Origin of the sequence: Pseudoalteromonas denitrificans DSM 6059 (assembly GCF_900112265.1) — a bacterium.
Classification (GTDB): Bacteria; Pseudomonadota; Gammaproteobacteria; order Enterobacterales; family Alteromonadaceae; genus Pseudoalteromonas; species Pseudoalteromonas denitrificans.
This window is the reverse complement of the sequence record NZ_FOLO01000006.1, coordinates 62,872-120,542: the sequence shown is the minus strand read 5'-3', so window position 1 is coordinate 120,542 and position 57,671 is coordinate 62,872. Positions and strand designations below refer to the sequence as shown.

Here is a 57,671-nt window from a genome sequence, read left to right as displayed (position 1 = left end):
GTTGCACAGTCCCTAAAACAAGCTTCATTTTAGAATTGTTCCTAAAGTTTCAATAATATATTTTTGTTCATCAACAGTTAAGTCAGGAAAAAGCGGCAAGGATATAGCGCCTTGATAATATTTTTCAGCCATAGGTATTTCTGAAAATGTATAACCTAAAGATTGATAATAAGGCTGACTCGGAATAGGAATGTAGTGTAAGTTCACACCAATTCCTGACTTTCTTAGGGCCTCAAATACTTTTTTATGTTTTTGAGTATCTTGTAATTGAATAATAAATAAATGGTATGCACAGAGAGAGTTATTACTGACTTCTAACATATTAAGTGGTAATTTTTTTAGTTTTTCAAGATATACAGCAGCTTTTTCATTTCGAAGAGCAACAAAGTTATCTAAATTTTTTAATTGACTTAAACCCAGAGCAGCTTGAAGTTCGGTCATACGATAATTGTAGCCTAGCTCTACTTGTTGATAATACCAAGGTCCATCAGTTAGTCCTTTCATTTGGTTTATATCTCGAGTGATCCCATGACTCCGTAAGCGATCTAGTTTTTCAGCCAAACAGGTATTATTTGTTAGTGCCATACCACCTTCGGCACTCGTTATGATTTTAACTGGGTGAAAACTAAATATACTGATATCTGAATATTGGCAAGCACCAATTTTATTCCCATTGTATTCACCACCAATTGCATGACTGGCATCTTCAATAATATGAATGTTATAAGGCTCACATAGCTGTGCTATTGCTTTCATATCACAGCTTTGGCCAGCTAAATGCACAGGGATAATTACTTTGGGTAAAGTGTTATTTTGCTCAGCCAATATTAACATTTCAGCTAAATGTTCAATACTGATATTTCCAGTATTAAGATCGATATCAATAAAGTCTATTGATGCTCCACAATATAGTGCACAATTTGCTGACGCCACAAAAGAGATTGGACTTGTCCAAACAATATCACCATCACTGACACCTAAAGCCATGCATGCGATATGCAACGCTGAAGTCGCACTATTTGTAGCAAATGCATAATTCGCATTGGTATAGTGGCAAAGTGCCTGCTCAAAAGCAGGCACTTTAGGTCCTTGTGTCAGGTAGTTTGACTTGAGCGTTTCGACAACAGCTGCGATATCATCATCATTAATATTTTGACGACCGTATGGGATCATTGAACTGCCTTAGCATTAAATTCTGCTATTTCATTTAAAGCTAAATATTTAGGGTTATCTAGAGAGTTATATTCAAAACCTTCTTGTACTAAGGTTGCTTTTTCGCCAATAGCATTTACGGTAAAATCGTTGCTGCGAGAACTAAAACTTATACTAGGGGCTATGACAAAGTGATCATCGTATTCGTATGTTTGATAGGATAATTCAGAAGGACACATAACCTCATGAAGCTTTTCTCCTGGGCGAATTCCTACTTCTTTATGTGGTAAGTGGGGCGCCATAGAGCTCGCTAATTCGGTAATTTTAATTGATGGTATTTTTGGTACGAAAATTTCACCGCCTAACATACGCGCGAAGTTTGTTAAAACAAAATCAACACCATCTTGTAGGCTTATCCAAAAACGTGTCATATCTTTATGTGTAATAGGTAAATGATCCGAGCCTTGATCTATTAATTGCTGGAAAAAAGGGATCACAGATCCTCGAGAACATACAACATTGCCATAACGTACAACAGAGAAGGTTGTTTTATGGCCTCCAGCGATATTGTTTGCGGCAACAAACAGCTTATCTGAAGCTAATTTTGTTGCACCGTATAGATTGATAGGATTTGCAGCTTTATCAGTTGATAAAGCAATAACTTTTTCTACATCATTATCTAATGCTGCTTCAATAACATTTTCAGCACCATTGATATTTGTTTTTATACACTCCATGGGGTTGTATTCAGCAGCTGGAACTTGTTTTAACGCGGCTGCATGAATAACATAATCAACACCGCGCATGGCACGAATTAACCTGCTTTGATCTCTGACATCGCCAATAAAATATCGCATACAAGGTTGATTAAAAACCTGCTGCATTTCATATTGTTTTAATTCATCTCGAGAAAAAATAATAATTTTTTTAGGCTTGTATCGTTTTAATAAAGTAGCAACATATTTTTTACCAAAAGAACCAGTTCCTCCGGTAATTAAAATAATTTTATTATTAAACATGAATACACTCCTGAAAATACCATTTTAAACTATTTATATCATGCTCTTAACATGATTAATAGTATATAGAATCTATATGCTGCTAAACTGAACGATACTTTGCAATTGCTTTTGCATTCTGTTTTTTTTGAATAATTTCCTTTCCTATATTCAGTTTTTTTTCAGTTGCATAAATACTTAAATTATCGATTAAATATTTTGCTTCTTGTAGTGTTTTTTTTGATTGTGGGTATTCTTTGTTCCCACATGTTAGGTGTATATAATTATCTAATGTTTCTTGAGCTTTTATCGCTTTTTCATTTTCGCCGTTTTCAATTGCGGACTTTAATGCATTTATAAATATTTTAAGTTGTTCATGATCAAATGTTTGTAGCATGGCTTTAACCTGTAGCCGCTTGCTGAGCACTTTGCCTAACATCTTGAGGGATAGCATCCCAGCCTTCTTTTATATTTTTTATTATATTTGAAACTTCAATAATACCTTCTACGTCATTTTCAACATTTGCGTTAACTAACTTAAATTGACAATACTCATACAAAGAGGCCAAATTTTCTGATATTTCACCACCTTCATCCATGTTAAGTGCTGTTTGTAATGCCCCAATAAGAGAAATACAATTTGAAATATACAGCCCTTTTTTCTCAATATCTTTTCGCTCAATACAACCTTTAACAGCTGCGAGTTTTCCTACAATATTAACTAAAATTAATTTAACTTGTTCATATGGGGCCATATCTTGAACATTATTGATACTAACTTGGCGATATTTATTTATCGATACATGTGCCATAACACACTCCTAAAATTTCTTTAATTAACTAAAGTAAGCAAAAAAAATGCCATTTGTATTAATTTTGATTAAATCTCTTTCTAATCAGAGTATCGACTGAAATTAAAATTTCTTAAATTATATTATTAACCAGTGAAATAAAGAATGCTTTTAAATTAAAGTTATATATAAATTGGTCGATATTTATACTGGTTAGTTCTATTTTAGGTTGATAATGAGAATTACAACAAATATCTCATCGTTATTTCTACAGCGACAATTAACTGGCAGTTCAAATCAGTTAGAAAAGTCGTTACAAAAAATTTCTAGTGGACTGCGAATAAATTCAGCGGCAGATGATGCTGCGGGTTTACAAATATCAAATAGGCTCACCTCTCAAGTAAACGGTACTTTTGTTGCTATGAAAAATGCTAATGATGGTATTTCTATGGCTCAAACAGCAGATGGCGCTATGGCTGAAGTTACTAATGCTTTAAATAGAATACGAGACTTAAGTTTACAATCTGCAAATGGGACTTTAAGCAATGATGACCGAAAAGCAATTCAACAAGAGGTGTCACAATTACAAACTGAAATTGATAGAGTGAACGATACAACAACATTTGGTGGAAAAAAACTATTTGGTCCAACGGGTGGTAGGTTACTAGATATAGTTGAGAGAGACCTAGTTAAAGGAATGACTTCAACTTGGTTATTTGAGTCTGAATCTATCATTATGGATCAGTTAGGTCTCGATGGTTTAGATCGCACTCTTAAAATTGATTTAGAACATGTGGATGGCGCTGGAGGTACTGCTGCTTTTGTTAGTGCAGCAACAGCAGGGGGGGCTGCATTTAATCAAGTTATGGTAATAGATTTGGATGATTTTAATGCTTCAAATTTACCAAATGGTGATCCGGCAGGGTTAGAGCTAGATGAAGTGATACTTCACGAAATGGTACATGCGATCCAAGGGGCTAATTTTGAAGACTGGGCTAATATTCCAGCCTGGTTTAAAGAAGGGTCTGCTGAAGCGATCCGAGGAGCTGATTCAAGAGTTGCAAACGATATCGCTGCTGGAGGCGGTGGTACTGTTGGTATTGCTGCTTTATGGGTTTCTGCTCAGGCTGAAGCAGGTTCTGCTGCTGTTGTGAGTACTGCGGGAGCTTATTCAGGAGGTTATATAATTCAGCGTTATATACATAGTCAAATTGGGCAAGCCGGTATGAAAGACTTAAATGCTGAATTAGCAACAGGTGCGACTCTAGATGCTGCACTGAATACTGCATCAAATGGTACTTGGGCAAATGAAGCTGGGCTATTTACTGCTTTGGGAGCAGCTCCGGCAGCTCCATCTACTGCAGCAACAGTATTTGAAGACTTTATCAATACCAATATGGATCTGACAAATTTAGATAATGGAGCGTTTGGAGGGTTTGATGCAAATGGTTCGCAAGCACCAAGAAGAGAAAATACCATGCAAGGCTTGGGTGATGGTACAATTGGAGCAAAATCATTTTTAGAAACATTTATTTCAGGAGATGATGATAATAACGCAACAGATTTTGATTCTTCAAGCTGGGATGTAAGCGGGAATCCTAATATTGATGAAACCAGATTAGAGAACTACCAAGTTGAAATTAATGGCGGTGGTGGGCGAAATGTATCAATTCAAGTTGGTGCCGGTTCATTTGAAACAATTGATTTCAGTGTTGGTACTTTTAGCACTCAAAATTTAGGTCTCGATTATATTGATGTGGTTAATTTTCCACAGTTTGCAGTGTTTGCTGCTGACGACGCTTTAAGGATTATTGATTCTTCAAGAGCTCAGTTGGGAGCCGTGATTAATCGTTTAGGGAATACGGTAAATAATCAAGCCAATATAAATGAAAATACAACAGCAAGTCGAGGTCGTATCCGAGATACAGATTATGCAACAGAAATGACTGAGTTAACAAAAGTTCAAATTAAGCAACAAGCTGCAACAAGTTTGCTGGCTCAGGCAAATCAAATGCCTCAGTTAGCATTATCTCTTCTTCAATAGACTAAACTTAAATTTCATTTTTGCTCAATACATTAAATAAAGCTTTAAAAATAAGTTGTTCTTATTTGTCAAAAATTTGAATCTATGTCAAAAAAATGCCGCATTAACCTTGCATCATGTTTAAATCGGATTACAATCTAGTCATAATAAAATATGGCAGGTCCATCAAAAATTTTAATATTTGATGATAATCAAAGTCGTGCATTAGCATTATCAACTTCTTTACTTTTTATAGATGAAGTAAATCAGATTGTAAATGAAAAAAATTACCAAGCTCTTTGTACACCTGTTGATTGTGTAACAGCTTTTATCTTGGGTGCCAGTACTCATTTAGATCATGAAGCTGTGATCCGCGATAACCCTGAAATTCCATTTCTATTATTAGGTGAAACACTTCAACCCCTATTATCTATGGCAAATGTTATAGGCTTGATTAGCGAACCATTTAATTATGCTATTACAACTCAACTCATTCATGATTGCCAAGAATATCGCCGTTTGATCCCCAAAAGTGGAAGCTCAACTTTAGGCGCAAAACATTTTGATGGTTTAATTGGGGAAACTTCTGTAATTAAAAATATTCGCTTTCTAATTGAACAAGTTGCAATTACTAATGCAAATGTTCTCATTTTAGGAGAGTCGGGAACAGGTAAAGAAGTTGTAGCGCGAAATGTTCACTTATTATCAAAACGTTCTAAAGGTCCATTCGTACCTGTTAATTGTGGCGCTATTCCCGCAGAATTACTTGAAAGTGAACTTTTTGGTCATGAAAAAGGAGCTTTCACGGGGGCTATTTCTGCACGAAAAGGGCGGTTTGAACTTGCACAGGGAGGGACTTTATTTTTAGATGAAATCGGTGATATGCCACTTCAAATGCAAGTGAAATTACTGCGTGTGTTGCAAGAACGCACATATGAAAGAGTGGGTGGCACTAAAGCAATTTCAGCAGATGTTCGTGTCATTGCTGCGACTCACCGAAATCTAGATGAGATGATAGAATCTGGTCAATTTAGAGAAGATTTATATTATCGATTAAATGTATTCCCGATTGAAAACCCAGCCTTGAGTGAAAGAAAAGATGATATTCCTTTATTATTAAAAGAGTTAATGAAGAGAAATTGTGAGCAAGGTGGTAATACTGCAAAATTTACTGAACAAGCATTAGAAAACTTGAAAGAACACGCTTGGCCTGGAAATGTACGCGAACTTGCAAATTTAGTTGAACGCATGGTAATTATGTTTCCTGAAAAGGTCATCGATGCACAAGATTTACCAAAAAAATATCAACACTTAGAGGTAGATACTTTTATTCCTGAATATCCTGAAGAAATATTAGAGCGTCAGGCATTAAATGAAATATTTGGTAGTGGCTTTTCTGGCAATGCTGAAGATGAGGATGATCTAGAGTTTTCTCAAACTGAAGCTGTTATGGGTTTATTACCCGATGAAGGAATCGAGCTTAAAGAGTATTTGGCAGAACTTGAAGTAAGCTTGATTACTCAAGCGCTAGAGCGCCATGATTTTGTTGTTGCTAGGGCTGCTGAAATACTAGGTGTGAGGCGTACGACTTTAGTTGAAAAAATGAAAAAATATAATTTAAATAAAGATTAGTTTTGATCAAAAATGTTTGCAGTTTCATTTACAAGCCTAATTCTTTATAACTATCTAGAACTTGAGCTCTTCGGTGGCAATTTAAACTGTGATCATTAACCATTCCACAGGCTTGCATATGTGCATATACAGTTGTAGGCCCTAAAAATTTAAATCCTCGTTTCTTTAAATCCTTTGCAAAAATTTCAGATTCTTTGCTGGTAGATACATAATCACCAGCTGTTTTAATTGTACTAACTATGGGCTTGCCATTTACAAATTGCCATTGGTATTTAGCAAAACTACCAAATTCTTTTTGTATTTCTAAAAATTTAGCAGCATTATTTATTGTTGCTCTAATTTTTAACTTATTACGAATTATCCCTGAATTACCTAATAATTCTAATACTTTTTTATCATCATAAAGTGATATTTTATTTGGGTTGAAATTATCAAATGCCAGACGATAGTTATCTCTTTTCATTAAAATTGTATACCAACTTAAACCTGCCTGTGCTGATTCAAGTGTGATAAATTCAAATAGTTTTTGATCATCAAATAATGGTACTCCCCACTCCTCATCATGGTAATGAACATAATCGGGTTTAGTCATATCAAGCCAAGGGCAGTATTCACACATTTAAAATTTCTCAGTTATAGATTTATTTAATACATTAACATAGCAATTCTATATTTAAAATATGCACTAGTCACTTTATTGACATACAAGTTGATCTTTAAGTGGTTGATATTTAGTTTTATTTTTATGGCACGATCTCTGCTTTATCCAAGGTAGTTTTTATTTGTTAGGTTTGGAAGTTATGGCTCTTGCTCAAGTATTTCAAAATGATTATTCATCAGCTCAATATAACCCTTGTTTAATGCAGGAGTCGTATGTTGGCGAGTTAAATGAATTAAGACAACAATCAAGTTGGCTTAATCATTTGGTAGATACCTTGCCAGCAGGCGTTATTGTTCTTGATGGAAGAGGGATGATTGCTAGAGCAAATCAAATTGCAATAGATATGCTTGGTGAACCCTTAAAGGGAGAGAAATGGCTATCTATTATCCAAAGATCATTTTGTCCTAAACAAGATGATGGTCATGAAGTCTCACTTAAAGACGGTCGACGTGTGAAACTTAATATTTCACCTTTGTCTCCTGAGCCCGGTCAATTAATTTTAATGACAGACCTAACAGAAACACGCTTATTACAAGAACGATTAGCACATATGCAACGTTTAGGTGCTTTAGGTAAAATGGTTGCTTCATTAGCACATCAGGTTCGAACCCCATTATCTGCTGCCATGTTATATGCGGATCATTTAGGTAATCAAAATCTTCAAGCACATTCAAGAGATAAATTTCATCTTAAGCTAATGTCTCGATTGCAAGATCTTGAAACACAAGTAAATGACATGTTGCTTTTTGCTAAAAGTGGAGAGCAGCAAGTTGTTGAAAAAGTTTCTATGCAACAACTTTTGACGGAAGTAAAAGCAAGTTCGGAAGCGATGGTTTTACAGCACCAAGGTCAATTGTGTATTGAGTTACCTGAACCAGATATTGAGATCACGGGGAATAAAACGGCTTTAGCGAGTGCGATTGCAAATTTAATTCACAATAGTATTCAGGTAAAAGGCCAAGGCGCAAAAATTATTTTATCAGCAAAAAGAGATGAATTAGAGGCTGATATGGTTTGTATTTGCGTATCTGATAATGGTCCGGGCGTACCAAAAGAATTAATGAGCAAAATATTTGAGCCATTCTTTACAACAAAAAGTCAGGGAACAGGCTTAGGTTTAGCTGTTGTTAATGCTGTAGCTGCGAGTCATCAAGGTAAAGTGAGTTTGATGCAAGATCAAATTGAAGGTGCTGCATTTAACATTCACTTACCTATTTTTTCAATTCAAACTGCGATGAAAAATCCCATAAAGGATGATTCGTGACAGAGAGTAAAACCATACAAAATGAGTTTGGTGTGGGCTTTAGTAAAAGATCTTTTAGGGTCTATTTTATTTGTCAAAACTTATCAATTTTAATGCCGTCCGTTGTTAATTATTCGGTATTGGAGGGAGCATGAACGAAAATAAAATTTTAGTGGTTGAGGATGATGCTGGTTTACGTGAAGCATTAATTGATACGCTTCAATTAGCTGGTATTGACTGCATTGAGGCTAATAGTGCTGAGCAAGCAATTATGTTACTTAAAAAGGAAAAAGTTTCCTTAGTCGTAAGTGATGTTCAAATGGGTGGGTTATCAGGAATTGACCTTCTCAAAAGTATTAAATTAAATCAGCCTGACTTACCAGTACTAATGATGACTGCTTATGCAACGATAGATGATGCCGTAGAGGCGATGCGCTTAGGTGCGATCGATTATATGGCTAAGCCATTTGCCCCTCAAGTTCTTTTGAATATGGTTAGCCGTTATCTTCCTGAAAAGGAAAAAGAAACAGATGGTCCTATTGTTGCTGATAGTCAAAGCCTTGCTTTACTTGAATTGGCGCAAAAAGTTGCAAAATCACAAGCAAGTGTCATGGTATTAGGACCTAGTGGTTCTGGAAAAGAAGTACTTGCAAGATATATACATGATCATTCAGAACGTACCGAATCTGCTTTTGTGGCAATTAATTGTGCTGCTATACCTGAAAATATGTTAGAAGCAACATTATTTGGTTATGAAAAAGGTGCATTTACAGGGGCTATTGCAGCTTGTCCTGGTAAATTTGAGCAAGCACAAAAAGGCACTATATTACTTGATGAAATTACTGAAATGGATTTGAGTCTGCAAGCTAAGTTATTAAGAGTGTTACAAGAGCGAGAAGTTGAAAGGCTGGGTAGTCGCAAAACAATTAAACTAGATGTGCGAGTGTTAGCAACCAGTAACAGAGATTTAAAACTAGCAGTGTCTGAAGGGAAGTTTAGAGAAGATTTATATTATCGTTTAAATGTATTTCCTCTACAGTGGTTGCCTTTAAAAGAAAGAGCTGGTGATATTTTGCCATTAGCCGAACATTTAATTGAGCGACATTGTGAAAGAGCCGGACAAGTAAAGCCTGAGTTAACGGATTCTGCTAAACAGAAGTTATATCAACATAGTTGGCCTGGAAATGTACGAGAATTGGATAATGTTATTCAGCGCGCTTTAATTTTGCAAGTGAGCGATGTAATAGATGAAAGTGAAATATTTCTTGAATTATTGCAACCAACGACACACGAAACTTTACACAAAAATGACTCTTCACCTATAACAGATGACATAGTGACTATTTCACAAAATTTAAATTCCGTTTCTAGTGAGACAAGTTTTAAAGATGAATTAAAAGATCAAGAAAATAAGATTATTTTAGAAACATTAGAATCTTGTCATGGCCGCCGAAAAGATGTTGCTGAAAAACTAGGAATTAGCCCTAGAACTCTACGCTATAAATTAGCAAAAATGAGAGATTTAGGAATACAAGTACCAGCATAAATATAAAGTGGGTAATGCTTTGCTTTACCCACTTTATTTAGTCCTACCAAATATTAACACCTTATTTAATAAATATTCTCACCTATAAAATAATGTACAGTCAAAACAATGACATTAAATTAAAGCATTAAAAAAAACCGTAACAGGTTGAAATTAATAGTAAATAAAATGTGGCAAATAAATTGCATTCATAACTTTAAGTGATTATAAATTATGGAAAAACAATGAAAATACCAGCTAATTCTATATTCCAAGAAATGCAATTAATGTCGGTTGAAGCTGGCACTAAAACGCAAAACCAATTACCTATACAAGGGGCGTCAAGCACAGAGTTTGGTAATTTATTACAAAGTGCGATTGATAATGTTGCAGGTTTACAAAGAGATGCCGCTAGTAAAGTAACAGCAGTTGAAATGGGAGACCGACGCGTTTCTCTTGCTGAAGCAATGATTGCATCGCAAAAATCATCGGTTGCATTTGAAGCTACAGTTCAAGTACGTAATAAGCTTGTTGAAGCATATAAAGATATCATGAATATGCCAGTCTAAGCTTTTGTGATACAAAAATTATTTTAAATGCGAAAGCATTTATGAAAGAGTTAAATATAAAATATCATGAATATGGCCAAAATAGGCTGATGGAGTTATTTTGTGACCCAAGGTAATCAAAGCACAGATCTTTCAATCCCAGATGCAGGCGGCACTTTAGATGCTGGTGGCATGAATGAAATGGGACAAGAGCAAAAATCAGGTTTTTTAAGTGCACTGAGTGGTGTTGATGTTTTACGTCAAGCCACTTTGATAATTGCACTTACTATCTGTTTAGCCATTGCTGTTTTTATCATTATTTGGGCACGTCAACCTGATATGCGTCCATTGGGTAAAATGCCAACGGATGAACTTATTCAAACGTTAGATTTCTTAGATGCACAAAAAATTGAATATAAACTTGATGGTAATATTGTTTTAGTTCCTGAAACTGATTATCAAACCATTAAGTTATTAATGAAACGCGAAGGCTTAGAGCAAAGTCCTAATTCTGGTACAGATATTCTGATGCAAGATATGGGGTTTGGTGTTAGTCAAAGGTTAGAAAGAGAGCGTTTAAAACATGGCAGAGAGCAACAATTAGCAAGAACAATAGAAGAATTAAGAAATATTAATCGCGCTAAGGTCTTATTAGCAATACCAAAAGAAAACGTATTTGCCAGACGAGAGAAAAAACCATCCGCAACGATTGTATTAACTTTAAAGCGAGGTCGTATTTTACGAGGTGAAGAAGTTGATGCTATTGTTGATATTATTGCTTCGGCTGTTCAAGGTTTGGAGCCATCACGGGTCACGGTAACTGATCAAAATGGACGATTACTAAACTCAGGTTCACAAGACTCGTTAGCGTCACGTTCACGTAAAGAATATGATATTGAACGTAAACGTGAAGAAGTTTATTTAGAAAAAATTGATACAATTTTAATTCCTGTTGTTGGTTTGGGCAGTTATACAGCACAAGTAGATTTAGTCATGGATTTTAGTTCAGTGGAAGAAACTCAAAAACGTTACAACCCTGATTTACCCGCTATTCGAAGTGAAATGACCGTAGAAGAAAATAATATAGGGGGATTGGCTGTAGGTATTCCTGGTGCATTATCAAATCAACCTCCTGCTAATTCAAGCATTCCAGAAAAAACAGGTGAGGGGGCTCAATCTACCAGTGCACCGAGTAGAAATCATAAAGAGGCGACTCGTAATTATGAGCTAGATACAACAATTTCTCATAAGCGCCAACAAACAGGCGTCATTCGTAGAATTAGCGTTGCAGTTGACTATAAATCAGCTACAAATGCAGAAGGGGCAACATCACAAGTGCCTCGCTCTCAGCAAGAGCTCGCAAATATCCGACGGTTATTGCAAGGTGGTGTTGGTTTTAACATGCAACGAGGTGATGTATTAGAAGTTGTAACTGTACCTTTTGTAAAAGCTGCATCGTCAGAAATTGTGGAAGTTCCTATGTGGGAGCAAGCATGGTTTATAAAAGTTGTTCGTTTAGGCTTAGGTGCTTTAGTTATAATTGTTTTAATTATGGCGGTTGTTCGTCCTATGTTGAAGAAACTTATTAACCCAAGTGATACACTTGAGGAATATGATGAAGACTCTCTAAGTTCAGGTGTAGATTTAGGCGATAGTACACTCGATATGTTATCGCAAGATTTTGATGAAGCTTCGGTTGGTTTCTCACCGGATGGTACTTTACAATTACCAGATTTACATGGTGATGACGATTTATTAAAAGCGATAAGAGCCTTGGTTGCAAATGAGCCTGAATTATCCTCTCAAGTAGTTAAAGCGTGGTTAACTGAAGATGACTGATGAACAAATACCAGAAACAACACAGGGATTTGATGTTGATAAACTGGATGGTGTAGAAAAAGCATCCATTTTATTATTAAGCCTTTCAGAAGAAGATGCGGCACAAATTCTAAAAAACTTAGAACCAAAACAAGTTCAAAAAGTTGGTATGTCAATGGCAGCTCTAACTGACTTAAGCCAAGACAAAATTAGTGCTGTGCATAAATTGTTTATAGATCAAATACAGAGCTTTAGTAACATTGGTTTTCAGTCTGAAGACTTTATTAAAAAAGCTCTTACTGCTGCATTGGGTGAAGAAAAAGCTGCAAATATTATAGATCAAATTATTTTAGGTTCAGGTGCTAAAGGACTTGATTCACTAAAATGGATGGACTCTAAACAAGTTGCAAATATTATAAGAAATGAACATCCACAAATTCAAACTATTGTATTGTCATATTTAGATCCTGAACAATCGGCTGAAATAATCGCTCAATTTCCTGAGAAAGTGCGTTTAGATCTAACGATGCGAATTGCAAATTTAGAAGAAGTTCAGCCTGCGGCATTACAAGAATTGAATGAAATAATGGAAAAACAATTTGCCGGGCAAGCGGGCGCTCAGGCTGCAAAAATGGGTGGTTTAAAAGCAGCAGCAGACATAATGAATTATCTTGAAACTAATATTGAAGGCCAACTAATGGATTCAATCAGGGAGCATGATGAAGATATGTCACAACAAATACAGGATTTAATGTTTGTATTCGATAATTTAATTGATGTAGATGATCGTGGTATTCAGGCTATTTTACGAGATGTTCAGCAAGATGTATTGATGAAGGCAATTAAAGGTGCGGATGAAGGCCTTAAAGATAAAATTCTTAAAAATATGTCAAAACGTGCCGCAGATATGTTAGCTGATGATTTAGAGGCCATGGGTCCTGTTCGTATTAGTGAAGTTGAAGGTGCACAAAAAGAAATCTTAGCAGTGTCTCGCAGGCTTGCTGATGCCGGGGAAATTATGCTTGGCGGCGGCGGCGGCGAAGAGTTCTTGTAAGTTTAAACTTTAGGCGAGGAGCCAAAAAGCTAAATGAAGTTAGGTAAATATCGTAATGGTCAACCAATTCAGTCAGAAGAAGCCGTTAGCGAGCTGTTAAAATACTGGAGTGCGCCAGAAGTGACTGATGAAAAGAAGAAAGAACTGTATTCTGGTCGTTCAACAGCTATGGGTACACCATTAGAAGACCTATATAACCCACCCGTACCAGATGAAGCTGATGAAGTAGAATTAAATGAAGCGGAGCAAGAGGTTGCTCCCATGACTTTGCAAGAGCTGGAAGCAATTCGTCAAGATGCATATGAAGAAGGATTTAACCAAGGTAAGGAAGAGGGTTATCCCGTTGGACTGGAGGAAGGAAAAACACAAGGGATCCAAACGGGTTTTGAAGATGGACTAACGCAAGGAAAAGAACAAGGATTAGAACTTGCACAGCCTTTAATTGATGAAAAGTTGCAATCATTAAGTAGTTTATTTGAAGCATTAAATACACCTTTGCGTCATTATGATGATGCGGCTGAGAAGCAACTTGTAGCATTAGCAACTATGCTGGCTCAAGCCGTTATTTATACGGAAGTTAAAACAAATGACAAAGTTATTTTATCTACCTTAAAACAATGTATGGATGCATTGCCTTTGTCTCATCAAAAATGTGAAATCCAGCTTCACCCTGATGATCTGGATATTATAATTAGTAGTTATGGTCAGGAAGAGTTAGACGATAGGGGATGGCGATTAAAGTCAGAACCTAGTTTAGAGCGTGGCGGGTGTATTATAAACTCAAATAACTCTTCAATTGATTTTTCTTTACAAAATAGAGTGTCAGATACTTTAAATAGTTTTTTACATTCTAGCGGGATCGATAAACTCGATCCAAATGAAGATTAGGTTGGTTTTGTAAATGCAATCAATAGATTTAGCAGACAAATTTTCATCATATAAAAAGAATATTCAAAAGATACCGCCAGCCATTGCAGGGAGTTTAACCAGAGTCGTTGGGCTAACTTTAGAAGCACAAGGTGTTAAAGCACCGATAGGGAGTCAGTGTCAAATAGAAACATTAAATGGGATGGTTGATGCCGAAGTAATTGGGTTTAACGGTGATACGCTTTATTTGATGCCTAATGATGCAATTTCAGGTATGTTGCCTGGCGCTCGTGTAATCCCACAAGTAAAAGATATGGGTTTACCTGTTGGAATGGGATTGTTAGGGAGAGTCGTTGATGGTTTAGGCCGTCCCCTCGATGGCTTAGGACCAATTGCTTGTGAAAAAAAGCTAAAGTTTGCTCAAAATCAAATAAACCCATTATCAAGGCGATCGATTACACAACCTATGGACGTTGGGGTGAGAGCTATTAACTCAGTTATCACGGTTGGACAAGGTCAAAGAATGGGGTTGTTTGCAGGTAGTGGTGTGGGTAAATCCGTATTGCTTGGTATGATGACCAGAGGTTCTATCGCAGATGTAACTGTCGTCGGTTTAGTGGGAGAGCGCGGACGAGAAGTCAAAGAGTTTATAGAAGAAATACTTGGCGATGAAGGTCGAAAACGTTCTGTCGTTGTTGCCGCACCAGCGGATTCTTCGCCTTTAATGAGGTTGAAAGGCTGTGAAACGGCAGTAACAATTGCTGAATATTTTCGAGATCAAGGCCTAAATGTTTTACTACTATTAGATTCAGTAACACGTTATGCGATGGCACAAAGAGAGATTGCCTTGGCTGTGGGTGAGCCTCCAGCTACAAAAGGATACCCACCTTCAGTATTTGCAAAGTTACCCGCACTGGTTGAACGCGCTGGCAATGGTGGTGAAGGTCAGGGGGCTATAACTGCATTTTTCACTGTATTATCGGAAGGTGATGATATGCAAGATCCTATCGCTGATGCCGCTCGTGCAATTTTAGATGGTCATATAGTACTGTCTAGAGAACTTGCTGATGGAGGTCACTATCCTGCTATTGATATTGAAAAATCAATTAGTCGGGTTATGCCACAGGTTGTATCTGATGCGCATATGCAGCAAGCAAGAGTATTAAAACAAGTTTATTCTATGTACCAACAAAACAAAGATATGATCACCTTGGGAGCTTACCAACAAGGAACAGATCAATTATTAGATAAGGCCATCTCTATGATGCCAGCTGTAAATCAATTTCTCCAGCAGGGAATGTCAGATGTCATCCCATATGATGAAGGTCTACAAGGTTTGGCAAAATTATTAGGTCAGACTTAAATTACTAAGGTAATTACATGGCATTAAAACAATTAGAACTAGTTTTAAAAATAACCAATGATAAAGAAGAAAAGCTGCGTATGGAATATTTGAAATCGCAGCAATACCTTATTGAAAATAGAGAAAAGCTAACTGGGTTATCTGAGTTTCGTTTTGATTATATGAAACAGTTGCAACTCAAAGGTGAGGCCGGATTATCTGGAGCTAATTATAGTCATTTTCAATCGTTTATTACTAAAATTGAAAACGCAATGGATCAGCAAGTTCAGGTGATTAATACCGCTAAGCAAGTTGTTGCCCAAAGGCAGGAAATTTGGCTTGAACAACAGATGAAAGCTAAAGCAATTGAAAAGTTAATTGCCAAAAAACAAGCATTAAAAACTGCAAAATTGAATAAAGCTGAACAAATTGATTTAGATGAACTCACGACAAATCAGTTTATTCAACGTCAAAGACAACTATAAAGCCACTTCTAGTTATTTTTTATATCCAAGTTACTTAGTTTGAATTCTATATATACTGGCTCACTTATTGCTTAATATAAATTAAAGCGATTGAATTTTAGCTGCTATTGGCTACGAATATGATAATAAGTTGCTAACAACTGGCGACTAATACTAAGAGGCAAGTATGGTAAATATTGATAGGTTATTATCTGAATCTAGTAATTTTGAGTCAAAACAGAATACTAAAGCTTCATCTAATGGAGATGATGGTGATAGTGCTATATTTGCAACTTTGTATAGCTCACAAATAAGTGAGTCGAATCAATCCGATGATAAAGAACTTAAAGGTACTCATAAAGAAAAAAATAATGAAGGAAGTGGCAATAATTTGCCTGTAACTTCAGAGGAAACAGCATTAATAAATACCGATGATAATTTACTGTCTGCAGAAGTTGATTTAGCAAAAAGTGATAATACATTAAATAAAGCTTTACTAACTGAGGATTTATTAAGTGGTGACTTATCAATAGCACCTGACACAAGTAATAATGCAGGCTCTACTGAAAATTCAGTTTTTTCTTTTTTATCTCAACTCCAGCAATCTTATAAAACACAATTAGTTGTATCTGATGCTGTTATTAAAGTGGAAAATAAATCTGATATTCAAAAAATGATAAATTCTGGAAATATTATTTCAAATAATGAAATTAAAGATGATAAGAATGATTTTATTTCAAAAGAAATAACTGATTTAAAAGGTAACTTGAGCTATTTTGATGAAAAAGTCGTAAAAGAAAATAAGCCAAATATACAGTTAATGTCAGATCATAAGCCTGTTGAAATGTTAGATGTAAAACGAGATAAAAAAATAGGTAACTCTTCAGATAGTGAAATTTCGCCTAAGTTATTTAACCAGTTAAAGCAGTTGTTACCACAACTTTCTCCAGAACAAAAAAATGAACTTAAGTTGGTATTAGGAGCTATTTTTCCTATTGACGAAAGTGGGGCTTTAGAGGGAGATAATACTGAGAAGTTAAGTCAATTATTATCACAAGTTGAAGTATTATCTAAAAAAAGTGAAGCTATTATTAATGAGGGTGTTGAAAAAGAACTCTTAAATTTAGATAAACTTAATTCATCACAAGGTGAGAAAAAGCCTATAACTTCAGATAAATATGTAGGTGCACCAATAATAGATAAAATTGCGGACGAAAAAAGTTTTGATTTAAAGGATGATGCCGTTTATTTTGACTCTCTACCAGCTTTACCTGAAGAAATAAAGTTTGTTGAAAATGCAAATATAGCGCAGCTTGCTTCTCAATTGCAAAGCCAAAATACCCATCAAGGTAAAGATACAGCACAAAAAACTTTAGAAAGTAATAATAGCTATATTAAGAAGTATGATAGTGAGTTTTCTAAAGATGAGGTTTTACCTGAAAATGTAAAATTAGATGCTGAAATTAAAACTCAACAGGTAAACCCCGCTTTAAACACCGAAAATTTAGTTTCAAACCAAATGACAAAGTCACAGGTAAATTCAGTTTTTAATGATTTAATAAGGCAACTTGACCCTAACTCAAGTGCAGCAGTAGAGTCGGATTCTATTATTGAACAAACTGATTCATTAAGCACACCTGCTAATACATCATCACATACAAGTATCAATACAAAATTAGAAACCGAAAAGTTATTACAACAACCTATTAATATAGCGCGTTCAGATGCAGCTAAATTACTAAATGAAAGAGTGACATTTTTATTAAGTCAACATAAGCCTGAAGCGGATATCCGTTTAGACCCACCAGAGCTTGGTAGTATGATAATAAGAGTTAGAACGGATGCTGAGCAAGCACAAATAAATTTTACTGTTCAAAATCAGCAGGCTAAAGAGCTGTTGGAACAATCAATGCCAAAGCTTAGAGAAATGTTAGCTGAGCAAGGGATTGACTTAGGTGAAAGTGATATACAGCAACAATCACAGGATCAAGGTGATGATTCTGACTCAAATCAGAGAGGGAATGCTCAAAATGATAATGCATCAGAACAAGAGGAAGTACTCGCAACTGTAAAAGTTGCGGGGAATAAACTTGGAGGAGTTGATTTTTATGCTTAAAATAGTTAATGAAATTGGTATGATAGGCATAGTCCAATAAAAATTATCTATTAAAAGGTATCAGGAACAAATAATGGCTGAAGAAAATGATTTAGAAATAGAATCCGGTGGTAAAAGCAAAAAAATGTTATTTATTATTATCGCTGTTGTTGTTTTGGTCGTTGGTGGTATCGGTGCTTTTTTTATGATGTCAGGCGATGATGCGCCAGAAGTTGAGGAAACGTTAGCTGAAGAATCAACTGAAGCTGCTCAAAATGAAGTTAAATCTGCGGACTCCGCTGAAATTGGAACTGCGCTTTATGTTGGTATGCCAAGGCCATTTGTTTTTAATGTACCTGGGGCAGGACGAGATCGTTTAGTTCAAATAAAAGTTCAATTATTGGTTCGTAGTGATGCAAATGAAGAGGCTGCTAAAAAACACATCCCTCTTATAGAAGGAACCTTGTTAAGTATTTTTTCTACAGCGAATGCTGATGCATTAAGTACTAGCGCGGGTAAAAAAGCATTACGAGATAAATCATTACAAGAAGTGCAAAAAGCATTAACTGAAATTGAAGGCAATCAAATTGTTGAAAGAGTATTATTTACAGGTTTTGTAATGCAATAATAAACTTTTAAACTAAGTCTAAAGCGTTGATTCTACTTTGGACTTGCTATTAACTCTTTAGTAATAGAATCGGTTTTAGTTAAATTTAAAGATAGGAATAAATTTTCTAATTATGAGGATTTAGGGTGAGTGATTTATTATCCCAAGACGAAATTGACGCACTTTTACATGGTGTTGATGATGTTGAGGAAGAAGAAGAAGATGAAGGTGGTGAGTCCGGTGAAGGCAGTGCCCTGCAATATGACTTCTCTTCTCAAGACCGAATTGTCAGGGGGCGAATGCCTACCCTGGAAATTGTTAATGAACGTTTTGCTCGTCATATGCGGATCAGCTTATTTAATATGATGCGACGCACTGCTGAAGTATCAATTAATGGTGTACAAATGATAAAGTTTGGGGAATATATCCATACATTATTTGTACCTACCAGCTTAAATATGGTGCGTTTTAGACCTCTTAAAGGCACAGGCCTTATCACCATGGAAGCTAGATTGGTCTTTATTTTAGTTGATAACTTTTTTGGTGGTGATGGTCGTTACCATGCCAAAATTGAAGGTCGAGAATTTACACCGACCGAACGCCGTATTGTACAGATGTTGCTTAAAATTATTTTTGAAGATTATAAAGATGCTTGGGCTCCGGTAATGGATGTCTCATTTGAATATTTAGACTCAGAAGTAAATCCTGCAATGGCGAATATCGTAAGCCCGACAGAAGTGGTTGTTATTAGCTCTTTTCATATCGAGTTGGATGGTGGTGGCGGTGATTTTCATATTGCTTTACCTTACTCTATGCTTGAACCTATTCGTGAATTACTTGATGCCGGTGTGCAATCCGATACCGAAGATACTGATTTACGTTGGAGTAAAGCACTTCGAGATGAAATTATGGACGTTGAAGTTGATTTATCAACGCGAATGCTTGAATTCGATTTATCATTATCACAAATTATGGAGCTACAGGCGGGAGATGTGATCCCTGTTGAAATGCCTGAGCATATCACTGTATTTATAGAAGATTTACCTACATATCGTGCTAAAATGGGGCGCTCTAGAGATAATATTGCATTGCAAATTAGTGAAAAAATTAAGCGCCCAGAATCAGTAAAGTCTGAACTACATGTATTTACCAAAGGTGGTAAAAAGCTTGATTCTGATGCTGAACTTGCATTGCTTGAGGACGATTTACACTTATCGGAAGGTGTTGATTTAGATTGGTAATTTTAATAAGTTAATTTTATTAGCTTGATATTTATTTTAAAAAGTTTTTAGAGGTTTTTTACATGAGCGATGACCAAGATACGATGGATGAATGGGCTGCGGCCTTAGCCGAAGCCGAAGGAGATGATGATACAGGTGAAGAAGGTGAAGCTGAACTTGCTGAATTAGATGAATTAACAGATGAAAAAGCAGATATTACGGTTGATGAAAAAAGAAAGTTAGATACTATTTTAGACATCCCTGTAACTATTTCTATGGAAGTCGGACGTTCTCGCATTAGTATTCGTAATTTATTGCAATTAAATCAAGGTTCAGTAGTTGAGCTGGATCGAGTTGCAGGTGAACCTCTTGATGTATTAGTAAATGGTACTTTGATTGCCCATGGTGAGGTGGTTGTGGTGAATGACAAGTTTGGTATACGTTTGACTGATGTGATAAGCCAAATTGAAAGGATCAAAAAACTACGATGAAAAAAGGTTTATTTTTTATCGTTTTGTTTTTACAGGCCCATAATGTATTTGCAGCGCCAGGGGTTGAAAACTTGATGTCTGTTGCCATGTCGTTAGCAATCGTTATTTTTGCAATTGTAATTTTGGCTATGCTGGTAAAACGGTTTAATCCACATTTAACAGATTTGGATGAATTTAAAGTGATTAGATCCATTCCTTTGGGCAGTAAAGAAAGGTTAATTGTGGTTGAAATTGATGAAAAACAACACTTATTGGGTGTTACACCACAAACAATAAACTATTTATATCAACTGGAAAAACCATTAGAAGCGAAAGAGATGCCGCAACTGGCAAAAACTTTTAGTCAGCTATTAGGTGCTAAAAAATCAAATTTTCAACAAAAGAATAATAAAAATGTATAAGTTATTTGCCATTATCTTAATATTATTTATATCTCCCAATGTGTATGCTGAACAAGGGCTACAAGCTTTAACTATCACGACTAATGCAAATGGTTCACAAGATTATTCAGTGACTTTACAAGTATTGGCAATGATGACGGCGTTAAGCTTTATACCTGCCGCAGTTATCATGATGACCTCCTTTACAAGGATCATTGTTGTTTTAGGTATATTACGCCAAGCAATCGGTTTACAGCAAACACCTTCAAACCAAATATTAGTCGGAATGTCATTATTTATGAGTTTGTTCATAATGGCACCTGTTTACCAACAAGTTAATGAAAAAGCTATAACGCCTTACCTAAATGAGTCTTTGACTTCTCTTGAGGCATTAAATGCGGCAAAAGAGCCCATGAAAGCATTTATGTTATCGCAGACAAGGATTAAAGATTTAGAAACTTTTGCACAAATTGCAGGTTTCGATAAACTTGATAAACCAGAAGATACCCCTTTTTTAGTGATTATCCCTGCATTTATTACCAGTGAACTTCAAACTGCATTTATCATAGGTTTTATGTTCTTTATTCCTTTTTTAATTGTTGATTTAGTTGTTGCTAGTATTTTAATGGCTATGGGTATGATGATGCTTTCGCCAATGATAGTATCTTTACCATTTAAAATAATGCTCTTTGTATTGGTCGATGGCTGGGGTTTAGTGATGGGAACGTTAGCTAAAAGTTTTGGTATAGGTAGTTAAATGGAACCTGAAGTCGTTGTCGAAATTATGAGTAATGCTTTATTTTTAGTAATAAAGTTGGTTGCGGCAATTATTATTCCTAGTCTAACAGTTGGTTTAGTTGTTGCTGTTTTTCAAGCTGCCACTTCTATTAATGAGCAAACTTTAAGCTTTTTACCACGTTTGATTGTGACTTTATTAGCGTTAATATTTGGTGGGCATTGGTTAACACAAGAATTAGTTGATTTTTTTAAAACACTGATAATGAATTTACCAGAAGTAATGGGTTAATGAGATAAGTATGGAATATCCCTTATCTATTATTATTCAATGGTTAGCTGATTTTTTATTACCTTTCATTCGTATTTCTAGCATGCTTATGGTGATGGCCGGCATTGGGGCGAGAAATGTTTCTAGTCGCATTAAAATACCCTTAGCTATGATGATCACACTTGTTGCTCTTCCCACAATACCGCCTTCAGAGTTTACTAATTTATTTTCATTTGAAATGATTTTGGTTGCAATTCAACAATTATTAATAGGTGTGGCTATCGGTTTTGCATCTATTTTATTATTAAATACTTTTGTTTTAGCAGGTCAAATTTTAGCAATGCAAACAGGCTTAGGTTTTGCATCAGTAATAGACCCTGCAAATGGTCAAAGTGTACCTGCAGTTGGTCAGTTTTATTTGATTTTGGCTACTTTGCTTTTCTGGATTTATGGTGGACATTTAATGATGGTCCAAATGATTGTAAATAGCTTTATTATGATTCCCATAGATGGTACATGGTGGAACATAGATAACTTTAGAACAATTGCAATGTGGGGAGGTTGGCTTTTCACAACTGCGCTTGTATTAGCATTAGCTCCCTTAACAGCTATGTTGATTATTAGTATGTCATTTGGTGTAATGACAAGAGCAGCCCCACAGTTAAATATCTTTTCAATTGGTTTTCCATTCACTTTATTGACTGGTCTTGTCATTATTTGGGCAACTCTTGGTAATTTCACTGCACAGTTTGAATTTCAATGGCGTCAGATGCTTCAATTAATGTGTGGCATGGTTGGGTGTAATTAATGAACCTTAATTTTCTAATAGATAGTAAAATTAAGGTAAAACAAAATAAGGAATTGTATGTCTGAAGATTCCGGAGCAGAAAAAACAGAAGAGCCCACTCCCAAAAAACTAGAAGATGCACGTAAAAAAGGTCAAATTGCCCGTTCAAAAGAAACGGGTACGGCTTTTGTTTTAATTATGTCTGCTGTTTCGTTATTAATGTACGGCCCTGATATTGGCAACGCTTTACGTTTAATCATGACCCGAATGCTAAGTCTTAATCATGATGAAACCTATGATACAACAAAAATGTTTGCAGCTTGGGGGGAGGTCGCTGGCGAATTATGGTTTGGCTTGGCTATGTTTGTTTCAATTATTTTAGCAGCTGCGTTTGTTGGAAATACTTTTTTAGGGGGGTTTAACTTTAGCTGGGGAGCTGCGGCTCCAAAGGCAAATAAATTATCAATAGCAAAGGGCTTTAAGCGTATGTTTGGTCCACAAGCTGCAATTGAATTAACAAAGGCTTTGCTTAAATTTGGTTTAGTAGCAGGTGTGGCTGTTTTTATTATTATGAAGTTTTTTGATGAAATTTTACATCTGAGTTTGGAGTCAGTGCCTACTAATATAGAGCATTCATTAACGATTTTAAGTTGGGTATTTTTAGGCTTATCATGTACTTTAATTGTTGTTGCGTTAGTGGATGCACCATTTCAAAAGTGGAATCATAATAAACAGTTAAAAATGAGTTTACAAGAAATTAAAGATGAATATAAAAATAGTGAAGGTGATCCTCAAATTAAAGCAAGGATCAGACAAACACAAAGAGAAATGTCACAAAGAAGAATGATGCAAGATGTACCTGATGCTGATGTCATTGTAACGAATCCAACTCATTATGCTGTTGCTATCAAATATGATACTGATAAAGCAGGTGCACCAATTGTTTTGGCTAAAGGTATTGATCAAATCGCATTGCAAATAAGAAAAATAGCTAAAGAGCATGAAATCCCTGTTTTAGAATCTCCACCACTAGCTCGATCTTTACACCATTTCACAGAGATTGGGGCTCAAATTCCAGACCAGTTATTCATTGCTGTTGCACAAGTATTAGCATATGTTTTTCAGCTTAAACAGTTTAAAAAAGGTCGTGGTAAAAGACCTACTAAATTGAGTAATAAACTACCCATCCCTGATGAATTTAAACACTAAAAAAACTTATTAACACTATGGAATGATTTTTGCCTTAACCAGTCAAGTGTCAATTTTTTGAAATTGTAGTTTGTATGGATTTAAAAGCCGTTTTTACCCAGATAAATAATGATAAAATGGATTATCTAAAAGGTGTTGGTACACCTTTATTAGTATTGGCAGCACTTGCAATGGTGGTTCTGCCAATGCCGCCATTTTTATTAGATATGCTATTTTCATTTAATATTGCGCTGGCATTACTTGTTTTATTAATTACAGTTTATACATTAAAACCTGTTGAGTTTGGTGCCTTTCCTACGGTTATTTTGATTGCAACGGTTTTAAGGCTTGCCCTTAATGTTGCAAGTACTCGCGTTGTATTATTAGAAGGCCACAATGGACCAGATGCCGCGGGTCAGGTTATTGCTGCATTTGGTAATGTTGTAATTGGTGGTAATTATGCTGTTGGTTTAGTTGTTTTTATTATACTCATTATTATTAACTTTGTTGTAATCACTAAAGGTGCGGGTCGTATATCTGAGGTTTCAGCACGCTTTACACTCGATGCTATGCCAGGTAAGCAAATGGCAATAGATGCTGATTTAAATGCGGGTTTTATAACTGCAGATGAAGCAAGAGACCGACGAGGTGAAGTAACGCGAGAAGCAGATTTTTATGGTTCTATGGATGGTGCCAGTAAATTTGTTAAAGGTGATGCAATTGCAGGCATCGTTATTTTAGTTATTAATATTGTAGGTGGCTTGTTTGTTGGCATGATCCAACATGACTTACCTTTTAGTATTGCAATGGAAGTATATACTTTATTAACTATAGGGGATGGTCTCGTTGCTCAACTCCCTTCATTATTATTATCAATTGGTACTGCTATTGTTGTTACCCGTCAAAATGAATCTCATAAAATGGGTGAGCAAATAACAAAACAATTGGGTAATGAAAAAGCACTTTATATTGCATCCGGAATTATGATCACTATGGGGTTAGTACCTGGAATGCCTCATATCGCATTCATTTTCTTAGGGGTCGTAATTGGAGCTACAGGGTATTTTGGACACAAACAAGCCCGCATCGAAGATAGCCAAAGTGCGCAGGGAGAAGGTGGAGAGCTTACGACTAATGCTGATGGTACGGTTGCTCCTGCGGCACAAGAGCAAAAAGAACTTGGTTGGGATGACGTTCAACAAGTTGATGTGATCGGTTTAGAGGTCGGTTACAGATTAATCCCAATGGTTGATCAGGCACAAGGAGGAGAGTTATTAAGTCGTATCAAAGGTGTTCGTAAGAAACTTTCTCAAGAATTAGGTTTTTTAGTGCCACCTGTACATATCAGAGATAATTTAGAGCTAGATCCTAATGCGTATCAAATTACTCTTATGGGGGTCTCTACAGGATTGGGAGAACTAAAACATGGCAATGAACTTGCTATTAATCCTGGGCAAGTTTTTGGTCCTGTAGCAGGAGTTGAAACGAAAGACCCTGCATTTGGTCTGGATGCTGTATGGATAGGCCCTGAACAAAAAGATGAAGCACAATCATTAGGTTATACCGTGGTGGATGCAGCGACTGTTGTTGCAACTCATATAAGCCAGTTACTACATAATAATGCCGCGTTACTACTTGGTCATGAAGAAGTTCAAAACTTACTCGATATTCTAGCTAAAAGCCACCCTAGGTTAGTTGAAGGTTTAGTGCCTGATATTTTACCGCTTACAACCATAGTCAAAGTCTTGCAAAACTTACTTAATGAAGGCGTGCCAATCAGAGATATGCGTTCTATTGTTCAAACGCTAGTTGAGTATGGTCCCAAGAGCCAAGATGCTGACGTATTAACGGCTGCCGTAAGAATTTCCTTACGTAGATTAATCATTCAGGATGTGGCTGGACCTTCGAATGAAGTTCCTGTCATAACATTGGCTCCTGAGTTGGAACAGATGTTGCATCAGTCACTTCAGAATGCAGGCGATGAAGGTGCTGGCATTGAACCTGGGCTTGCTGAGCGTTTACAAAACTCATTAAGTGAAGCACATCAAAATCAGGAAATGTCAGGTGAACCTTCAATATTGTTGACTTCAGGTATGTTAAGAACTGTTTTATCGCGATTTGTTAAAAATACAATTCCTGGTTTAAGAGTAATGTCTTATCAAGAAGTACCAGATGAAAAACAAATTAAAATTATCAGCTCTGTCGGTCAGCAATAATTTAGATAAGGGGTAGAATGTGAAGATTAAACGTTTTTTTGCAAAAGATATGCGTACAGCACTTAACGAAGTTAAAGAAGAGTTAGGCGTGGACGCAGTAATAATGTCAAATAAAAAAATGGCAGATGGCGTTGAAATTGTAGCGGCCATTGATTATGACAAAGCTGCACCGACTGTTAAATCTGCTCCGCCTGTAGCACAGCAAAATCAAGTGAGACCTCAAACATTAGGTTCGCATTCCGCTCCTACTCAGATGAACTCTCAATATCGGGCAAAAGTAAATAATTTAGTACGTCCAAAACCACTAAAAGCAAAACCTGAACCAGAGGTAAATATTGCAGATAGTTTAGAAGCTTTACTTAATCGTCAGTCGGCTAAATCAAAATCAAGTGAATTTTCAAATATGTTTGAAAAAGCACTAGATGAAAATGTAGAAAATATAACAGATGAATCATTTGAATCTCCTTGGTATAAAGAGTCTAAAAATAATAATTCTCAAAGTTCAGTCAAAAATAGTGCTGAAAATAAAAAGATAGTTGACCAAAGTAATAATGAAATTTTGGCTATGCAAGAAGAAATGTCTGCGATACGTCAATTATTAGAGCACCAAGTTTCGGGTTTAATGACGCAAGATTTAGCTCGAAGAGATCCAACTCGTGCCTATATGATAGATAGATTAAAAGGAATGGGTATAAATGATGATGTAGCAGAGCAAATGGCCTGTTTTATTCCTGATGATGTTTCAGAAAAGAAAGCTTGGCAAGTATTGTTAGAAATGGTTCAAAGTCAGCTTTATACTACTAACAATGAAATATTGCGACATGGTGGGGTGTTTGCACTTGTAGGACCAACTGGTGTAGGGAAAACAACAACCGTGGCTAAATTAGCTGCATTGGGTGCACAAAAATTTGGCGCTGATAAAGTTGCTTTAATTACAACTGATACATATAGAATTGGTGCATATGAGCAATTAGCAACTTACGGGCGTATTATTGGTTGTCCAGTTAAACAAGTAAAAGATGCAAATGAATTAGCCGAAGTTTTGTATCATTTACGAGGCAAACGTCTAGTATTAGTAGATACTGCAGGAATGAGTCAACGTGATTTACGTCTAACAGAACAATTAAATACACTAATGAGAAATGTAAGAGTAGATATACGTAGTTATTTAGTTTTAAGTGCCACAGCACAAATGGGTGTCTTACAAGAAACGGTAAAACACTTTAAAAAGGTACAGTTAAGTGGCTGTATTTTCACAAAACTTGACGAATGTCTCAGTTTAGGCGAAATTATCAGTATTGCGATTCAAAATCGTCTGCCAATAGGGTATCTTACCAATGGTCAGCGTGTACCAGAAGATATTCGAGTTGCAAATGCTGAAAAATTGGTTAAAAAAGCAGAACAATTGTATGCTAAAAAAGCAAACGCACAATATCAAAGAGATTCAACGGTAGAATCTCAAACAGTAGGAATGTATGATTAATACAGTTATGGATCAAGCAAGTGGCCTGCGTAAAATGAAACAAAATAATAACGCCGTGAAAGTAATCGCAGTAACGGGCGGCAAAGGCGGTGTGGGTAAAACAAATGTCTCTTTAAATATGGCTATCGCTATGGGCCAGCAAGGTCAACGAGTTTTAGTTTTAGATGCTGATTTAGGACTGGCTAATTGTGATGTGATGCTCGGATTAAGGGTTGAGAAAAATTTATCACATGTTTTATCTGGTGAGTGTGAGCTTGAGGATATTTTAGTTGAAGGCCCTCATGGTATTCGAATTGTGCCTGCAACATCAGGCTCACAAACTATGGTTGAACTATCACCTTCTGAGCATGCAGGTCTTATTCGTGCATTCAGTGAGCTCAACGCTGATTACGATGTTTTAATTGTAGATACGGCTGCTGGTATCTCTGAAATGGTACTGAGCTTTTCTCGAGCTGCTCAGGATGTATTAATGGTTGTTTGTGATGAACCAACTTCAATAACTGATGCCTACGCTTTAATAAAAGTTTTAAGTCGAGAGCATGGAGTATATAAATTCAAAATAATTGCAAATATGGTTCGCAGCCTTAGAGAGGGGCAAGAACTTTTTGCTAAACTGTCTAAAGTAACAGATAGATTTTTAGATGTTGCATTAGAGTTAGTTGCCACTGTTCCTTTTGATGAAAACATGAGAAAATCAACACGTAAGCAAAAAACGATAGTTGATCTTTTTCCTAAATCACCTGCTTCGATTGCATTTAAAACATTAGCAACAAAAGCAAGCAAATGGCCAATACCTAATCAGCCATCGGGTCATTTAGAGTTTTTTATTGAAAAACTTGTTAACCGCTAAAGGCATTTTTGTTAGTGATTAAAGTAGCTGGTTATAGCGAAACTAACAATATGGCAAAAGTTGTTGAACAGCATACGCCACTTGTAAAACGAATTGCATATCATATGTTGGCTCGATTACCAGCCAGTGTTCAACTTGATGACTTAATTCAATCTGGCATGATTGGATTAATAGAGGCTGCCAAAAACTTTGATGGTAGTAAAGGAGCGAGTTTTGAAACTTATGGTGGTATAAGGATCAGAGGTGCTATGCTTGATGAGATTCGCAAGGGTGATTGGGTCCCTCGCTCTGTTCATAGAAATAGCCGGCAAGTTGCTCAAGCTATATCTGAACTAGAGTCTATTTTAGGTCGTGAAGTAAAAGATATTGAAGTTGCTGAAAAACTTGATATTACGCTCAATGAATACCATCATATTCTTAACGATGTAAATTCTGGCAAAATCTTGGGAATTGAAGATTTAGGTGTAGATGAAGATGTACTTCAGGTTTCATCAGAAAAACATATTGGTGATACTCCGTTTACATCAATAAAAAATGATAAATTTAATGCTTCATTATTACAGGCAATAAAAACATTACCTGAAAGAGATGCTCTTGTATTATCTCTTTACTATAATGAAGAAATGAATTTAAAAGAGATAGGACAAATACTTGACGTAAGTGAGTCTCGTGTTAGTCAGATACATGGACAGGCAATGATAAGGCTAAAAGCTAAAATCAGTGACTGGGTTTAAATTAAGTGGTTGTAACATTGAGTTCGTACCTCACAGGAGGATGTTTTGGATAAAAATATGAAAATTCTTGTAGTTGATGACTTTTCTACTATGAGAAGAATCATTAAAAATTTGCTAAGAGACTTAGGTTTTACCAATGTCCAAGAAGCAGATGATGGTAGCACTGCACTACCGATGTTGCAAAATCAAGAGTTTGATTTTGTTGTTACAGATTGGAATATGCCTGGTATGCAGGGCATTGATTTATTAAGAGCAATTCGTGCTGATGACAGTTTAAAGCATATACCTGTTTTAATGGTTACGGCTGAAGCTAAAAAAGAACAAATAATAGCTGCAGCACAAGCTGGCGTAAATGGTTATATTGTTAAACCTTTTACCGCAGGCACACTAAAAACCAAGTTGGAAAAAGTGTTTGAGCGATTAGGTTAAATCATGGAAGAGTTAATGATCACAACTGAATCACCTCAAATTACGCTTGAACAAGCAAAGCAACTTGTTTCTTTTTTAGAAAATAATAAACAAGAGCAAGCAGATGAATTATTGTTGCAAATAACAACACAAATGCAATCTGAGTTATTTGAAGAGGTTGGGAAGTTAACTCGACAATTGCACGATTCATTGAATAATTTTCAGCTAGATTCAAAGCTTACTGATTTGACGCAAGAGGCATTACCTGATGCAAAAGAGCGTTTGAATTATGTCATTAAAATGACGGAACAAGCTGCAAATAAAACGATGGATGCAATTGAGGCATGTTTACCTATATCAGACAAGTTGTCAGATGATTTAAATAAAATCAAACCATCGTGGGAACGTTTGATGAGTCGAGACCTTAAGCTTGGTGAATTTAAAACACTATGTCATGGACTTGATTCATTTATTTCAGATGCTCAAGGAAATACACAAAAATTACATAGTTTAATGACAGAAGTCTTAATGGCACAGGATTTTCAAGACTTAACGGGTCAAGTTATTCGTAGAGTAATAGAACTGGTTAGGGAAGTTGAAGATAGTTTGATCCATATGTTGAAGGTTTTTGGATCACCTGTTAGTGAAACTATTGAAGTTGAAGCACCTGAAACTGGTGCTTTAGAAGAACACACACAATCATCTCAAATTGTTGACAATACATTAGATCAAGTTGCTGAAGGGCCTATTTTAGATGCAGAAAATCGTGATGATGTGGTTTCTGATCAAGATGATGTTGATGACTTACTATCAAGTTTAGGTTTCTAAATGGGAGAACTGCTGCATGAGTTTTGAACTAGATGAAGATATTTTGCAGGATTTTTTGGTTGAAGCCGGAGAAATTCTCGAATTATTATCTGAGCAGCTAATAGAACTGGAAAATAACCCTGAAGATGCTGATTTATTAAATGCAATTTTTAGAGGGTTTCATACTGTAAAAGGTGGAGCTGGGTTTTTAGCTATGACCGAGCTTGTTGATGCCTGTCATGGTGCTGAAAATGTCTTTGATATATTACGCCAAGGGCAAAGAAGCGTTAATTCGGAGCTGATGGATGTAATTTTGCAGGCATTAGACTGCATAAATATTATGTTTGCCTGTATTCAAAATAGAGAACAACCTGAAGCTGCTGACCCTAACCTGCTTAAAGCTTTACATCAATTAAGTAAACCAGAATCTGAAGATGAGTCGATAGATCTGCCTAGCGAATCATCCAAGACAGAGGAAGTTGAAGATGCTGCCTCTCAAAGTAGTAGTGATGCAGATTTTGATGATGTCTTATTTGACATGGATGATGGAAGCTCAGATGATTCAGGAATAGATGATATATCAGAAGATGAATTTGAAAGTTTATTAGATGAATTACATGGCACCGGGAAAGGGCCTGCAGAAGATGAAAAACCTAATGAAACAACTGATATTTCAGGCGATGATATTACTGATGATCAATTTGAAAATCTATTAGATGAACTTCATGGTGTTGGATCTTTTGGAGAAGCAGAAGAGGAAAAAGAAGTAAATACAGCAAGTGCTTCTGAACCTGCTCTAGATTCCGATGATATTTCAGATGATGAATTTGAAGCTTTACTTGATGAATTACATGGCAAGGGCCAAGGGCCTAAAATTACAGAAGAAACCGTTGAAGCAACTTCTGTGAAAAAAGAAGCACCTAAAGCTGTAGAAAAACCTAAACCAACTTCTAAACCCAAACCTGTTGCTAAGTCAAAAGATGTCGCAAAACCAACAGCGAAAAAAGTTGAAAATAAACCAGAAAAGCAAGATAAAGCACCAGCAAAACCAGCAGCTGTTCAGGCTGAAACAACGGTAAGAGTAGATACTAAACGTTTAGATCAAATCATGAATATGGTTGGTGAATTAGTTTTAGTTCGAAATCGTTTAGTCAGTTTGGGGGCAACAAATAGTAGCGAAAGTATGAATAAGGCGATTTCAAACCTTGACGTTGTGACTGCTGACCTTCAAAGTGCTGTAATGAAAACACGTATGCAGCCGATAAAAAAAGTGTTCGGTCGCTTTCCTCGAGTTGTACGTGATTTAGCTCGTAGCCTGAAAAAAGATATAAACCTTTTACTTGTTGGTGAAGATACAGACTTAGATAAAAATCTTGTTGAAGCTTTAGCTGATCCTTTAGTACATTTAGTCCGAAACTCTGTAGATCATGGTATTGAGATGCCTGATGAACGTGAAGCAACAGGTAAATCAAGAACGGGAACAGTAACCTTGTCAGCATCCCAAGAGGGTGACCATATCTTGTTAACAATCAAAGATGATGGTGCGGGTATGGACCCCAATAAGCTAAAAGATATCGCTATTGGTAAAGGTGTTATTGATGCTGACTTTGCATCAAGAATGACAGATACTGAGGCATTTAATTTAATTTTTGCACCCGGATTTTCAACAAAAGAAGAAATATCTGATATTTCAGGCCGCGGTGTCGGCATGGATGTTGTTAAAACTAAAATTACACAGTTGAACGGTTCAATTAACATTGAATCACAAAGAGGAACAGGAACAACTCTTGAAATAAAAGTTCCTTTAACACTTGCAATTTTACCGACTTTAATGGTCTTAGTAGAAGAGCAAACATTTGCTTTACCTTTAGCTTGTGTTAATGAAATTTTCCATCTTGATTTATCAAAGACAAACATTGTTGATGGACAATTAACAATCATTGTAAGAGATAAGGCAATTCCATTATTTTATCTCGAAAAGTGGCTGGTTAGAAATCCAGCTTCAGCATCACAACAACGTAGTGGTGATGGGCATGTTGTTATTGTTCAATTAGGAACTCAACAAATAGGCTTTGCTGTTGATTCATTAATAGGACAAGAAGAAGTTGTAATTAAACCTTTAGATGCCTTATTGCAAGGAACTCCTGGTATGGCTGGTGCGACTATTACTTCTGATGGTGGTATTGCATTAATTTTAGATGTTCCAAATTTATTGAAACACTATGCTGGTAAAGTAAAATAACTAAAAGAGTAAATTGAATGGCAATTAAGGTTTTAGTTGTTGATGATTCAAGTTTTTTTAGACGAAGAGTCACAGAAATATTAAATCAAGATCCCGAATTAGAGGTGATTGATACGGCTAATAATGGAAAAGAAGCTGTTGAGAAAGCAGCTAAAATTAAGCCTGATGTCATCACTATGGATGTTGAAATGCCTGTACTTGATGGGATCAGTGCAGTTAAACAAATAATGAAAGCATCGCCAATACCGATACTCATGTTTTCATCTTTAACACATCATGGTGCAAGCGCTACATTTGATGCACTTGATGCAGGGGCTTTAGATTTTTTACCCAAAAAATTTGAGGATATTGCAAGAGATAAAGAAGAAGCAATTAGGCTATTACAACAAAAAGTTAAAGAAATAGGTCGGCGTAGAATAAGTCGTTTCTCTAGACCTATAGCTGCACCAATTGAAAAACAAAACCTAAGAAAAACAAGTGTTGCATCATCTAGCAATGACTTTAATGTACAAAGAAAAAAAACTTCAGATATTAGAGCATCAGGAAAGAAATATAAGTTAGTCGCAATTGGAACGTCAACAGGGGGCCCTGTTGCACTACAAAGTATATTAACGCAATTACCCTCTAACTTTCCTCATCCAATTTTATTAATACAACATATGCCAGCTGCATTTACGCCAGCATTTGCAATACGTCTAAATACTTTATGCAAAATTAAAGTTAAAGAGGCTGAAAATGGTGAAACATTAAAACCAGGGGTTGCTTATTTAGCGCCTGGTGGTAAACAAATGTTAGTTGAAGGAAGAGGTGCTCAAAAAATACGCATCTATGAAGATGATGGCGCTAGAGTAACTTATAAACCAAGTGTTGATATTACTTTTGCCAGTGCTGCAAAAAGCTATAACGACTCAGTATTGGCTGTTGTCTTAACTGGAATGGGTGCTGATGGTAGAGATGGTGCTAGGCTTTTAAAGCAGGCAGGATCTAAAATTTGGGTTCAGGATGAAAAAACCTGCGTTGTTTATGGAATGCCACAAGCGGTTGCAAACGCTGGTCTTGCAGAGGCTAATATCCCTTTACCTGATGTAGCAACTCGCATCGTTAGAGAAGTGGGTTGTGGATAAATTATCTATTTCAGGCTTAATATTAGCAATATCAGCAATCGGTTTTGGTTATTGGTTTGAAGGTGGGTTGTTACTTAGTCTCGTTAATTATTCAGCTTTTTTAATTGTTGTTGGTGGTACTTTAGGGGCTGTTATGTTGCAATCCCCAAAAGAATTGTTTATTCAGGGTATTAAAATGTTTATTTGGGTGATAAAACCACCTCACTACCCTGTGGATAAAGGAATCGAACAAATTAAAACTTGGTCTAATAAAGCGCGCCAAGAAGGTTATTTATCATTAGAAATAGAAGCACAAAATAATAATGATTACTTTATTTCTAAAGGTCTTAACATGATGATTGATGGCGTTGCACCAGATCAGTTTAGAGAGGCTATGGAAGTGGAGTTAATTTTACACCGTGAAGCCTTGTTAAAATCTGCAAAAATTTATGAAGCTATGGGGGGATATAGTCCTACAATTGGTATTTTAGGTGCTGTTTTAGGTTTAATACAAGCAATGAATTTCATTAAGGATCCTGAGCTTTTAGGCGCGGGTATTGCCACTGCTTTTGTGGCAACAATTTATGGTGTTGGTTTTGCTAATTTACTTTTTTTACCCGTGGCAAATAAATTAAAATGTGTAATTGAAGAGCAAATGATGTATCACGAGTTATTAGCTGAAGGCATGCTATCAATTTTACAAGGTGAAAGCCCAAGTAATATTGAACTTAAATTATCTGCGTATCAAACTAAAAAACATTACTCTCAAGTAAACTCTCTTACTTAGCTTTGAATCAGTATAAATTATGAAACGCTATCGTAGAACTATATCAGGATCAGAATCTAATAACCTAGATAGGTGGCTGATATCATATGCTGACTATATGACTCTAATGTTTGCTTTTTTTGTAGTTTTATATTCTTTAGCAATGACTAACGAAAATGAGTTTGAGATTTTATCTGATTCACTTGAGCAAGTATTTGATAAATCAGCTAATCAATATGAACAAGATGGACAAGGGGTTAAAGGGGAAGGTTTATTAACAAAAAATGCTGTTGATACTGAGTTTATATTATATGGAAATTCATTAAGAGATGAAGAAAAAGGTCCTGAGTTAGTTGATGGGTTTGGTGATTTAACAAATCTAAAACAAAAACTATTAGGCAGTCCGTTAGATTCTTTAGAACAAGACCTTAAAACAGCTTTATTTGAAGAGTTAGAAACTGGTCAGGCTAAATTGGAATTAAATCAAGATTGGTTAACAATAGAGTTGAATTCGGGCTTGTTGTTTGGCAGTGGTAGTGCTGTTTCTACTCAAGCCGCAAAACAAGTTGTTCGTCGCATTTATGATATTTTAAATGGAGTTGATAATTATATTCGCGTAAGAGGATATACCGATGATCAACCAATAAATAATGAAATTTTTAGTTCAAATTGGCAATTATCTGTTTCGCGTGCAACTCAAATGCTTATAGCGCTAGAAAAAGAAGGTATAAATCCAGCTAGAATGGCTATAGAAGGGTATGGCCAGTATTCACCATTTGCAAACAACAGTACAAAAGTAGGAAGAGCTGAAAATAGAAAAGTTGTTATTGCACTTTCCAAATTTGGCTTATTTTCAGAAAAAAAATTGGTTAACTTAGAAGATAATCTATCTCAAAAAAATAAAGAGCTAGAAATAAAGCTACAAGAAGTAGAGAATAAAGCAATAAAACAAGATGATAAAACGATTAAAATTATAAAGCTACCGGATGGCGGTATACGCATTACAACACGAGAAAATGAGCAGTAGAAAGGATCAAATTTGAAAATTTGGACGGTTGCAAATCAAAAAGGTGGTGTTGGAAAAACGACAACTACAGTAACTTTAGGTGGAATACTCGCATCTAGAGGTCATCGTGTTTTACTTATTGATACAGATCCTCACGCTTCACTTACATATTACTTCGGAATAGACTCAGAAGAGTTGGAAGTGAGTGTTTATGATGTTTTTGCTCGTAATAAAGGAATGTCTAAAGAAGAGATTTTGCAAGCCTTATGCCCCTCAACTATGGAAGGGGTCGACATACTACCTGCAACTATGGCTATTGCAACGCTAGATAGAAGTATGGGAAATAAAGGGGGGATGGGTTTAATATTGACTAAAGCTTTGGCTAAAATTTCTGAAGAATACGATTATGCTATTTTAGATTGTCCACCCGTTCTTGGAGTGTTAATGGTTAATGCATTAGCAGCAAGTGAGCGTGTTTTAGTTCCTGTCCAAACAGAGTTTTTAGCTTTAAAGGGATTAGATAGAATGATGAGAACAATGCAACTGATGCAAAGCTCTCAAGCAAAACAATATCAATATACCATCATTCCAACCATGTATGATAAGCGAACGAAGGCTTCATTAGAGGCATATAAAACACTAAGGGCAACATATCAAGATGCCGTTTGGCCAGGTGTGATCCCAATAGATACAAAGTTTAGAGATGCAAGTTTAGCTATGAAATCACCTGTAATATATTGTCCTCGTTCACGAGGTGTTTTTGCCTATATAGCGCTGTTGGAGTATTTGTTTAAAATAGAAGGAAAGGCACTAAGTGAGTTACCTCATGAATAAGCCTTTATTTGCAAATGAAAGAATAATGAAGCAATATTTAACCGCTTTATTAACTGAAGATGAAGCACTAATTAAAGCCGCTTTACAACCTGTTGAAAAATTATTGGAACAAGTTGTAGAACCTGAAAAAAAGGTTTTGACTAAAAAAAGAGTCGAACCGACGGAAATAAAAGTTAGCACTAAGCAAGATGATGAAAAACAACCTACAATCTCTAGTGTAGAAGATGAAATACTTGAATTACAAAAAACTTTACCTAAAACTAAATATGAAGCTGAATATCGAAAGGGAGAGTTTCAGGCGTTATTTTTTCAAGTCGCCGGTTTAACTTTAGCTGTTCCTTTAAAGTCTCTCGGTGGCATTCATAAAATAGGTGAAATTAATAAAGTATTTGCTAAACCTAGCTGGTTTAAAGGGGTAATGCTAAACCGAGGTACTAAACTAAACATTATTGATACAGCACAATGGGTTATGCCCGAAAAATATAATAAAAAACTTGAAGAAAGTTTAAATTATAAATATCTTATAATGTTAGGAGAAACTAACTGGGGTTTACAGGCCGAAAGCTTAGTCAATAACATTACATTACAAAATGATGATGTTAAGTGGCGAGAGCAAACAGGAAAAAGACCTTGGTTAGCAGGTTTAATAAAAGAAAAAATGTGTGCTTTGATTGATGTAGATTCGTTAACAGAATTACTTGACCAAGGATTAGATAGCAGAGAAATTGAAAAATAATTGTCACTAAGATAAGTAATGCCGTAGGAGCATGAATATGAATGAAGAAAGAATTACATCAGTGAATGCAGATGCAAGTGATGATGTATTGCAGTGGGTTACTTTTCGTTTAGAAAATGAAACATACGGCATTAATGTTATGCAAGTGCAAGAAGTACTGCGTTATACCGAAATAGCCCCTGTACCGGGAGCTCCTAGCTATGTATTGGGCATTATCAATTTACGTGGCAACGTTGTAACTGTAATTGATACGAGCACTCGTTTTGGCTTGACCGGCTTAGATGTGACTGACGATTCAAGAATTGTGATCATTGAAGCTGAAAAACAAGTTATAGGTATTCTAGTAGATAGTGTCGCAGAAGTTGTTTATTTACGCCGCTCTGAAATTGACAGTACACCTAATATAGGCACTGAGGAAAGTGCTAAGTTTATTCAAGGTGTTTCTAATCGTAATGGTCAATTGCTGATTTTAGTTGATTTAGATAAATTACTAAGTGAAGAAGAATGGAGAGATTTAAATGACTTGTAGTCATTTTTTTCATCTACAAAAACCTTTAATTTTATATAAGTAGGTTTTTAGATTTGGAAAATATCATAATAATTGCCATTTTATTCAGTTTATTTATATCATTTACAATAATAGGCTTTTTATTTTTCTATTATAAAAAAAGTAAAATAGAAAATAACCAAAGTAATAAAATTTTATCTGAAGTTAAGCATCAAAATACAATTCTGCGCAGTGAAATTGATGAGCTCAGAGGGGGAATGCTTAATATGGGAAAACGAATTGTGCAATTGGAACAAATGAGTCAGGAATTATCTCAAAATCAGCAAGAGCTTCAATTTGCCGATCCTGATTCAAAAATGTATTCTCGAGCAGTTAAGATGGTGGAGCTAGGGGCGCAACTAGACGAAGTAATGAAAGAATGTGAGTTACCCCAGGCAGAAGCGGAACTTTTACTTTCGTTGCATCAACAAAAGTAGAGCTCATGCTTTTATATTTAAAGTTCCTGCAAGGGCTTTCCAGCCTGGAGGGAATTTTCCTTGTAGTACATATGAAAATGCAATTAACTCGGCAATAATGATATAAAGCTCTTTTGGAATTTCTTGCCCCAGCTCTAAAGTTTTTAATGTCTCAGATAATAGTTTATCTTCATGAATTAATATTCCCTTCTCTTGTGCTAATTGGATAATTTGCTCAGCGAGTTCTCCAAACCCTTTTACTGTCACTGTTGGTGCAGCTGAACCATCATAAAGTAAACCTATTGCTGATTTTGTTTTATCCATAACTACACCTTAATATTTATAATGGAATGCTGTTTAATGAAGTCTGTATCTTGCTTTGAACCTTGTTCTATAGATATCTCTCCAATAGATAAGCCTTGCTCAATTAATCTCTGTTTTAACATACTTATGTGGGGCTGAGCCTTGTGTATTAAATTACTTGTACTACTTAAAAAGGTGCAATCAATATTTTTATCCATTAACTGAGCATGTGCTTGTAACTGGCCTAAATCGCCAAGATCAAAATTAAGTCGAATAAACCATACATCTTTGTCTTCATACCCCTTCTGTTGCTTTTTATAGTGGCCTAAGTTTATTTCCGTTTGTTTTACATTTTCTGGTAATTGCATAGGTAGTAAAAATTGAAAAAGAGAATTTAAACTTGTATCTGTTTGTTGATTGACACTATGTCCTTGAGCAACTTGCTGCTGTGACTGTTGAAAAATTTGCTGAATTTGCCCTAATTCTTGAAGTAAACTTTGACCGGGCTTTGAGTTTGTTTCTTTTATTATATTTGATAGTTTAGCTTTTAAGCTTGGAAATAAAAGTTGTAATAAATGATCTAATTTTTGTTGTGGCTTAATGGATATATCATTATTTTGTTCTGTTTGGTGATTTATAGTTTGAGCATATAGCATGCTAATTAAGAGCTCTTGGATTGAGTTTTTTATAACTCCTGTTTTTTCTGTATTAGTTAATAAGTTAGGTTGAATAAATGACAGTGTTTCTGAACGTACTTTTTGCGCGGAAATATTCTGTGGGTTAATCATTTTACTAAAGGCAATATTAACTAATTTATTTAAGTCTGGCGTTTGACTATTTTGTTTAATAGAAAGTGAATTTTCTACTTTTGGTTTATTTAAATCATTTACATCTGCTTGATTTTGATTTGGAATAAGTTTTTTTATTTTTTCCATTACAAATTGATTTAAAATATTTTTGTTTGTATTCAAGTCATTATTTTTAGTTAGTTCAGTATTTTTTAGTGGAGATGTTTTTTCACCAATAAAATTCACCGGTTTGTTAATATTGTCAGCAGTTTCTATATTTAAAACAGTTTTTTTTAATTGACCCTTTAATCTTGATAAATCAGTGGGGGCTTTAGGATTTATTTGTTCTGATTTATTTGTAGCTCCTGGCTCTATCTTATTTTTAACGCCTGATTGAGTTTGTTCTTTTGTCATCGCTATATTTATTTGGAGGGCTTTTTCATTATTGGGGTTTATTGAACCATCTGTGGAGTTGCTTTTAGTTGGCACTAATGCAGCTTTTAATGAATTAACTAACTTGGATATAGAGTGTTCTAAAATGATCGGCTTTTTATTTATTTGAGTAACAGCTTTGGAATTATCAGTATTTTGATTGATTTGTGTTGTAGTTTTGTTAGTAGTCGATGTTGTATTATTTTTAAGTGTTTGTTCAGTATTTGACTGAGGAGTGATATTCACCGAGGTATTATTTTGATTTTGTGGGTTTGCATTAATCCTTTTCGATAGATTAAGTTGAATAGGCTCAGTAATCGGTTCTATTTTTGTTATATTTTCTTTAGTGGTTAATTTTGCTGTTTGCCAGTTATTGATTTTAGGCGTGGTATTGACCGATAATTTCGTAATATTATTGTTTTGCTTTACTTCTATGTTTGTTGCACTTGCACTTTTTATTTTTAAATCAGCAGGTATTTGATTTAACCAATTTGTTAGTTTTGAAATTGGAATTTTTAACTCTAATGCGGGAGTATCCGACTTTGGTAAAAATATTCTAGCTGTAATAGTACCTTGGGATTCTTGTAAACTGAGCTTTATATTCTGTTTTGTTGATATCAAGGCTGCGATATTTTCAGGTACTGGGATATTTGCTTTAAGAGCAGGAATGTTTAACGTATTTTGCTGGGTTTTATTGAACTTTGCTAACAGTATAACTTCTTGTGGAAAGTGAGTTTCTTTTGTATTTAATAATAACTTTTCTTGGGCGCTTTTAGGTTGAAGTAATAAGTTCAAAACCTTAAGTAAGTCTTGCCGATTTAAAGGGGTTGTTGGTTTACCCATATTTTGTAATAAGGTTATCTTTAAACCGGACTCATCTATAATTAATTTTCCACTGCTTATTTGAAGGTTCTTAGTATTTTGATTATCTTCAAGAGCAATTGTCAACTTTTTCCATTGACCTTTAATTTGTACCTCTAATTGGAGGTTAGCACCATCCGTGCTGGCATTTCTAATACTATATTGCGTATTTGATTTAAGGTGTTTTTGTAAAATAGGTGCATCTTCAGCAATTAATAATTCCTGTTGTACTCGCGTTTTGGATATTCCTGTAGTATCTGTCATATCAGTCAAGTCATTTATTATCTTTTATTTACTATTTTAAAGTTTGAATTTTATCTTATTTTTATAAAAATCTAGGATAAAAAACTGAAAATTGGCATAAATCAAATTTTTGGTGATTCGCCCGTATTTCGGCCTAAAGCTTTTACGTTTTACAATATCATTATGATAGACTACTTCCTATATAAAATACCCCTACTTAATGAGGGGGCTATTGAGAGTATTTTTGTTGTTAAAAGTTGAAAATATTACATGCATTCGACAAGACCGTTGCTTATTTGAGAACTTAAGTTTTGAATTACCTCAAAGTACAATAATGCAATTAGAAGGTCCTAATGGTGCAGGTAAAACGTCTTTATTTAGAATTTTAGCTGGCTTTACCCGATTAGAGCAAGGTAAGCGTTTTTGGTTTGGTAAAAATGTTGTCGATGACGAAGAAACCTTTTTGTCTGAATTACTTTATATCGGCCATAAAACGGGTGTAAATACACAGCTTAATGCTGTTGAAAATATTCGCTTTTGGCAAGAAACTCATGGTTATACCCATATTTCAAAAAATGATGTGTCTGATTGTTACGATTTATTAGCTAACTTAGGGTTAGTCGGCCTTGAAGATATTCCGGTAAGAATGTTATCCGCAGGACAGCAACGTCGTGTCGCTTTGGCAAGGTTATGGATATCAGAAGCAAAATTATGGATGTTAGATGAACCTTTTACTGCAGTTGATAAAAAAGGGGTTACTTTACTTCAAGAGCAATTTAAGAAGCAGTTAGCCAGAGGCGGAAGCGTCTTTTTAACATCACATCAAGATTTAACTGAACATTTTGAAGACTTAAAAATATTGTCTTTGGAGTATAAAATTTGATGCAAAGACAATATTCATATCGCCAGCTATTCATTTCTGTTTATAAAAAAGATGTTTTACTGGCATTTAGGCAGCGTTCTGAAATTATTAATCCGTTATTATTTTTCTTGATTGTCATTAGCTTGTTTCCTTTGGGAATTGGTCCTGAACCTCAGTTATTAGCACGTATGGCGCCAGGTATCATTTGGGTGGCTGCACTTTTATCAACTATGTTAGGTTTAGATAAAATATTTAGAGATGATTATCAAGATGGTTCTTTGGAACAACTTCTTGTAAGCCCGTATCCAACTTCGCTTATTGTTATTGCTAAGGTAACAGCTCATTGGTCTATTACTGGTTTACCTTTAGTTTTGTTATCTCCTATGTTTGGTTTGTTGCTTAATTTAGATTCAAATGCTATGCAAGCTGCAATTATTACTTTGTTAATAGGAACACCGTTACTAAGTTTAATTGGTGCTATAGGCGCTGGTTTAACTGTTGGTTTACAAAAAGGGGGGATTTTACTGAGTTTATTGGTACTACCTTTGTACATTCCTGTACTTATTTTTGCAACTTCAGCAATAGATACCAGTGCGATGTCATTGGATTATACAGGGCAACTTGCAATTTTAGGTGCAATGTTGGCTATTGCTTTGGTTATGGCACCATTTGCGGTGTCATCGGCATTGAAGGTAAGTGTAAGTTAATTTATTTTTATATTGTTGTTTATATTCAATATAATTGCGTTGTTTCGTGTTTAAAAAAGTGTGGATTTGTTATGTGGAAGTGGTTACATCCTTATGCTAAGGCGCAAACAGCCTATCGATTGTGCAATACTCTGCTACCTTATTTTGCTGTGGTAGCAGTCGCGAGTATTATCATAGGTTGGGTTTGGGGCTTAGGCTTTGCGCCAGCTGATTACCAACAAAAAGATAGTTATAGAATAATTTTTATACATGTGCCATCAGCTATTTTGTCTATGGGAGCATATTCTTCTATGGCAATCGCTGCATTCATAGCTTTAGTATGGCAATTAAGAAATGCTGAACTAGCAGTGATTGCTATTGCACCTGTTGGTGCAGCAATGACTTTAATTGCTTTGATCACAGGTGCTGCATGGGGGAAACCTATGTGGGGGGCTTGGTGGGTTTGGGATGCCAGATTGACCTCTGAGCTTATTTTATTATTTTTATATTTAGGCGTGATTTCTCTTTATAATGCTTTTGAAGATAAAGGCAGTGCAGGAAGAGCTTCCTGTATTTTAGCTTTAGTAGGTGCCATTAACTTACCAATTATTCATTTCTCTGTTGAATGGTGGAATACATTACATCAAGGTGCAACTATTACTAAATTTGATGGTGGGGCAATAGATGCAAGTATGTTTTGGCCTCTGATGGTTAATATTTTAGCCTTTGCCGCATTTGTTGGTACTGTTGTTTTAATGCGATTAAAGAATGAAATATTGTTACGTGAAAAACATCGCCCTTGGGTGAAAGGTTTAATTACAAATCAAACTCAATTAGAAAATCAAAATGTTGGAGATAAAAATGCAGTTTAATTCTTTTTCAGATTTTATTTCTATGGGCGGGTATGGTTTCTATGTTTGGTTATCATTTGGAAGTTGTGCTTTGATATTGCTTGGTATTTTTTTAGATAGTAAATTGAGTCATCAACGTACATTAAACGCAGTTAGTAAACAATTAGAGCGTGAAGCACGCATTAAAAAAGCAAAACAGGAGTCAAAATAATGAACCCAAGAAGAAAAAAACGCATGATGACGGTACTTGCGGTTGTTTTTGGTTTAGGCACTGCTGTGGCTTTGGTACTTTATGCGCTGGAAGGTAATATTAATTTATTTTATACCCCTACAGAGTTAGTTGAAGGTAAAGGCCCTGAAAAACAAAAACCATTTGTAGGTCAAAAATTAAGAATCGGTGGCATGGTTGTGCCAGGTTCGGTTCAGCGTGATCAGGATTCATTGCATGTTGAATTTAAACTAATGGATACCGGACCAACGGTTAAAATAATTTATCAAGGGATCTTGCCTGATTTATTTAGGGAAGGTCAGGGGATAGTCGCGCAAGGAAAGCTCATTGCACCAAATACAATTGAAGCATTTGAAGTGCTTGCAAAGCATGATGAAAAATATATGCCTCCGGAAGTAGCCGAAGCTGTTAAAGGTATTAAACATGAAAAACCAGTTTACAACACAGTTAAAGGAGACAGCTAAATGATCCCTGAACTGGGTTATATCTCTCTAACAATTGCGTTAGGTTTGTCCATTTTATTATGTATTTATCCTTTATGGGGAGCGTATACAAATAACTTGAGATTGATGCGTGCGGCACCCGCTTTGGCTTTAGGTCAGTGTGTATTTGTTTTTCTTTCTTATGCAGCACTTGTTTATGCCAGTTTAACTGATGATTTTACGCTGGTATATGTTGCAAGTAATTCAAGTAGCAGCTTACCTTGGTACTATAAAATAACCTCAACCTGGGGAGGGCATGAAGGTGCAATGCTTTTATGGGTTGTTATGCAAGCAGGTTGGACTGCGCTTGTATCTATTTCATCAAAATCATTACCTTGGCCGCTTCGTGCACGTGTTTTAGGTGTATTAGGTTTTTTAGGTGTTGGTTTTATGGTTTATACCTTGCTTATGTCGAGCCCTTTTGAATCTTTATTACCTTATTACCCTGTAGAAGGGCATGATCTAAACCCGCTATTACAAGATCCAGGCATGATAATTCATCCGCCATTACTTTATATGGGTTATGTCGGTTTATCAGTTACTTTTTCTTTTGCTATCGCCGCATTATTAACCGGGAAACTTGATAATACTTGGGCTAAATGGTCTCGACCTTGGACTATAGCTGCTTGGTTATTTTTAACATTAGGCATTGCATTAGGAAGTTGGTGGGCATATTCAGAACTTGGCTGGGGTGGTTGGTGGTTCTGGGATCCTGTTGAAAATGCATCGCTAATGCCTTGGTTAATCGCAACTGCATTATTACATTCCTTAGCTGTAACAGAAAAGCGCGGCGTTTTTAAATCTTGGACAGTTCTACTAGCGATTGCAGGCTTCTCATTTAGCCTTTTAGGCACCTTTATTGTACGTTCTGGAGTATTGGTTTCTGTGCATGCTTTCACCACAGATCCTGGACGAGGCATGTTTATATTGGGTTTTCTCGCAATTGTTGTTGGTGGTAGTTTAGCTTTATATGCAATGAGAGCGTCAAAGGTAAATAGTGCCGGACGCTATCGTTTGTTTTCACGAGAAGTTGCTTTATGGTGTAATAATATTTTGCTTTGTGTTGCAACCTTGATTGTAATGTTAGGGACTTTGCTGCCTTTAGTTCATAAAGAACTTGGTATGGGTTCTATTTCAATAGGTGAACCTTTCTTTAATGAAATGTTCAGTTATTTATTAGTTCCTTTTGCTTTTATTTTAGGTATTGCACCACTATTGCGTTGGAAGCAAAATAAATTTAATGCACTGCAAAGTAAACTTGCTCTAGTTGCCATTATTAGCATAGTGATCACTGGAGCTTGGTTATATTCAAGTTACGATTTTGTTGCGCCCATTACATTTATGGCCGTGTTATTAGCTGTTTGGGTTTTTGTTTCAACTTTATTTGATATCGTAGAAAAAACTACAAAACAAACAAGTATAACCTTAGGCCTGAAGCAACTGACTAATAGCTATTGGGCTATGGTGAGTGGTCATATCGGTTTTGCATGTGTAGTTATGAGTGTAGCCTTAACATCGGCTTACTCCGTTGAGCGCGATGTAAGAATGCATCCGGGTGAGCAAGTTCAGTTAAATGGATATGAATATCACTTTGATGGCATAAAAGAAATTATAGGTGCAAATTATACTGGTCATGCTGCTGTTGTAAGTGTGCACTCTGAAGGCGAGAAAGTGGCAGAGTTACATGCTGAAAAACGTCGATATAATGTGGGTATGCAGTTTATGACTGAAGCGGCAATTGATGCTTCATTAGCCCGTGATTTATATGTTGCGTTAGGCGAACAGTTAAATGATGGTGCTTGGGCCCTTAGAATTTATCATAAGCCTTATATTCGTTGGATGTGGTTGGGTGGTTTAATTATGGCCTTTGCTGGATTACTTATTTTATTAGATAAACGCTATCGGGGCACATCAAGCGCTGAACAAAGGCAAAGTGGTAAAATAAAAACAGTGCCATCAGCTGAGGTACAACTATGAGTTCTGACAATAAAAAGAGTAAATTAGTATTTGCTGTGCCATTGATCATTTTTTTATTATTATGTGTATTTTTATTTAAAGGGTTATTTTCAAATCCAAGAGAATTGCAAACAGGTCGTTTAGGCCAAGCAGTGCCCGCATTTACATTACCGGATTTAATGGTCGATGATAAACTTTGGTCTGATAAAGATTTGGCCGGTAAAGTATATTTAATTAATGTTTGGGGTACTTGGTGTACAACGTGCTTAGTTGAGTTGCCATATCTAACCAAGCTTCGTGAGCGCGGTGTTAACATTATTGGTCTTTATCTTGAGCAGGGTTATGATCCAGATTTTGATGGTGAATTTAATATCCAAGCATTAAGGGATGAAGTCTCTCAAATGCTTGCCCGTACTGGTAACCCATATCAATACAATATATTTGATTTAAATCGTAGCTTAGCTTTTGATTTAGGTGTGTCTGGTGCACCTGAAACATTTTTAGTTGATAGTAAAGGTGTTATTTTATTACACCACACAGGTGATTTAAATGAGCGCATATGGCGTGCCAAATTCGCTTCTAAGTTTACCGAGTTAAAAGAGGTTAAGTTGTAGTAATGAAATATTTCCTTTTTGTATTATTAATGAGTTTTTCAGCTGTTACTTTTGCTGTTGAAGAAGCGCAAACTTTTCATAATGAACAGCAAGCAAAACTGTTCAAAGAATTGAGCTTAGAGCTAAGGTGCCCAAAATGTCAAAATCAAAACATTGCAGACTCTAATGCTGTTGTGGCTAAAGATTTACGTGATAAAGTGATTGAACTTGTAAAGAAAAATGAATCTAAAGATTATATTGTTGATTATATGATTGATAGATATGGTTATTTTGTACATTACAAGCCGCCTGTTACAGCATCTACTTTAGTACTTTGGATTTTACCCATTTTATTCGTATTAATTGGTTTTGGCAGTATCGTTTTTCGTCAAAAAAAATCATCGTTAAAGCAAGATTGGTCAGATAAAGATGAAGACAAATTGTCTAAATTAATTTTGAAATATCAAAATACATCAGTGGAAGATAAACAGGAGTTGAGTTAATGATATCACTTTGGTTCACCATGTTTGTTTTAGTATTAGTTGCAACATTTTTTGTGATTATACCTTTTATCCGAAAATCAGATGTAACTGCAGAACATTTATTACAAAGTAGTGGTGAAAATGAGCAGCGTATTCAAATCTATCATCAACGTTTAGCTGAATTAGATGATGATGTTCAGTTATCAAAAATGAGTAATGAAGATTTTAAATCTGCAGTTATTGAATTAAAACGCGGATTATTAAACGAACTTTCACCTGAGAAAAACCTCAATTTCAGAGGAAATAACGTTACTTTATTGGTTGCCGGTAGTTTATTTTTATTGAGCTTTACTGTTATTTTTTACTCTTTATCTGGGAATCATAATCAATTAATTCAATGGGAAAAAGCACAGTTAGCACTACCTCAGTTAGGTGAACGTGCCATGATGCAAAAAGGTGAACCTTTAACCTCAAATGAACTGCAACAGTTTGCATTAGCATTAAGGACTAAAATAGCTAAGCAAGGCGAAGATGAAATGGCCTGGATGCTCTTAGGGCAGGTCAGTATGTCATTAGGTGATTATAAAATGGCCATGCAAGCATTTGATAAAACACTTGTAATAAACCCAAATAATGTCACTGTTTTACTTAGTTATACTCAGTTAATACTCATTAGTGGTAACCCAGATTATAATCGAGCTGGAAGAATGCTAACTAATATTTTGGCTGTAGAGCCTAATAATTTTGATGCTATTTCTTTGTTAGGATTAATAGCATATGAACGTGGTGACTTAGCTGAAGCCAAATCTGCTTTTAATGTATTGCTATCTTCAATGAGCAAAGATGATGAACGTTATTTAATGATTAAGTCGCGTGTAGATGAAATTACAGCTAAGCTTACGCCATCTTCAACAAAGACTGATGACACTCTTGGTGCTCAGTCTCAGCTGAGAAAGACTTCAACTGACGCTTCATTTAACAAATTTGAACAAAGTTCTTCTGGACAGGCTAATGCTATAAAAGTGACAATTACGTTAGCAGAAAGTTTGATTCAAAAAATCCCTGATAATGCAACACTATTTGTTTTTGCTAAGGCTGTTTCTGGACCTAGAATGCCGTTAGCTGTTGTGAAAAAGAATGCATTCAGTTTTCCTTTAGACGTTGTTTTGTCTGAAGAGAATGCAATGGTTGAAGGGGTGTCAATAGCAAAGTTTGAGCAGGTAATTATTACTGCTAGGGTTTCAGTTGATGAAAATGTAATGTCTGCTGCTGGAGAACTTCAAGGGCAAAGTAAAGTTATTGAAGTTAAAAATTCACCTAAAGTAAATGTCTTAATTGATCAACTACTTTAATAAGGAATCTTAATGCTTAAAAATGGCGTGCTTTTTCTCATTTTATTTTCACTGATTGGCTGTGCTCAAATACCAGTAGAAAATCAAGATGATCGAGATCCTCTGCAAACAGTCAATCGACCTGTTTATGACTTTAATATGGATATTTTAGATTCATATATTTTAAGACCTGCAACTGTTGGTTATGTTGCAATAACACCACAGCCAGTACGTCGAGGTTTACTTAATTTTGCGGAGAATATCAATGAACCCGTTGATGGCATAAATGCAGCGCTGCAAGGGAAGGTTGGTAACGCAGGGGTAAGTGTAGCGCGATTTTTAATAAACTCAACAGTGGGAATATTTGGTTTTTTTGATGTTGCATCTGAGATAGGTTTAGAGCAAATTGATGAAGATTTTGGTCAAACCTTGGGTGTTTGGGGTGTTGATGATGGTGCTTATCTGATGCTGCCTGCTTATGGCCCTAGTACTGCAAGAAATATATCAGGTGACGTTATTGATGGTTTTGTGATCCCTTCTATCGCTTTATCTATGCCACAATCATTTTTGTTATTTGCAATAAAAGCCTTAGAAGCTAGGGCATCTTTAATTCCTCAAGAAGCGTTATTGAATGAATCTTTAGATCCTTATATATTTGTAAAAGAAGCGTATTTACAACGTCAAGTATATGACCTTTATGATGGTAACCCTCCGTTAGAGGAAGAGGTTGAAGACTTTGATGAAGACTTCTTAGAAGAGCTTTAAAATAAATAATAACCAAGAAAAGCTTGAATATCATATTCAAGCTTTTTTATTTGAACTCGTTTTATTTAGACATTGCATCCATTTGCGTATTAGCCCAGTTTACAGCGTCATGATATGCATCAGGTATGCTTTTAACATCTATTTTTAAACGCTCAGAAATAACTTTAGCATCATCCCATTGGGCTAGTTCATAATGTTCAACTAAAGAAAGGTAATCAGCGATAAGTCCTTCTTTGTTGAGAATTGCATCTTTAATCTCAATTGATAACGGCAGTTTTTCTAAAATGTCTTCCATTTTTTGATCTAATATTCCGTCAATTAAAGAAAACATGCCAGCTAAAAAGGCCATTGCAGTATCTTTCATTTGTCCATGTTTAATCGCTAAACATTCAGCAAACCTTGCACGAGTAAGCGATAGTCGCATTAATTCAGGGGGTTTTGTTGAAGCAACTTGTGCTGTGAATAGTACGGATAAGAATTTTTTTAGTTCTTCTAAACCTAACACGACCAACGCTTGCTTGATTGTACTGATTTCTGCTCTGCGATTAAATGCAGCTGAGTTTGTATAGCGTAATAATTTATAAGCTAAGTTTACATCGCGTTGAAAAACATCTGTGATTTTTTTCAAATCCATTTCTGGTTGAGAGGTTTCATAAAGCAGTTCAGCCAAAGTCATTTGTGATGGTGCTAGATTTTTACTCTGAATGACTTCTGGTTTTGAAAAGAAATAACCTTGAAAATATTCAAATCCCATATCTAATGCAGCCTGAAACTGCTCATGAGTTTCAACTTTTTCAGCTAAAAATTTCACATTGGGAAACTCTGAAACATCTTTAATAACATTTTGAATTTCATCCATCTGCATTTCTAAAAAATCAATTTTAATAATATCGATATATGGATAAAAATGCTTCCACACAGGGTTGTGAATGTAATCATCTAATGCAAGGGTATAGCCTAAATCTTTAAGCTCTTTAACGATAGCGAGTAGTCGCTTGCCTGGTTGTACGGTTTCAAGAATTTCAACGACAACTTGCTCTTTATTTAGCATCGTTGCATAACGTTTTTGAAGTGTTTCAAGTGTAAAGTTGATAAATGCAGGTTTATCGCCTGTCATATCATCTAAACCAAGCTGGCTACCTTCAATTAATTTTGAAGTTGCTTCATTTTCATCAATATTTGGAAATACATTGTCTAAGCTATCACGGAATAATAACTCATAAGCAAAGAGTTTTTTGTTGCGATCTAATATTGGTTGTCTTGCTGCGTAAAAATACATAAATTATGGACCTGTATCCTAAATGCTCAGTTTATTGTTCTGCTACTTCGAATATATTGTAAATGGGAGATTTTTTCATTATAAATTTTAAATTATCTGATCCTATTGTGTCATTTTTCATCTAATTCAGTCTTTATAGTTATGTTTGTTTGTAAATGTATTTAGGGTGTTTTCGTTTTAACTACATAGGTTATAGTAGTATTGATTTCTTCAATAATGTTATTATTCACGCAATAATAATTAATTTGTTTGGAGATTAGCTTGGAATTAGGTACTCTCGTTTCTTTGGCTATTTATTTTATGGTCATGTTAGGCATAGGTCTTTATGCTTATAAAAAATCAACTAGTGATGTATCTGGGTATATGTTGGGTGGTCGAAGTCTGAGCCCTAGTGTTGCGGCATTATCTGCTGGTGCTTCAGATATGAGTGGCTGGATGCTGATGGGATTACCAGGTGCTATGTATCTTTCTGGTATTAGTAGTCTATGGATAGGTATAGGTCTTGTTATAGGCGCATTTTTAAATTATTTAATCGTTGCTCCTAGGTTACGTACTTATACTGAAATTGCGAATGACTCTATTACCATCCCTGATTTTTTTGAAAATCGATTTGAAGATAAGTCTCGTATGTTAAGACTGGTTTCTTCTGTTGTTATTATCGTATTTTTCACTTTATATACCTCATCAGGGATAGTTGCTGGCGGTAAATTATTTGAATCATCATTTGGCATGAATTATGAGTTAGGTCTTTATGTTACTGCTGGTGTTGTGGTTGCTTATACTTTGTTTGGTGGTTTTTTAGCGGTAAGCCTGACTGACTTTGTTCAGGGTTGTATCATGTTTGTTGCTTTAATTTTAGTGCCATTTGTTGCAATAAATGAAGTTGGCGGAATAGACAAAATGCATGAGTCTATTACAGCTATCAATCCTGAATTATTAAATATGTTTAATGGCGTGAGCTTGCTAGGAATTATCTCTGCAATGGCATGGGGATTAGGCTATTTTGGTCAGCCACATATTATTGTAAGATTTATGGCGATTCGTTCAGTTAAAGATATGCCTGTTGCAAGACGTATAGGAATGAGCTGGATGATAGTATCGCTGATAGGTGCAATGGCGACGGGTTTTGCTGGCATTGCTTATGTTGCGTCAACGGGAATTCAATTAGATGATCCGGAAACAATATTCATTTTACTCTCACAGATCTTATTTCACCCATTAATTGCAGGTTTCTTATTGGCTGCAATTTTAGCTGCAATTATGAGTACGATATCATCTCAATTATTAGTGACTTCTAGTTCATTAACGGGTGACTTTTATCAAGCATTTTTAAATAAAGAAGCAACGGATAAGCAGTTAGTTTTAGTTGGTCGTATCTCTGTATTTTTAGTGGCTTTAGTCGCTATATTCTTAGCGTATGATAGAGATAGCTCTATTCTTACATTAGTCAGTAATGCATGGGCTGGTTTTGGTGCTGCGTTTGGTCCTGTTGTGATATTAAGTCTTTACTGGAATAAAATGAATCGTAATGGTGCGTTAGCTGGCATGGTTGTAGGTGCTGCAACAGTATTGTTCTGGATATATGCGCCAATTACAATAAATGGTCAATCGCTAAGTGCAACTATGTATGAGTTAGTACCGGGCTTTATTTTATGTACTTTGACTATCATTATGGTAAGTAAGCTCTCAGGTGAACCTGACAAGTCAGTTTCAAGTAAGTTCGATGAGATGCTTAAGGAACATTAAATTTTTCAAGGAAATTTAAATAAGGCCATTATCTGGTATTATTTTTAGCTAATAAAAAAGCATATTCAAACTATGAATATGCTTTTTTTGTCGTTGTAATTATTGCCAGATAGTAGCCTTAATAGAAGGGCTATTATGCTTTATCTTCAATACCAACAATTAACCAAGGAGAGTCAGCTTGAGTGAGATTTCTTTCTAAATGCCAAACTTCATCAATAACTTGCTCATCTGTTTGCTCTGTTAAATCACGGTACTTACCCGAAAACTTAACACTGACTTCCCATAAAATAGGGCTAGTATTTGCTCTGGCTAATTCACAATCTACAAACACAACTTGCGTATCAACGTTTTCAACATCTTTTCTTTCAGCTGTTAACTCGTTAAATAATTCAATTGAAACATATTCTTGAATTGTTTCTAAATTATTTTCATTCCATGCTTTTTGAAGTGTATGGTAATGATCATTAGCACCTTTTAAGAACCCACTTACATCAAAACCTTGAGGTAAGTTAAATGGGACTTCTTCAGACTGTTTAGCAGAGCCTGTTGTAAATGGTGTTACATTATCTTTTTGCTGCTGATTAGAAAAATTCTCACTTTGAGGGCCAGCATAAGCAGATTGTGTTTGTGCTTTTTTCTGCATAAAGCTTTTAAATAATTTGAATAATACAAATGCGACCAATGCCATCAATAGCATATCCATCATTTGCAAGCCTTCAAAGTCACCACCCATCATAGAGGCTATCAAGCCACCCATAAGTAGGCCACCAAAAATCCCGGCCATTAAGCCTTTTTTACTTGAAGATTTCTTTGGCTCTGTTTTTTGCTGTGTAGTTGTATCTGTTTTTTTTGCTTGAGTAGTTTGTTGTGTTTTACCTTTGCTACGGCTGCCAAATTTTTTTCGGGCTTCGGAATCAAAGCTGGTTCCTAGCATTAAAGTAAAAAGCGTAAAGATTATAAATAGTTTTTTCATAACTGACCTGTTTAAAAATAATTCGGTCACGATTGTAGAGTCTACAAAGTGCTTGTCAATGTGAAATGGAGAATAAGTACGTGGTTGTTTTAAAATTTAAAATAATATAATAAAAATATAAGCTTAACTTAAAGTTTGATTACTGTTCAGTTGAAATTTAGATGAGTGAATTTGAGTGGTTTCCCCCCGCGAAAATACGGGGGAGAGTTGGTTAAGCTTCCCAAATGATATTATCAGCGAGTTGCTTTTGATATTTATTTAAGCTTTGGCCTTTATCGCCGACCATAATGATGTTTGCTTTTTTAGTTTGATAAATTTGACCATTAAAGCGTTCATTCTTGAATTCAGATTCTGCCTTATAGCCATTTATCGAAGGCACAATAAATAAGGTTACCGGCCCTTGTTCGGTTTGAAATACTAAATGTAAGCTCCTTTGACCGTCAAAATCACAAAAAGTGGAATAAGTAATTTCACCTGGTAACTTAGACACGTGCCCACCAAAAGATGCTAGTTGTGTATTTACTTGATCTATTTGATATCTTCTATCCGTTGGATCCAGTGAACGAATTTCATGATTTACATGTGCTAATGCATGTTGTCCTATATCTAATGGCCCTTGCTTTAAAGAGAAATTAACTAAAACACTAAAACTAAATGCAACCGAGGCTGCAATTGCTAAATGTACTCGGCGTTTTTTCTTTTCAACTCTGTGAGAATCAATCGCTTGATTTAGGATTAACTTACTTGCTAGATTTTCTGGTACAGGAATATTTAACGCTTGCTCAATATCCTTGTCTAGCTGTTTTATATCATTCATGAACTTTTTTCGTTCAGGATCCGTTTGTGCAAACTCATCTAATAATGGATCTTGCACATGGGGTTCTGCATAAAGGCGGCGGCGAAATTCTAGCTCATCCATACTATTTTACTCCTCTTATTTGATCTTGAGGGTTTGTCATTGAGTCTTTTAATTGGTTTCTTGCTCTAAATAGTCGAGTCATTACGGTATTTTTATTCAGTTCTAAAATGGTACTAATTTCTTCGCCTGAACATCCCATGACTATTTGCAATAATAAAGGCTCTCTATATTCATCAGGCAATTTCATTATTTGACGTTGTAAATTTGTTTGCTCCATATTCTGCTCAAGAGAATCAGTTGTTGTATCAACTAGGGTATCTTGTTCAACATCAGAGTAATCAAATTGTTTACGCTCAAAACGGCGTGCGTTTTCTCTTCTTAATATTGTGATCAGCCAAGACTTCGCTGCTTTTTGATCAAGCAATGAGTCTAATGAGCGCCAAGCACGTAAAAAGGTTTCTTGTAATACGTCTTCAGCAATGCTGGGATCTCTGCATAACCAACATGCAAACCTATAAAGTTCGCTGTGGTATGTTTGAACCAGTGCTTCATAACGTTTTTGTTTATCAGCCATATCCAATATGACCTGACGATCAGATTTTTTATTTCCGAACATTGTAATTATTCTTATATTTTTTTGATGGCTATATTATCAATAGCCCTGAGGTGAAAGTACAGGTAAACACAATATCATTTATTATTTTTTACATTATTCATTAAATAGTCAGTTTAGAGCTAATAAAAGCGTGTTTTTTTTGCTAATATTTGCGCCTTATAATTTAAGCTTGGCTTTATGGAGCAATTGAATGTTTGAAGTGAACCCTGTGATGAATCAAATCAAGGATATTCGCGAAAGAACCGATATGCTTAGGGGGTACCTTTGACTACCCTCTGAGAAAAGAGCGGTTAGAAGAAGTGAATGCTGAACTTGAAGATTCTGCAGTATGGAATGAACCAGAGCGCGCACAAGCGTTGGGTAAAGAAAAGTCATCATTGGAAGCAATAGTTGAAACAATTGATGTTTTAGACGCCGGTGTTGAAGATGTAGAAGGCTTAGTTGAATTAGCTGTTGAAGCCGAAGATGAAGATACCTTTGTTGAAGCACAATCAGAAGCTCAGGCTCTAGTTATACAATTAGAGAAACTTGAATTTCGTCGCATGTTCTCTGGTGCGCAAGATGAAAATAACGCATATTTAGATTTACAATCAGGATCAGGCGGAACAGAAGCCCAAGACTGGTGTGAAATGTTGCTTCGTATGTATTTACGTTGGGCTGAAGCTAAAGGTTTTAAAGCACAAGTCATTGAAGTAACGCCAGGAGATGTTGCGGGTATCAAAGGTGCAACAATTCAAGTATCAGGCGAATACGCTTATGGTTGGTTACGTACAGAAACAGGCGTACACCGTTTAGTACGTAAAAGCCCATTTGATTCAAGTGGCCGTCGCCATACATCATTTGCTTCTGCGTTTATTTACCCAGAAATAGATGACAATATAGAAATCGATATTAATCCTGCTGAATTACGCATTGATGTATACCGAGCATCAGGTGCGGGTGGTCAGCACGTAAATACCACTGAATCAGCAGTACGTATTACACACGTACCAACAAATACGGTTGTGCAATGTCAAAATGAACGTTCACAACATAAAAATAAAGCGCACGCAATGAAACAACTTAAAGCTAAGTTGTTTGAGCTAGAGTTACAAAAGCAAAATTCTGAAAAGCAATCTCAGGAAGATGCTAAATCAGATATTGGTTGGGGTAGTCAAATTAGATCTTATGTACTTGATGATTCTCGTATTAAAGATTTACGTACGGGAATTGAAAACCGTAATACTCAAGCTGTACTAAATGGTGACTTAGATAGATTTATTGAAGCAAGCCTTAAATCAGGCTTGTAATTAATATAACGAATAGATAATAGAATCGATAAAGAGTTGAAAATGACAGATCAAATTCAAGATGAAAATAAGCTAATTGCAGAACGTAGAGGCAAATTAGACGCAATCCGTGAAAACTGCCCCGCAAATGGTCACCCTAACCAGTTTAATCGTGAACATTATACTTTGGACTTACAAGCTGAGTTTGGCGAAAAGTCAAAAGAAGAATTAGTAGAATTAAACCAGGTAGTATCAATTGCGGGTCGTATTTTAGCTAAACGTGGTCCTTTTTATGTTGTACAAGACATGAAAGGCCGCATTCAAGCATATGCAGCAAAACCAGTACAAAAAGATTTAAAAGAAAAATATGGTCAATTAGATATCGGTGACATTATTGGTGTAACGGGTGCGTTAAATAAATCAGGTAAAGGTGATTTATACGTAGATATGGCTGAGTATCAGTTATTAACTAAATCATTACGCCCATTACCTGAGAAATTTCATGGTCTATCTGATCAAGAAACTAAATACCGCCAACGTTATGTTGACTTGATCACTAACGAAGAGACACGTAAAACATTCCGTATCCGTTCTAAAGTCGTTGAAGGTATTCGTCGCTTCTTAGCTGAGCGTGACTTCATGGAAGTTGAAACGCCAATGTTACAAACTATTCCTGGTGGTGCAACGGCTCGTCCATTTGAAACACATCATAATGCGTTAGATATCGATATGTATTTACGTATTGCACCAGAGCTTTACCTTAAGCGTTTAGTTGTTGGTGGTTTTGAGCGTGTATTCGAAATCAACCGTAACTTTAGAAATGAAGGTTTATCTACCCGTCATAATCCAGAGTTCACTATGATTGAATTCTACCAAGCATATGCTGACTATAATGACCTAATGAACTTAACGGAAGATATGTTACGTACAGTTGCTACTGACGTACTTGGTTCACCTATTGTGATTAATACAACAAAAGATGAAGCGGGTGAAGTTGTCGATACAGTTGAGTATGATTTTGGTCAACCATTTACACGTATTACTATGGCAGATGCAATCTTAAAGTATAATCCAGATTTTAAAGCTGAAGTTTTTCAAGATCCAGAAAACCATTTTGAGGAATTGAAAGCTTACGCAAAACAAGTAAACGTTCGAATTCCTGAAAAGTGTGTTTGGGGTCCAGGCAAGTTTTTATGTGAGATATTTGAAGAAACAGCCGAGCATAAATTGATTCAACCTACTTTTATTACAGCATATCCTTGGGAAGTATCGCCATTAGCGCGTCGTAATGATGATAATGCATTTGTAACTGATAGATTTGAATTTTTTGTTGGTGGCCGTGAATTAGCTAATGGCTTCTCAGAATTAAATGACGCAGCTGATCAAGCTGAGCGTTTTTCGCGTCAAGTTGAAGAAAAAGATGCAGGTGATGATGAAGCGATGCATTTTGATGAAGATTACATTCGTGCACTAGAGTATGGCTTACCGCCAACGGCTGGTGAAGGTATTGGTATTGATCGTTTAGTAATGTTATTTACTGACTCACCGACAATTAAAGATGTTATTTTGTTTCCGCATATGCGTCCAGAAGCTGAGTAAAGTTATTTATTCATTATTAAATAATAAAACGCCGCAATAGCGGCGTTTATTTTTTGTTTTATTTAAGCTAAATAAATACTTTTTTGAGTTGATTTTACTCTAATGAAACATAAAATAAGCAATGGTGTGTAAAGTCTGAGCAGACAATAAAATACCTTGTAAAAAGGTTTGACTTATTTTTTGAATTCTTTATTATACGCCCCAACAAGACGGAGAGGTGGCCGAGTGGCCGAAGGCGCTCCCCTGCTAAGGGAGTATAGGGTTTGTAGCTCTATCGAGGGTTCGAATCCCTCCTTCTCCGCCATTTATTTTATATATGGTGTTGTCTTGTTAAGTAATTATGAAGTGGGCGCATAGCTCAGCTGGATAGAGTACCTGGCTACGAACCAGGCGGTCGGAGGTTCGACTCCTCCTGCGCCCACCACTT

At 35.7% G+C, this 57,671-nt stretch carries 58 protein-coding genes and 2 tRNA genes (1 of these 60 running past the window's edge); 48 read left to right on the top strand and 12 right to left on the bottom strand.

The genetic code is table 11. The features are described from left to right. From BM088_RS06125 to fliS, 5 genes are all read right to left on the bottom strand, one after another. On the bottom strand, positions 1 to 28 hold the 5' portion of the coding sequence (locus tag BM088_RS06125; RefSeq protein WP_091981634.1) for an aldo/keto reductase. Its footprint begins 818 nt before the window's first position; only the first 28 of its 846 coding nucleotides appear in the window; the start codon lies at positions 26 to 28; its stop codon lies off the left edge, out of view. Continuing rightward, positions 25 to 1,173, bottom strand: a complete 1,149-nt coding sequence (pseC, locus tag BM088_RS06120) for a UDP-4-amino-4,6-dideoxy-N-acetyl-beta-L-altrosamine transaminase (RefSeq protein ID WP_091981631.1) — start codon at positions 1,171 to 1,173, stop codon at positions 25 to 27. Before pseC ends, BM088_RS06125 begins: the two co-directional genes overlap by 4 nt. Continuing rightward, entirely contained in the window at positions 1,170 to 2,171 is a 1,002-nt protein-coding gene (gene pseB, locus BM088_RS06115; RefSeq protein WP_091981628.1) for a UDP-N-acetylglucosamine 4,6-dehydratase (inverting), read from the bottom strand. Before pseB ends, pseC begins: the two co-directional genes overlap by 4 nt. Before the next feature lie 82 nt (positions 2,172 to 2,253). Further along, positions 2,254 to 2,547, bottom strand: coding sequence for a hypothetical protein (locus tag BM088_RS06110; RefSeq protein WP_091981624.1), 294 nt, complete (start codon positions 2,545 to 2,547; stop codon positions 2,254 to 2,256). Positions 2,548 to 2,551: 4 nt separating this feature from the next. After that, the gene (gene fliS, locus BM088_RS06105) at positions 2,552 to 2,962 is read right to left on the bottom strand and encodes a flagellar export chaperone FliS (protein ID WP_091981620.1); all 411 of its coding nucleotides are present in this window, start codon (positions 2,960 to 2,962) and stop codon (positions 2,552 to 2,554) included. A gap of 214 nt (positions 2,963 to 3,176) precedes the next feature. On the opposite strand from fliS, the gene BM088_RS06100 reads away from it, so the two are divergent. After that, the gene (locus BM088_RS06100; RefSeq protein WP_177207962.1) at positions 3,177 to 4,985 is read left to right on the top strand and encodes a flagellinolysin; all 1,809 of its coding nucleotides are present in this window, start codon (positions 3,177 to 3,179) and stop codon (positions 4,983 to 4,985) included. 153 nt (positions 4,986 to 5,138) lie between these two features. Next, the gene (locus BM088_RS06095; protein WP_091981613.1) at positions 5,139 to 6,596 is read left to right on the top strand and encodes a sigma-54 dependent transcriptional regulator; all 1,458 of its coding nucleotides are present in this window, start codon (positions 5,139 to 5,141) and stop codon (positions 6,594 to 6,596) included. A gap of 28 nt (positions 6,597 to 6,624) precedes the next feature. Here the strand turns inward: BM088_RS06095 and BM088_RS06090 are convergent, their stop codons facing one another. Further along, positions 6,625 to 7,215 (bottom strand): DNA-3-methyladenine glycosylase I, encoded by a 591-nt coding sequence (locus tag BM088_RS06090; RefSeq protein WP_091981608.1) that lies wholly within the window; start codon positions 7,213 to 7,215, stop codon positions 6,625 to 6,627. 181 nt (positions 7,216 to 7,396) lie between these two features. Between BM088_RS06090 and BM088_RS06085 the strand changes: the two genes are divergently transcribed. The 31 genes from BM088_RS06085 to BM088_RS27670 all read left to right on the top strand — a co-directional run bounded on the left by BM088_RS06085 (position 7,397) and on the right by BM088_RS27670 (position 38,061). Next, the gene (locus tag BM088_RS06085) at positions 7,397 to 8,521 is read left to right on the top strand and encodes a sensor histidine kinase (protein ID WP_091981918.1); all 1,125 of its coding nucleotides are present in this window, start codon (positions 7,397 to 7,399) and stop codon (positions 8,519 to 8,521) included. Positions 8,522 to 8,651: 130 nt separating this feature from the next. After that, positions 8,652 to 10,046, top strand: coding sequence for a sigma-54-dependent transcriptional regulator (locus tag BM088_RS06080; protein WP_091981605.1), 1,395 nt, complete (start codon positions 8,652 to 8,654; stop codon positions 10,044 to 10,046). Positions 10,047 to 10,270: 224 nt separating this feature from the next. After that, positions 10,271 to 10,594: a flagellar hook-basal body complex protein FliE gene (gene fliE / locus BM088_RS06075; RefSeq protein WP_091981600.1), complete on the top strand. Its 324-nt coding sequence runs from the start codon at positions 10,271 to 10,273 to the stop codon at positions 10,592 to 10,594. Positions 10,595 to 10,696: 102 nt separating this feature from the next. Beyond that, positions 10,697 to 12,412, top strand: a complete 1,716-nt coding sequence (fliF, locus tag BM088_RS06070; protein ID WP_091981596.1) for a flagellar basal-body MS-ring/collar protein FliF — start codon at positions 10,697 to 10,699, stop codon at positions 12,410 to 12,412. Continuing rightward, entirely contained in the window at positions 12,405 to 13,445 is a 1,041-nt protein-coding gene (gene fliG, locus BM088_RS06065) for a flagellar motor switch protein FliG (protein ID WP_091981593.1), read from the top strand. Before fliF ends, fliG begins: the two co-directional genes overlap by 8 nt. Positions 13,446 to 13,478: 33 nt before the next feature. Then, positions 13,479 to 14,333 (top strand): flagellar assembly protein FliH, encoded by an 855-nt coding sequence (gene fliH, locus BM088_RS06060; RefSeq protein WP_091981590.1) that lies wholly within the window; start codon positions 13,479 to 13,481, stop codon positions 14,331 to 14,333. A 13-nt stretch (positions 14,334 to 14,346) separates the two neighbouring features. After that, on the top strand, positions 14,347 to 15,675 hold the full coding sequence (gene fliI, locus BM088_RS06055) for a flagellar protein export ATPase FliI (RefSeq protein ID WP_091981586.1): 1,329 nt from the start codon (positions 14,347 to 14,349) through the stop codon (positions 15,673 to 15,675). A gap of 17 nt (positions 15,676 to 15,692) precedes the next feature. Further along, positions 15,693 to 16,139 carry a flagellar export protein FliJ gene (gene fliJ / locus BM088_RS06050; RefSeq protein WP_091981583.1) on the top strand — a complete coding sequence of 149 codons (447 nt, stop codon included), beginning with the start codon at positions 15,693 to 15,695 and terminating at the stop codon, positions 16,137 to 16,139. A 166-nt stretch (positions 16,140 to 16,305) separates the two neighbouring features. Continuing rightward, positions 16,306 to 18,234, top strand: coding sequence for a flagellar hook-length control protein FliK (locus tag BM088_RS06045; RefSeq protein WP_091981580.1), 1,929 nt, complete (start codon positions 16,306 to 16,308; stop codon positions 18,232 to 18,234). Between the two features lie 73 nt (positions 18,235 to 18,307). Further along, positions 18,308 to 18,841: a flagellar basal body-associated protein FliL gene (gene fliL / locus BM088_RS06040; protein ID WP_091981575.1), complete on the top strand. Its 534-nt coding sequence runs from the start codon at positions 18,308 to 18,310 to the stop codon at positions 18,839 to 18,841. 125 nt (positions 18,842 to 18,966) lie between these two features. Then, positions 18,967 to 20,061, top strand: a complete 1,095-nt coding sequence (gene fliM / locus BM088_RS06035) for a flagellar motor switch protein FliM (RefSeq protein ID WP_091981572.1) — start codon at positions 18,967 to 18,969, stop codon at positions 20,059 to 20,061. A gap of 62 nt (positions 20,062 to 20,123) precedes the next feature. Beyond that, the gene (fliN, locus tag BM088_RS06030; RefSeq protein WP_091981568.1) at positions 20,124 to 20,531 is read left to right on the top strand and encodes a flagellar motor switch protein FliN; all 408 of its coding nucleotides are present in this window, start codon (positions 20,124 to 20,126) and stop codon (positions 20,529 to 20,531) included. Further along, positions 20,528 to 20,932 carry a flagellar biosynthetic protein FliO gene (gene fliO / locus BM088_RS06025; protein WP_091981565.1) on the top strand — a complete coding sequence of 135 codons (405 nt, stop codon included), beginning with the start codon at positions 20,528 to 20,530 and terminating at the stop codon, positions 20,930 to 20,932. The genes fliN and fliO overlap by 4 nt, the downstream gene beginning before the upstream one ends. After that, the gene (fliP, locus tag BM088_RS06020) at positions 20,925 to 21,668 is read left to right on the top strand and encodes a flagellar type III secretion system pore protein FliP (protein WP_091981561.1); all 744 of its coding nucleotides are present in this window, start codon (positions 20,925 to 20,927) and stop codon (positions 21,666 to 21,668) included. The genes fliO and fliP overlap by 8 nt, the downstream gene beginning before the upstream one ends. Further along, a complete protein-coding gene (gene fliQ / locus BM088_RS06015; protein ID WP_091981557.1) occupies positions 21,669 to 21,938 on the top strand; it encodes a flagellar biosynthesis protein FliQ in 270 nt (89 codons plus the stop codon). Between the two features lie 10 nt (positions 21,939 to 21,948). Beyond that, on the top strand, positions 21,949 to 22,725 hold the full coding sequence (fliR, locus tag BM088_RS06010) for a flagellar biosynthetic protein FliR (RefSeq protein ID WP_091981553.1): 777 nt from the start codon (positions 21,949 to 21,951) through the stop codon (positions 22,723 to 22,725). A 57-nt stretch (positions 22,726 to 22,782) separates the two neighbouring features. Further along, complete coding sequence (gene flhB / locus BM088_RS06005; protein ID WP_091981549.1) at positions 22,783 to 23,913, top strand: flagellar biosynthesis protein FlhB; 1,131 nt, start codon at positions 22,783 to 22,785, stop codon at positions 23,911 to 23,913. A gap of 74 nt (positions 23,914 to 23,987) precedes the next feature. Next, entirely contained in the window at positions 23,988 to 26,108 is a 2,121-nt protein-coding gene (gene flhA, locus BM088_RS06000) for a flagellar biosynthesis protein FlhA (RefSeq protein ID WP_091981545.1), read from the top strand. Between the two features lie 19 nt (positions 26,109 to 26,127). Then, a complete protein-coding gene (gene flhF / locus BM088_RS05995) occupies positions 26,128 to 27,591 on the top strand; it encodes a flagellar biosynthesis GTPase FlhF (RefSeq protein WP_091981542.1) in 1,464 nt (487 codons plus the stop codon). Beyond that, positions 27,584 to 28,441 (top strand): MinD/ParA family ATP-binding protein, encoded by an 858-nt coding sequence (locus BM088_RS05990; protein ID WP_091981538.1) that lies wholly within the window; start codon positions 27,584 to 27,586, stop codon positions 28,439 to 28,441. The genes flhF and BM088_RS05990 overlap by 8 nt, the downstream gene beginning before the upstream one ends. Positions 28,442 to 28,491: 50 nt before the next feature. After that, entirely contained in the window at positions 28,492 to 29,175 is a 684-nt protein-coding gene (locus tag BM088_RS05985) for an RNA polymerase sigma factor FliA (protein ID WP_091981915.1), read from the top strand. Between the two features lie 45 nt (positions 29,176 to 29,220). Beyond that, positions 29,221 to 29,604 (top strand): chemotaxis response regulator CheY, encoded by a 384-nt coding sequence (cheY, locus tag BM088_RS05980; protein ID WP_091981533.1) that lies wholly within the window; start codon positions 29,221 to 29,223, stop codon positions 29,602 to 29,604. Positions 29,605 to 29,619: 15 nt separating this feature from the next. Further along, positions 29,620 to 30,411, top strand: a complete 792-nt coding sequence (locus tag BM088_RS05975; RefSeq protein WP_091981911.1) for a protein phosphatase CheZ — start codon at positions 29,620 to 29,622, stop codon at positions 30,409 to 30,411. Between the two features lie 16 nt (positions 30,412 to 30,427). Then, entirely contained in the window at positions 30,428 to 32,632 is a 2,205-nt protein-coding gene (locus BM088_RS05970; RefSeq protein ID WP_091981530.1) for a chemotaxis protein CheA, read from the top strand. A 17-nt stretch (positions 32,633 to 32,649) separates the two neighbouring features. Continuing rightward, positions 32,650 to 33,756, top strand: a complete 1,107-nt coding sequence (locus BM088_RS05965; RefSeq protein WP_091981526.1) for a protein-glutamate methylesterase/protein-glutamine glutaminase — start codon at positions 32,650 to 32,652, stop codon at positions 33,754 to 33,756. Further along, complete coding sequence (locus BM088_RS05960) at positions 33,749 to 34,522, top strand: flagellar motor protein (protein ID WP_091981524.1); 774 nt, start codon at positions 33,749 to 33,751, stop codon at positions 34,520 to 34,522. Before BM088_RS05965 ends, BM088_RS05960 begins: the two co-directional genes overlap by 8 nt. Before the next feature lie 19 nt (positions 34,523 to 34,541). Next, positions 34,542 to 35,528, top strand: a complete 987-nt coding sequence (locus tag BM088_RS05955) for a flagellar motor protein MotB (protein WP_091981521.1) — start codon at positions 34,542 to 34,544, stop codon at positions 35,526 to 35,528. 12 nt (positions 35,529 to 35,540) lie between these two features. After that, positions 35,541 to 36,341 carry a ParA family protein gene (locus tag BM088_RS05950; protein WP_091981517.1) on the top strand — a complete coding sequence of 267 codons (801 nt, stop codon included), beginning with the start codon at positions 35,541 to 35,543 and terminating at the stop codon, positions 36,339 to 36,341. Continuing rightward, positions 36,334 to 37,077 carry a chemotaxis protein CheW gene (locus tag BM088_RS05945; RefSeq protein WP_091981514.1) on the top strand — a complete coding sequence of 248 codons (744 nt, stop codon included), beginning with the start codon at positions 36,334 to 36,336 and terminating at the stop codon, positions 37,075 to 37,077. Before BM088_RS05950 ends, BM088_RS05945 begins: the two co-directional genes overlap by 8 nt. Before the next feature lie 37 nt (positions 37,078 to 37,114). Then, positions 37,115 to 37,606 carry a chemotaxis protein CheW gene (locus BM088_RS05940; protein WP_091981511.1) on the top strand — a complete coding sequence of 164 codons (492 nt, stop codon included), beginning with the start codon at positions 37,115 to 37,117 and terminating at the stop codon, positions 37,604 to 37,606. A gap of 53 nt (positions 37,607 to 37,659) precedes the next feature. Next, complete coding sequence (locus BM088_RS27670; protein ID WP_245763767.1) at positions 37,660 to 38,061, top strand: DUF2802 domain-containing protein; 402 nt, start codon at positions 37,660 to 37,662, stop codon at positions 38,059 to 38,061. Between the two features lie 3 nt (positions 38,062 to 38,064). On the opposite strand, the gene BM088_RS05930 is transcribed toward BM088_RS27670, so the two are convergent. After that, positions 38,065 to 38,364, bottom strand: coding sequence for an EscU/YscU/HrcU family type III secretion system export apparatus switch protein (locus tag BM088_RS05930; protein WP_091981508.1), 300 nt, complete (start codon positions 38,362 to 38,364; stop codon positions 38,065 to 38,067). A gap of 2 nt (positions 38,365 to 38,366) precedes the next feature. Continuing rightward, positions 38,367 to 40,688 carry a flagellar hook-length control protein FliK gene (fliK, locus tag BM088_RS05925; protein WP_091981505.1) on the bottom strand — a complete coding sequence of 774 codons (2,322 nt, stop codon included), beginning with the start codon at positions 40,686 to 40,688 and terminating at the stop codon, positions 38,367 to 38,369. A gap of 211 nt (positions 40,689 to 40,899) precedes the next feature. Here fliK and ccmA point away from each other — a divergent pair, with 211 nt between their 5' ends. The 10 genes from ccmA (at position 40,900) to BM088_RS05875 (ending at position 48,904) form a co-directional block, all read left to right on the top strand. After that, complete coding sequence (gene ccmA / locus BM088_RS05920; RefSeq protein ID WP_245763766.1) at positions 40,900 to 41,550, top strand: cytochrome c biogenesis heme-transporting ATPase CcmA; 651 nt, start codon at positions 40,900 to 40,902, stop codon at positions 41,548 to 41,550. Then, positions 41,550 to 42,236, top strand: a complete 687-nt coding sequence (gene ccmB, locus BM088_RS05915; RefSeq protein ID WP_091981501.1) for a heme exporter protein CcmB — start codon at positions 41,550 to 41,552, stop codon at positions 42,234 to 42,236. The genes ccmA and ccmB overlap by 1 nt, the downstream gene beginning before the upstream one ends. Before the next feature lie 71 nt (positions 42,237 to 42,307). Then, entirely contained in the window at positions 42,308 to 43,087 is a 780-nt protein-coding gene (locus tag BM088_RS05910; protein ID WP_091981497.1) for a heme ABC transporter permease, read from the top strand. Beyond that, positions 43,077 to 43,277, top strand: coding sequence for a heme exporter protein CcmD (ccmD, locus tag BM088_RS05905; protein WP_091981493.1), 201 nt, complete (start codon positions 43,077 to 43,079; stop codon positions 43,275 to 43,277). The genes BM088_RS05910 and ccmD overlap by 11 nt, the downstream gene beginning before the upstream one ends. Then, positions 43,277 to 43,759 carry a cytochrome c maturation protein CcmE gene (ccmE, locus tag BM088_RS05900; protein WP_091981490.1) on the top strand — a complete coding sequence of 161 codons (483 nt, stop codon included), beginning with the start codon at positions 43,277 to 43,279 and terminating at the stop codon, positions 43,757 to 43,759. The genes ccmD and ccmE overlap by 1 nt, the downstream gene beginning before the upstream one ends. After that, on the top strand, positions 43,760 to 45,754 hold the full coding sequence (locus BM088_RS05895; RefSeq protein WP_091981487.1) for a heme lyase CcmF/NrfE family subunit: 1,995 nt from the start codon (positions 43,760 to 43,762) through the stop codon (positions 45,752 to 45,754). It abuts the gene before it with no gap. Then, positions 45,751 to 46,347, top strand: coding sequence for a redoxin family protein (locus tag BM088_RS05890; RefSeq protein ID WP_091981484.1), 597 nt, complete (start codon positions 45,751 to 45,753; stop codon positions 46,345 to 46,347). The genes BM088_RS05895 and BM088_RS05890 overlap by 4 nt, the downstream gene beginning before the upstream one ends. Positions 46,348 to 46,349: 2 nt before the next feature. Then, complete coding sequence (locus BM088_RS05885) at positions 46,350 to 46,829, top strand: cytochrome c-type biogenesis protein (protein WP_091981480.1); 480 nt, start codon at positions 46,350 to 46,352, stop codon at positions 46,827 to 46,829. After that, the gene (gene ccmI, locus BM088_RS05880) at positions 46,829 to 48,160 is read left to right on the top strand and encodes a c-type cytochrome biogenesis protein CcmI (RefSeq protein ID WP_091981477.1); all 1,332 of its coding nucleotides are present in this window, start codon (positions 46,829 to 46,831) and stop codon (positions 48,158 to 48,160) included. The genes BM088_RS05885 and ccmI overlap by 1 nt, the downstream gene beginning before the upstream one ends. Positions 48,161 to 48,172: 12 nt before the next feature. Continuing rightward, positions 48,173 to 48,904 carry an MlaA family lipoprotein gene (locus tag BM088_RS05875; RefSeq protein ID WP_091981474.1) on the top strand — a complete coding sequence of 244 codons (732 nt, stop codon included), beginning with the start codon at positions 48,173 to 48,175 and terminating at the stop codon, positions 48,902 to 48,904. Between the two features lie 61 nt (positions 48,905 to 48,965). Here BM088_RS05875 and BM088_RS05870 read toward each other — a convergent pair whose 3' ends face one another. Continuing rightward, entirely contained in the window at positions 48,966 to 50,183 is a 1,218-nt protein-coding gene (locus BM088_RS05870) for an EAL and HDOD domain-containing protein (protein WP_091981470.1), read from the bottom strand. Positions 50,184 to 50,444: 261 nt separating this feature from the next. On the opposite strand from BM088_RS05870, the gene putP reads away from it, so the two are divergent. Beyond that, complete coding sequence (putP, locus tag BM088_RS05865) at positions 50,445 to 51,929, top strand: sodium/proline symporter PutP (protein WP_091981466.1); 1,485 nt, start codon at positions 50,445 to 50,447, stop codon at positions 51,927 to 51,929. A 133-nt stretch (positions 51,930 to 52,062) separates the two neighbouring features. Here the strand turns inward: putP and BM088_RS05860 are convergent, their stop codons facing one another. The 3 genes from BM088_RS05860 to BM088_RS05850 all read right to left on the bottom strand — a co-directional run bounded on the left by BM088_RS05860 (position 52,063) and on the right by BM088_RS05850 (position 54,377). After that, positions 52,063 to 52,902: a Tim44 domain-containing protein gene (locus tag BM088_RS05860; RefSeq protein ID WP_091981462.1), complete on the bottom strand. Its 840-nt coding sequence runs from the start codon at positions 52,900 to 52,902 to the stop codon at positions 52,063 to 52,065. 211 nt (positions 52,903 to 53,113) lie between these two features. Next, positions 53,114 to 53,821, bottom strand: coding sequence for a DUF3379 family protein (locus BM088_RS05855; RefSeq protein WP_091981458.1), 708 nt, complete (start codon positions 53,819 to 53,821; stop codon positions 53,114 to 53,116). 1 nt (position 53,822) lies between these two features. Next, complete coding sequence (locus tag BM088_RS05850; protein WP_091981454.1) at positions 53,823 to 54,377, bottom strand: sigma-70 family RNA polymerase sigma factor; 555 nt, start codon at positions 54,375 to 54,377, stop codon at positions 53,823 to 53,825. 190 nt (positions 54,378 to 54,567) lie between these two features. Between BM088_RS05850 and prfB the strand changes: the two genes are divergently transcribed. The 4 genes from prfB (at position 54,568) to BM088_RS05830 (ending at position 57,668) form a co-directional block, all read left to right on the top strand. After that, positions 54,568 to 55,666 (top strand): peptide chain release factor 2 gene (gene prfB / locus BM088_RS05845; protein ID WP_143085039.1). Its coding sequence is split into 2 segments (ribosomal slippage): positions 54,568 to 54,642 and positions 54,644 to 55,666, totalling 1,098 coding nucleotides; the frame shifts between segments, so codons are not numbered across the junction. A gap of 42 nt (positions 55,667 to 55,708) precedes the next feature. Further along, a complete protein-coding gene (gene lysS / locus BM088_RS05840) occupies positions 55,709 to 57,244 on the top strand; it encodes a lysine--tRNA ligase (protein WP_091981450.1) in 1,536 nt (511 codons plus the stop codon). Between the two features lie 211 nt (positions 57,245 to 57,455). Beyond that, positions 57,456 to 57,548, top strand: a tRNA-Ser gene (locus BM088_RS05835). A gap of 43 nt (positions 57,549 to 57,591) precedes the next feature. Beyond that, a tRNA-Arg gene (locus BM088_RS05830) sits at positions 57,592 to 57,668 on the top strand. The last annotated feature ends 3 nt before the right edge of the window (positions 57,669 to 57,671 follow it).

Coding starts and splice junctions, on each gene's coding strand:
- fliL (WP_091981575.1), top strand. CDS start 18,308: ATGGCTGAAGAAAATGATTTAGAAATAGAATCCGGTGGTAAAAGCAAA.
- ccmE (WP_091981490.1), top strand. CDS start 43,277: ATGAACCCAAGAAGAAAAAAACGCATGATGACGGTACTTGCGGTTGTT.
- fliO (WP_091981565.1), top strand. CDS start 20,528: ATGAAAAAAGGTTTATTTTTTATCGTTTTGTTTTTACAGGCCCATAAT.
- fliE (WP_091981600.1), top strand. CDS start 10,271: ATGAAAATACCAGCTAATTCTATATTCCAAGAAATGCAATTAATGTCG.
- fliR (WP_091981553.1), top strand. CDS start 21,949: ATGGAATATCCCTTATCTATTATTATTCAATGGTTAGCTGATTTTTTA.
- ccmB (WP_091981501.1), top strand. CDS start 41,550: ATGCAAAGACAATATTCATATCGCCAGCTATTCATTTCTGTTTATAAA.
- flhA (WP_091981545.1), top strand. CDS start 23,988: ATGGATTTAAAAGCCGTTTTTACCCAGATAAATAATGATAAAATGGAT.
- fliQ (WP_091981557.1), top strand. CDS start 21,669: ATGGAACCTGAAGTCGTTGTCGAAATTATGAGTAATGCTTTATTTTTA.
- BM088_RS05890 (WP_091981484.1), top strand. CDS start 45,751: ATGAGTTCTGACAATAAAAAGAGTAAATTAGTATTTGCTGTGCCATTG.
- BM088_RS06100 (WP_177207962.1), top strand. CDS start 3,177: ATGAGAATTACAACAAATATCTCATCGTTATTTCTACAGCGACAATTA.
- fliP (WP_091981561.1), top strand. CDS start 20,925: ATGTATAAGTTATTTGCCATTATCTTAATATTATTTATATCTCCCAAT.
- BM088_RS06045 (WP_091981580.1), top strand. CDS start 16,306: ATGGTAAATATTGATAGGTTATTATCTGAATCTAGTAATTTTGAGTCA.
- BM088_RS05965 (WP_091981526.1), top strand. CDS start 32,650: ATGGCAATTAAGGTTTTAGTTGTTGATGATTCAAGTTTTTTTAGACGA.
- ccmD (WP_091981493.1), top strand. CDS start 43,077: ATGCAGTTTAATTCTTTTTCAGATTTTATTTCTATGGGCGGGTATGGT.
- BM088_RS06095 (WP_091981613.1), top strand. CDS start 5,139: ATGGCAGGTCCATCAAAAATTTTAATATTTGATGATAATCAAAGTCGT.
- BM088_RS05970 (WP_091981530.1), top strand. CDS start 30,428: ATGAGTTTTGAACTAGATGAAGATATTTTGCAGGATTTTTTGGTTGAA.
- BM088_RS05860 (WP_091981462.1), bottom strand. CDS start 52,902: ATGAAAAAACTATTTATAATCTTTACGCTTTTTACTTTAATGCTAGGA.
- BM088_RS05975 (WP_091981911.1), top strand. CDS start 29,620: ATGATCACAACTGAATCACCTCAAATTACGCTTGAACAAGCAAAGCAA.
- BM088_RS05945 (WP_091981514.1), top strand. CDS start 36,334: ATGAATAAGCCTTTATTTGCAAATGAAAGAATAATGAAGCAATATTTA.
- fliH (WP_091981590.1), top strand. CDS start 13,479: ATGAAGTTAGGTAAATATCGTAATGGTCAACCAATTCAGTCAGAAGAA.
- pseB (WP_091981628.1), bottom strand. CDS start 2,171: ATGTTTAATAATAAAATTATTTTAATTACCGGAGGAACTGGTTCTTTT.
- fliN (WP_091981568.1), top strand. CDS start 20,124: ATGAGCGATGACCAAGATACGATGGATGAATGGGCTGCGGCCTTAGCC.
- fliK (WP_091981505.1), bottom strand. CDS start 40,688: ATGACAGATACTACAGGAATATCCAAAACGCGAGTACAACAGGAATTA.
- BM088_RS05855 (WP_091981458.1), bottom strand. CDS start 53,821: ATGGATGAGCTAGAATTTCGCCGCCGCCTTTATGCAGAACCCCATGTG.
- BM088_RS06090 (WP_091981608.1), bottom strand. CDS start 7,215: ATGTGTGAATACTGCCCTTGGCTTGATATGACTAAACCCGATTATGTT.
- BM088_RS05990 (WP_091981538.1), top strand. CDS start 27,584: ATGATTAATACAGTTATGGATCAAGCAAGTGGCCTGCGTAAAATGAAA.
- ccmI (WP_091981477.1), top strand. CDS start 46,829: ATGATATCACTTTGGTTCACCATGTTTGTTTTAGTATTAGTTGCAACA.
- lysS (WP_091981450.1), top strand. CDS start 55,709: ATGACAGATCAAATTCAAGATGAAAATAAGCTAATTGCAGAACGTAGA.
- flhB (WP_091981549.1), top strand. CDS start 22,783: ATGTCTGAAGATTCCGGAGCAGAAAAAACAGAAGAGCCCACTCCCAAA.
- BM088_RS05985 (WP_091981915.1), top strand. CDS start 28,492: ATGGCAAAAGTTGTTGAACAGCATACGCCACTTGTAAAACGAATTGCA.
- BM088_RS05955 (WP_091981521.1), top strand. CDS start 34,542: ATGAAACGCTATCGTAGAACTATATCAGGATCAGAATCTAATAACCTA.
- fliJ (WP_091981583.1), top strand. CDS start 15,693: ATGGCATTAAAACAATTAGAACTAGTTTTAAAAATAACCAATGATAAA.
- BM088_RS06080 (WP_091981605.1), top strand. CDS start 8,652: ATGAACGAAAATAAAATTTTAGTGGTTGAGGATGATGCTGGTTTACGT.
- BM088_RS06110 (WP_091981624.1), bottom strand. CDS start 2,547: ATGCTACAAACATTTGATCATGAACAACTTAAAATATTTATAAATGCA.
- BM088_RS05870 (WP_091981470.1), bottom strand. CDS start 50,183: ATGTATTTTTACGCAGCAAGACAACCAATATTAGATCGCAACAAAAAA.
- BM088_RS05850 (WP_091981454.1), bottom strand. CDS start 54,377: ATGTTCGGAAATAAAAAATCTGATCGTCAGGTCATATTGGATATGGCT.
- fliI (WP_091981586.1), top strand. CDS start 14,347: ATGCAATCAATAGATTTAGCAGACAAATTTTCATCATATAAAAAGAAT.
- BM088_RS05895 (WP_091981487.1), top strand. CDS start 43,760: ATGATCCCTGAACTGGGTTATATCTCTCTAACAATTGCGTTAGGTTTG.
- BM088_RS05940 (WP_091981511.1), top strand. CDS start 37,115: ATGAATGAAGAAAGAATTACATCAGTGAATGCAGATGCAAGTGATGAT.
- BM088_RS05930 (WP_091981508.1), bottom strand. CDS start 38,364: ATGGATAAAACAAAATCAGCAATAGGTTTACTTTATGATGGTTCAGCT.
- BM088_RS05885 (WP_091981480.1), top strand. CDS start 46,350: ATGAAATATTTCCTTTTTGTATTATTAATGAGTTTTTCAGCTGTTACT.
- fliG (WP_091981593.1), top strand. CDS start 12,405: ATGACTGATGAACAAATACCAGAAACAACACAGGGATTTGATGTTGAT.
- BM088_RS05875 (WP_091981474.1), top strand. CDS start 48,173: ATGCTTAAAAATGGCGTGCTTTTTCTCATTTTATTTTCACTGATTGGC.
- BM088_RS06085 (WP_091981918.1), top strand. CDS start 7,397: ATGGCTCTTGCTCAAGTATTTCAAAATGATTATTCATCAGCTCAATAT.
- fliS (WP_091981620.1), bottom strand. CDS start 2,962: ATGGCACATGTATCGATAAATAAATATCGCCAAGTTAGTATCAATAAT.
- pseC (WP_091981631.1), bottom strand. CDS start 1,173: ATGATCCCATACGGTCGTCAAAATATTAATGATGATGATATCGCAGCT.
- BM088_RS05910 (WP_091981497.1), top strand. CDS start 42,308: ATGTGGAAGTGGTTACATCCTTATGCTAAGGCGCAAACAGCCTATCGA.